The following is a 50397-nucleotide window of genomic DNA, read 5'->3' on the forward strand; positions in this document are numbered from 1 at the left end:
CGGCCGCACCCGCCGACGGCGGGCTCGTCCGCGACGATATCGCGGTTCTGGAGACGAACCTCGACGACGCCTCGCCCGAGGTGCTCGGCGGGCTCCAGGAGACGCTCGCGCGCGCCGGCGCCAGGGACGTGACGATCGTGCCGACGACGATGAAGAAGTCGCGGCCGGGCCACCTCGTGAAGGCCGTCTGCAAGCCCGAGGACGCCGAGGCGGTCGCGGCGCGGCTCGCCCGCGAGACGGGGACGCTGGGCGTCCGCCAGTCCGGCGCGAGCCACCGGTGGATCGCGGAGCGCGCCTTCGAGACGGCGACGCTCGCGGTCGACGGCGACGAGCGCGAGGTGTCGGTGAAGGTGGCGTCGACCGCCGACGGCGAGGTCTACGACGTGAGCGCCGAGTACGACGACGCGGCCGCGGTCGCCGAGGCGACCGGACTCCCGATCCGGGACGTGCTCCGGCGCGCGGAGCGGGCGGTTCGCGATCGGCTCGGCGAGTAAGGGACGCTGACCGCGGTCACCCCGGCGGCTCGACGCGCTCGACGCGCTCCGGTTCGACGCCGAACCCCTCGGCCAGCCGGTCGGCGACGCGCTCGGTCGGTCGGTCCGCGTCGGGGACCGATAGTGTCGCGACCGCCTTCACCGTCGTGTCGTTGAGCCCCGGCTGGAGGCCCGCGATCGACAGGTCCTCGACGCGCACCCCGTCGACGCGCTCCAGTTGTCGCCGGGCGCCGGCCGCGAGGTCGCCGCCGGCCGCCTGCGAGACGCGAACGGTCACCGTCGCTTCCACCGTCTGCGTGCGGATGGCTGCCGCCATGAGCCCCTCGCCGCGAGTCGAACGCGGCGCGGATCGGTCCGCGGCCTCGAACGCGGGTCCGCCGCGGCGGACGGACCCGGCGCTCGCGAGGGGGAGCGGTCGCGCCCGGCGGTCGAAGGCGGTTCGACGACGCAGCGACGGCTGGAGAAGTCGGGGTGCGGTCCGTCCCGCGGGGAACTTCCCAGCCGACGCGCGTCACGCGGCCGGCCGGACGGACCGTGTCTCCGGAGCCGAATACCCGATCCACCCGAGGGACGCGACGCTCGCGCGGTCCGCGAGCATCGAGGTGGTGATACGGGTCATGATCGGTCTCCGCGGCGCGGGGGGCGCCGTTAGCAGCTCGATAGGTCGGTTTCGTATTAAAATTACGTTCGTTATGCTACTGCATGGCACGCGGTTTTGGAGCCGCGCCTCTCCCCCGAGAATCCCCCGGAGCGGCCGCGGGCGTCCCGTTCCGTCGACGGCGAGACGACAGGCCTATGCCGAACGCCCGACCAGTTGCGCGTAAGCAGACCGATGATCGAGCGAATCCACACGTCGGACGTCGAACCGGACGCGGACGAGGTCGCCATCGCGGGCCACGTCCACGAGATCCGCGACCTGGGAGGCCTCGTCTTCCTCATCGTGCGCGACCGCGAGGGGCTCATTCAGGTCGTCTTCAAGGAGGAGCGCGAGCCGGAGCTGTTCGAGGCCGTCCAGGATGTCGGCGCCGAGGACGTGGTCCGCGTCGTGGGCGAACCGCTGGAGAGCGACCAGGCGCCCGGCGGCGTCGAGATCGCGCCGACCGAGTACGAGGTCATCGACGAGGCCGACTCCCCGCTCCCGCTGGAGATCTCGAAGGACATCGAGGTCGACCTCTCGACCCGGCTCGACAACCGCGCGCTCGACCTCCGGAAGCCGGAGACGCTCGCCGTGTTCAGCCTGCGCTCGAAGCTGCTGACGGCGATGGAGGAGTGGTTCGACGACGAGGGGTTCGTCGACATCAAGACCCCGCTCATCTCGAAGGGCGGCGCCGAGGGCGGCGCGGAGCTGTTCCCGATCCTCTACTACAACAAGGACGCGTTCCTCTCGCAGAGCCCCCAGCTGTACAAGCAGATGCTGATGGCCTCGGGTTACGAGGCGGTCTACGAGACCGGCACCGCGTTCCGCGCGGAGGACTTCGCGACCTCGCGGCACGTCTCCGAGATCGCGATGTTCGACGTCGAACTCGCGTACGTCGAGGACCACCACGACGTGATGGACGTCCAGGAGGAGTCGCTGCGGTACGCGCTCCGCGAGGCCGCCGAGGGCGCCGAGCGCGAGCTCGACCTCCTCGACGTCGACCTGGAGGTGCCCGAGGAGGACTTCCCGCGGATCACGTTCGACGAGGCGCTCGACGTCTTAGAGCGCGAGTTCGGCCACTTCCCGGACGACCCGACCGACCTCGACACGAAGGGCGAGAAGCTGCTCGGCGAGCACTTCGAGGAACAGGGCCATCCCGCGTTCTTCGTCGTCGGCTACCCCGACGAGAAGTTCTACTACATGCAGGACGTGCCGGACGACGAGATCGCCTCGCGGAAGTTCGACCTCATCTACCGGGGTCAGGAGCTCTCCTCCGGCGGCCAACGCGAGCACGACGTCGAACGCATGGTAGAGGTCATGGAGGAGGAGGGCGTCGAGACGGCCAACTTCGAGTTCTACATCGAGGCGCTCAGCTACGGCACGCCCCCGCACGGCGGCTACGGGCTCGGCATCGACCGGCTCGTCCAGAAGGTCGCCGACCTCGACAACATCAAGGAGGCGATCATGTTCCCGCGCGACCCGAACCGGCTGGAGCCCTGACGCGGCCCGCGCCGGTTCTGTGCGCGGGACGCGACCCGCCCCGACCGAGGTCCGCGGCCGCGCCGTCGACCGCGGCCCCTCGATCCGCTCTTTATAAGCGACCGCCCGCCTTTCGACGAACGACCCCGCTAGGGCGCCTTCCGGCGATTAAATCGGGTTAAATCGGGCGCAATTCGGCTGAACGGCTTGCGGTATTAAAGAGGGTCTGGCGCCGAGTGGGAGTCGCAATGAACGCGATCCGAACGACGCTGCTCGTGGCGCTGGCCACGGTGGTACTGATCGGCACCGGCGCGGCCGCCGGCGCCGTCGCGGCGACGCCCGGCCCGAGCGACGCCGGCCCGGGCGACGCGGGCCCGCCGAGCGAGCTCCCGGACCAAGTGCCGGACTTCGTCGGCGGGGTCCTCGATAGCGTGAACGAGTTCCTCGACGGCGGCGTCGACGACCTCGGCGAGACCGTGAGCGAGATCGCCGGGAACGGCGCCGGCGAGGGCGACGGGGAGGAGGCGTAACGTGACGGACCAGACACCCGACGCGGACGCGCCCGACCGCGACGCGGTCTCCCGCCGGATCTACCTGCAGGCGACCGGGGCCGCCGCGCTCGGCGCGGCCGGCCTGGCCGGCTGCGTCGGCCGCGCGACCGGGACCCTCGCGACGCGGGTGACCGACCAGCCGGCGGACATCGGCGACTTCGAGTCGCTCGTCGTCACCGTCGAGGGGATCTGGCTCGGGCCCGAGGGCGCCGAGAGCGGCGCGGACGGGAACGAGACCGACGACGGCGACATGAGCGACGGCGAGACCGCCGACGGCAACGAGACCGACGGCGCGGACGGCGGAGACGAGCCCGCCGGCCGCGAGTACTTCGAGTTCGACGAGCCGCAGGAGGCGGATCTCGTGCAGCTGCAGAACGGCGAGACGCAGCTGATCGACGAGCGCGAGCTGGCGGTCGGCACGTATCGGTTCCTCCAGCTCGACGTCTCGACCGTCGACGGCACCTTGGACGGCGGCGACGAGGCGGAGGTCGACCTCCCGGGGAACGCCCCGCTCACGTTCAACGAGTCGTTCGAGGTCCGCGAGAACACGCGGACGAGCTTCACCGCCGACTTCGCGCCGGTGCGGCGCGGGAACGGCACGTACCTCCTGCGCCCGGTGCCGCGAGGGATCGAGGTCACCTACGAGGAGAGCGGCGGAAACGGCGGGGACGGCGACGGAGACGACGGAGGCGACGGAGAGGCGTAGCGACGGCGACCGGACCGACGGAGCGCGCTCCCCCGGTCCCCCGTTGAAGCCGCGTCCGACCGGGCCCCTCGCCGGGGCGCCGCGGCTTCGGGGTCAGGGCTGGGACGGTTCCCGGGAATCGGGGACCGGGGGAATGCACGCTCGCATCGGTCCTCACAGAGGCACACGATCCGTGTCGACCGCGCTGCGGCGCGAACCGCCGCGCGGTCGACGACGTCCCGCACAGCGTCGCGGTCCCGAACGGGACCGCCGAGTCACGGCGGTCGACCGGCCTGCCCCGACCGCCCTACCGCGGATCCACCGCGCTCGCGATCCCCCTGCCCGATACCGTCCGATACCTGCCCGATATCTGCCCGATACCCGCCCGCCGAGACGGTCACGCCGTCGACGCGGGCCCTTCTCCGCGGAGCGTCCGATACGCCGGTCCGGCGAGCAGCAGCGCCCCGACGCTGGCCATCGCGACCAGCGCCGTCGGGTCGACCGCGGAGAGGTCGCCGGCGGCGAGCCGGTCGAGCGAGACCCCGACGGCGACGCCGACGACCACCCACGGGAGCTCGCCGGCCGCCGTCCCGAGGAGGAACGGTCGGGGGCGGATCCCCGCGGCGCCCGCTCCGACCGAGACCGCGTCGGAGGGCAGGGGGAGCAGCCGGGTGGCCGTCACCGCCCGGACGCCCCCGGTCGCCGCGGCCAGCCGCTCGCCGGCTTCGCAGAGGCGGTCCGCGGTCCGCCAGGCGCCGCGGGCCCGGACCCGGCCCGTCCGCGCGAGGAGGTAGGGAGGCAGGGCCGTCGCCGCGAGGAGGGCGACGCCCAGCGGGACGCCGACCCAGCCGTAGCCGAACCCGACGGCCACCGCGAGCAGCGTCGTCGGCCACGCCAGGAACGGCCTGACGGCCGTCAGCGCGAGCAGCGCGACGCCGAACCGGACCGGGTCGGCGGCGAGGACGGAGAGCCGCGCGAGGGCGGCCGCCGGCGAGGCGAGCCAGGCGGCCGCCGCCGCGACCGCGACCGCGCCCCCCGCGACGACGTATCCGAGCAGGACGAACCGGCGGTTCACGGCCGACGGTTCGCGCCGGGGGATAAACGCTTTGTGGGCGCGCTCGGTCGCGGCGGCGTCACCGGCTCACGAGAGCTTCCCGAGCGCCTCGAAGAAGTCCGACGGAGGACCGGCGATCCGCATCGGCGGGGCCGTCCGCTCGACGGTCACCTCGACGGGCGCCTCCAGGGTCGTCTTGTTCCGCCCGTCGCTGACGACGACCGCCTCCTCGACGCCCTCGACCGCCACCGTGACCGCGGCGTCGACGTCGACGACGAGCGGGGGCATCCCCGACTCGGCGGCCATCTCGTTCACGACGAGCCCGCTCACGCCCGGGCTCACGAGGGGGCCCCGCTCGGAGAGGTTGTACGCGGTCGACCCGGTCGGCGTCGCGACGAGGACGCCGTCGGCGTGTCCGCCCGAGTAGCGGCTCCCGTCGACGCGGACCTCGTAGTCGACGCCGGCGCCGGGGCCGCGGCGGTCGCTCTGAACCACGATCTCGTTCGCCGCCGGTACCGAGGTCCAGTCGCCCGCCCGCGCCGCGAGCCGCGGCGCCTCTCTGACGTCGAGCTCCCCGCGGCCGAACGCCTCGACCTCGGCGATGACGGCATCCTCGGCGTCGCCCGGCGGGACCGCGTTGAGGAACCCCACCTCGCCGAGGTTGACGCCGACGATGGGGGTGTCGCCGGCGTTGCGCGCGACGAAGAGGAACGTCCCGTCGCCGCCGACCGCGACGGCGAGGTCCGCGCCGCCGAGAGCGTTGACCGAGCGCCCCCGGTCGCCCTCGCCGAGCGCGTCGGCCGTCTCCGCGTCGAGCCAGACGGACTCGCCGGCGGCGACGATCGCGTCGCGCAGGTCCGCCGCGAGGCTCACCGCGCGCTCGCTCCCCTTCCGCGCCACGATACCGACCTCCATGCGCCACCGATTCTCGCCGCCGGACAAAAGCGTGCGGACTTCGCCCCCGGGTTCCGGAAAGTTTCAAGCCGGCCGCCCGCGTTGCCAGAGACATGTCGACCGCCCACGGCCGACCGGGACGATGAGCGGGGAGGACGACTGGTTCGAGCGCGCGCTGCGCGAGCTCGACGAGGAGTCCGACCGCTCGGCCGACGACGAGGGCGACGAGACGGCCGCGAGCGACGGGGACGACGAGGCCGGCGACGGTGACGGGGCCGGCGCAGACGACGTGAAACCCGACGACGAGGTCGGTGAGGACGGCGACGACCGCAAGGACGGCGACGGCCGCGAAGACGACCCGTTCGGCGGCGTCCGCGACGAGACGGACGCGACCGAATCGGCCGGATCGGACGGTCCGGGCGATCCCTTCGGCGGCGGGTCGTTCGGTGACGACGACGGGTCGTTCGGGGAGGACGCCGGCGGCGACTTCGAAGGAGACGATCTCGGCGAGAGCGACTTCGATGGCGATTTCGCCGAGGAGGAGTTCGGCGGCCCGGCTCCGTCCGGGACCGGCGAAGGCGACGCCGAGGACCCGTTCGGCGGGTCCGGGGCAGGTGACGGGGACGACCCGTTCGGCGGGTCCGATGGAAGCGGCGGCGACGACCCGTTCGGCGGGTCCGGCGGAGGCGGCGGCGACGACCCCTTCAGCGGGTCCGGCGGAGGCGGCGGCGACGACCCCTTCAGCGGGTCCGGCGGAGGCGGCGGCGACGACCCCTTCAGCGGGTCCGGCGGAGGCGGCGGCGGCCGCTTCGGCGCCGGGTCGTTCGGCGACGACGACCCGTTCGGCGGCTACCGGGGAAGCGGCTCCGGGCCGTCGGAGGACTTCGGCTTCGGCGACTTCGGTGATGGCGGCGGCGACGCCGGGGGCGGGACGGAGACGGGGTTCGACGTCGACCCCGACGAGTTCGAGTCGGCGATCGAGCGCACGGACGTCGGCATCGAGGGGCTCGACGACATGATCCTCGGCGGGGTCCCGAGCCGCTCCCTGCTCTCCGTGATCGGCGGGGCGGGGACGGGGAAGACGACGTTCGCGCTCCAGTTCCTCAACCGGGCGCTCGAATCCGACGGGAAGGGCGTCTACATCACGCTGGAACAGACGCGCGAGTCGATCTTCTCGACCGCCGAGGAGAAGGGGTGGGCGTTCCACGAGGCCGCCGACGAGGGTCGACTCGCCGTGGTCGCGATCGACCCGATCGAGATGGCGAACTCGCTCGCGTCGATCCGGAACGACCTCACCCGGCTCATCGCCGAGTTCGACGCCGACCGGCTGGTGCTCGACTCCGTGTCGCTCCTGGAGATGATGTACGACCACCCGGCGAAGCGGCGCTCCGAGGTGTTCGGCTTCACGCGGTCGCTGAAGGAGGCCGGCGTGACGACGCTGCTCACCTCCGAGGCGAGTCAGGAGACCCCGTACGCCTCCCGGCACGGGATCGTCGAGTACCTCACCGACGCGGTGTTCGTGCTCCAGTACGTCCGCGGGTCGGACTTCCGCGAGACCCGGCTCGCCGTCGAGATCCAGAAGATCCGCGACGCGAACCACTCCCGCGAGACGAAGCCGTACGAGATCACAGACACCGGGATCTCGGTGTACGGGCGGGCGAACATCTTCTAGCCCTCGCTCGGGCGCGCCCTGCGTACGCGCGCCCCGATGTGGTAGATCATACTGATTGCGTACCCCAACACGCCGAACGTTGCGAGCGCAGCCCCGACGAGGAGGGCCGAGTCGTCCGCTCCGAGGACCTCGCCCACGCTCGCGGCAGCGAGCGCGAATCCGACGGCGGCCGCGCCCGCAGTGACGGCGGGCGTCCGCGCGTCGATCACCGCGGCACCGAGCGCGGTCGCCCCCGCGATGGCCGAGAAGACGAGCGGCGTACCGAGGTCGGGCGAGGCGACGCCGGATAACACCGACCAGTACGCCCCCGCCGAAAGGGCGAACAGTCCGAGCGGCGCGAGTATCGGCTTGACTTTTGCCGGTTCCATACTCGTCACGGTCGAAGGCGAGACGGATGTATCCGACCGCTCTGTTTCGGAGGGGACAACACGCGCTCGCCTCCGCCGCTCCGATAGCCCTTCGATCGCGACCACCGGTGACCGACCGAGTTGTGCGTGTAGACGGGTCCTGACTCGGCCCGGAGCCGTATCAGACGGTTACCGATCCGACCGAGCCCGAAACGGTGAGACTGTCGGGATCTCGGTCAGAGTAGCTCTCGAAGCGGTTCGTCACGGCCGTCGAGATAGCGGCTCGTGAGGTCGATCGAGAGCTTACAGGCGATTGCGGTGAAGATGAGGGGGCCGCGGGCCGCACTCGCGACGCCGTCTGCGTTGCCCTCCGCGGACTCGTACGCGAGCAACACGACGAGCAGTCCGGCGCCGGTCAACGCGAACCCCTGCCAGAAGATTCCCTTGGCAGCCGCCCAAGCGGACGTCTCGCGATGCTCGCCGTGATAGAAGTACTCCGAGACCGTCCGGCCGCCCTCGCTCAGAAAGACGACGCCGGCACCGGTGAGAACCCACGCCGGGGTGGAAGCCGGATCCGACGCGGCGATCACGGGGCCGGCGACGAGTCCCCCGAATCCGATCCACACGGCGGCAAGCAGCGGGACGATGAACAACAGCGCGGGAATCGTTCCGACGTAGATCCCGACGTCGGTCCGCGGGATCACGATCCGCTCGTCCATCACGCCGCCGTCGTCGGACGAGGACTCGTCGTTCGCATCCTCGGAACGTCTGTCGGGAGAAAGGACCTGCACTGCCGCCGCGAGGGTGTCGTTGAGTCCGTCGAGTCCGGTCCCTCGGTCAGGTCGATGGCCGGCAAACAGCGCTCGTACGATCGCCCAGACGGCGAGCATCCCGAGTTCGAGCCAGTAGAACGTCAGGAGGGCCACGGCGGACGTGTCGAACGCCAGGAGTCCGACTATGGGGACGCCGTTCGCCACGAACACCGAGAGAAGATTTCTGTTCGATAGCAGGGTTCGTGGAGGGAACGACTCTCGCATTGCGCTACTGCGTGTTATTCGTCATACTTTTCACTTAATTTGCTTGACCTTGTCTCCGGGCCTGAAACTGAGACGGGCGGTTCCGTCGGAACTCTCAGGCGATGGCGTATTTCGATCGAGCCGTGGTCAGTACGGGAGACTCACACACCCACGCACAGTACGGCTATACCTACATTATGTCAAGATGTCCCGTGCGAGATACAGGGGTACAGTCGGCACGAGAGCCGCGTTATTTTCTCCGTGTGAGTCTAAACAAAACGCGCCACTAATTGGTAGACGCACCGACCCTATCACGCGGTCGGAGCCGACCAAAGCAGTGGCGCGTACGCCTGCTGAGCGGCGTGGATCTCGACGCCGTCAGGACGCGGTTACCCGAGGTATACGTGAGCGCTCTAACTCGCGACACCTGACTATATCCCAGCGCCGTTAATTAGACGGCGAACTGCCGACGGGACTGGTCGACTACCCCGACGGGTGGGTCGCCCCTCGGAGCGGTGGACGGTCGTCGTTCGTTCACCGGAGCAAGACGACGTTGCCGACCCCCCGTCGCTTGCGTTCGACGAGGTCTCTCGCTTCCAGACTGTCGAGGGACCGGCTGACGGTCGCTTTCGAAAGCGGCGTCCGCTCGACGATCTCGCTTTGGGAGAGGACCCCGTCCGCGTCGAGAATCGCTTCGTAGACGGTTTGCTCGCTGTCGGCGAGACGATCGGCTTTCTCCTGCCACTCCCGGCGACGCGCTTCCAAGAGGTCGTCCGTCGGTGCGGGGTCGTCGTCGGCGTCGGTGCCCGGTTCCGACTCGGCCGGTTCGCCATTCGGTTCGGAGCGGGGAGCGCCGTCGACGAGCAGGTACGTCAGACTTCCACCGAAGGCGACCGCCGCGACGGCGATCACCGCGACGTCCCGGAACAGGAAGTAGCGTCTCGGAAGGCGGGTGGCCGTACTCGTGTCGCCGATCCGTAACACGACCGACGACGGAGTGAGAAACTCCACGCCGAGGGCTGCCGCGGTGCCGACGAGGACGACGACGGCGAGTGCGACTGTCCGTTGGCGGGCGCGCATTCTCTGCTCACTCGATCGTCGGATCGACTCGGACAAACGACTCGATCCGTTCGGTTGCGTGATTTACGACGACGCTGTACCGAACGTCGTCGGTCGGCAGATCAACGACGACCAGCATTCGCTGTGAGGCGTTCGATCGCCTCTCCCGTTCGAGTACGAGCGCGTCCGCGTCGGCGCTGTCACGGACGGCGAACGCGGAGTCGGTGTCCGGGAGGAGTCGGTTCCACGGCCAGTCCGCATCCGCCCCGACGACCGCCGCCCGGTCGCTGGACACGCCGTCGGGAACGGGCCGGACCGTGTACACCGCTCCGCCGGCCGCGTCGACCGTGTCGGCGATGGCGGGTTCGTCGGTCACGATCCGCTTGGCACGCGAACGCTTGGTCGCGCTGACATCGGGCGGGGTGAGGGGTTCGGTACGGACGACGAGGCGTCCGTCGGCAGTCGTTACGGTGATACGTTCGACGGTCCGCAGATCCGAGACCAGCGTCTTCGTCCGGCCATCCACCGTGGTGACGAGCGCTCCGTCTTCGACGGCGAACTCGTGGGTAGCGTCGGCCGTGATCGCCGACGCGGCACCGGTAGCACTCACGAGCGCGGCGAGGCTGCCGCCGAGAACCACGAGTGAGACGACGAGCGCGATTCGGGAGGGCTTGACGCTCCGCATAGCTCACAGTCCGGATCGGTCGTCAGAAGAAAATGACGGTTTCGCGGCTCTGAAACACCTGAAACAACCTCTGAAACGCGTTCCACGACCGTTTCACACCTGTTTCCAACGGGTGTTTATATCCTCTTTTTCGCAATCCACGGATGTCGCAATCGCCCCCGACGGTCGGCGGTGCAGCCGTTCCCCGCTGACGTATGGTTACCCCGTTCGCGCCCCGTGGGGCCGGTGCGACACACCACTGATGCCAGAACGAGTCCCCGCAGTTCAGGTGAGGCAGACGCAACGTGACACAGGAAATCCATCACGAACCGCCCTCCAGAACGGGGGTGAACGCCGTGGAACGTGACTACCGCATCGCGCTGTACGCGCTCGGGCTGTCAGCAGTGTTGCTCGTCGCCGCCGGTGCGGTCGTCGCTTCCGGGTTCGCGCCGGGCGCGACGCCGGCTCCGACGCAATCGGACGACGATCCGACCAACGGGACGGACGCGGTTCGGTTCGACCGCGAGTCGGATCAGCAGTACGACGTGACGGTCACCGCGTCCGATAACGGGACCGTCACGTTCGCCTCGGCGACGAGCGGGTGCGGCGGTGTCGTCGCGGTCAACGCGTCCGACGCCGACCGGACCGACGTACAGGTCGATGGAACTACCGTCACCCTGATCGAAGAACACGGCGGCGAGACGTTCGACGGCATCTCCCGCGAGCGGGTCGCCGAACTCGTCTGGGACGCCACATCGGACCGCGCCGAACTGGACGAGTACGATCGCGTGACGGTGCGCGTCAACCAGTACTACGAGAGTATCGATCGGGAACGGCCGCTCGACACCGCCGGCGTCACCGTCCGCCCCTACGAGGACTGTCTGCCGACGGTGCGCGGCGAGATCGATCTCGCCGGCGAGGACGTGACTGTGATTACAACGCTCCCTCCCCTCGACGACATCGAGCTGCGGATCACCGACGGCCTCGGTGTCCTGAACGACGACGAAAGGCGGTTGATCGAGGAGCTAGTCGCCGCGGACGAGGAGGCCAGTTACAACGTCCAGCAACAGTTCAACGACCCCGAACGGCTGAACGCGACCGTGCTGGAGGCGACCAACGACGACCTGGTCGACGTGCGACTCACGACCGCCGGGTCGGACGGGAGCGCGGTCATCGTGACGATCGATCTCAACGACGAGACGGTCGTCAGGTCCTACGCGACACTCGAACTGGACGCCGACGACGTCGTGATGTTCGGGGAAGGTGAGAACGAGACCGTTTCGATGGACGGCGGTGGGACGGTTACGTTTGAGACCGACGAAGACACGTAAATACGCTCCGTTCGTCCCGCGGTACTCGGTTTTCACACCGAACGCGACGGAAACGTGACCTTCGCGACGCCGCGCCCGAGAACGGGTCGATTCTGCAAGTGCTGACCGTTCTCAACCGGCTCGAGTAGGGTACGAGCGGCTCTGTTGAAATCGGGCGACGGTACGTTCCGGAGTGCGTGCGACCACAGAGAGTGGAGTCGGTATCAAAAACACCGTTGAGCCGGGGCGATCGAGCGAACCAGCCGTTCGAGTGGAGCGGAAATAGACCCGTATGATTGTGGTAGAAGAGACACGGTCACGGCCCTCGTAATTATCCCATGTCCCTCCGTGACCGGCGTATCGTCGCTGGTATTGTCGCCGTAGGAGCCGGGGTGGTCTCCCCCCTCCTCGCAGAGGAAGTTCTCGCCCACCGTCTCGGGTTAGAAGGTATGCCCGTATTCTATGGGTTTTTGGCGTTCAGCGCGGTTGGGACGGGTATTGCGGCTCGGTATTGTTCGACGTACTCGTGGAAGTATCTTCTCTTGTATGGTGTGTTAGCTTTCGCCGGTGCATTTTTGACTTTTATTTACATGTTCGGCCAAACACGGGCCTGAGTCCTGCTCCGGACGATGCTTCTTCAATACGTAGAGTCTCTTGGCCTCATCTACCCGCTGTGTGCGTTCCCTATTCGGCAGCGCCGGGTCGGCTCCTCGGCAACTTCAGTAGTTGCGTGACCGATACGGAGGCTGTATGCAGCACGCTCGATCCGTTTCCTGATATATCCGGATGATGCAAATTATCCGATAGGCGTACGGACCGAGCAGGGCACGCTGACTGGATACGCCGTTACTCCGTGAACAGCGATATCAGCCACACGGTTACCGCAGATACGAATAGCACCAGCGTCACAGTCAGGAGGTCTGTGAACACGGGAAGCGTCTTCGGGACACCGGGAACAATGCCAGCGAAGTATGCGACCGTAACACCACAGGCGACAAGGAACGCGACGGTCGTCAGGACCGGAAGCGGTCGCCGACGATGGAGGGTGCTGACGTCCATGTTTGTCACCGCTTCGCCCACTGGTAAATGCCTTCTAGATCGTTTACAGTGTCCGATTCCCCTCGATTGCTCTGCACGTGACAGCGTGTACGATTGCGCCCTCTATTCAGCACATGCTGCCGCAACTAATCCAGTTCTATCAGTAACTGCCTGATCGATACCGGAGGACATCGTCAGCACAAAAGCTATATTTTCTTTAGACAAATTTTAAATTACTTGAGATAGTGTGCTAGTAACCGTCTCGGACAGATTTTAATCGACCCCTCTACGGAAAGCGTATCTATGCCCGATCTTCAGGAATGTATCGATGAATATGCGGCAGAAGTTGAGTATACTGCGCATGCTACCAAGTTCCTACAGTTAGACCGGTGGACGGGTGACAACCCGCTGTTGTTGTTGGCAGATGCAGCGGGGACGACGACCGGTCAAGCATACTTTTCACAGGTGAAGCCCAGCGTCGAAACTTTTCAGACGAAATTTCTTGATACGGGACGGATCAGCTCGTTTAGCGAACTGGCTGACTTGGACCAGCAGAGCCCCGCGTTGACAGAAATCTTTGAAGCTCAGCGGAAACGCCGAGTCCTTATTACTGGAGCTGATACATTCGCTGAAATTGATGCCGAGGATGACTTAGACCGGCTTCAACAGTGGGCGGAAGATGCGGATCCAACTGACTACTCAGAGGAGCGATTCGGCCGGATTAGAGGGGTTGGGCTACGAACATTTCAATACCTTCGGATGATCGCGGGCATCGATACAGTAAAGCCCGATATCCAAGTTCAACGGTTTATCAAAGAACTCTCTGAGACGACTGATACTCCTCATCTTGACGCCTCAACAGACCAAGCCGTGTTGGACAGTTGCCAGTGGATATCTGATAAAACGGACTACCGAATGATCGAACTTGATCAAATCGCATGGTGGTACTTTGCCGATGCTACAGGACGACATGCCGCTGAGACGCTCAATGAGTAATCTCTCTGTACGAGGGACTTTCGTCAACTCATACAGAATGAGTTCTTGACCGATAGGTGCTCTTCAGCAGCGTCTAACATACCTACTCTGCGTTTGTCAGTAGCCACGTGCGAGATACAGAGGGTATCTCTCGCACGTCCCGTCGCTACGCGTCAGCTGTCCGTTCAGCACGAACGATGTATTCGACGTGGTTTAGATAGCCTCTATCAACTCGGAGACGGACTTTACAACTTCGTCCGGTCGGTACGCGAACTCTGTGATTTCGTTCCGCTCGGTGGATCCGGTGAGCACGAGGTAGGTTGTTAGACCGGCCTCTATGCCGGCCACAACGTCCGTGTCCATTCGATCGCCAACCATCGCCGTGGATTCGGAGTGAGCCCCGATCCGGTTCAATCCACTTCGGATCATGATCGGATTGGGCTTGCCGATGGAGTACGGTTCCTTGCCGGTAGCCTTCGTAAGCAACGCGGCGACTGAGCCGGTAGCCGGAAGTGGACCCTCTGGTGAGGGCGCCGTCGCGTCCGGATTCGTAACAACGAACCGAGCTCCTCCGTCAAGTAGACGGACAGCCTCCGTTATGTTCTGAAACGAGTACGTGCGGCTCTCGCCCAGAACGACAAAGTCCGGGTCGGCATCAGTAAGCGTGTAGCCTACATCGTGAAGCGCCGTCTTCAGCCCCGCCTCACCGATGACGAACGCCGACGCTTCCGGCGCTTGGTTCGATAGAAACCGCGCTGTAGCTACAGCTGAGGTCCAGATCCGTTTCTTCGGGACATCAAGTCCGGCTTCTGCGAGGCGAGCCGCTAGGTCGCGCCGAGTGTAGATCGAGTTGTTCGTAAGCACGAGAAACTGCCGCTCCCGCTCCCGGAGGCGATCGATGAACTCCTCGGCTCCGGGAAGAGCGGTTTCCTCGTGCATCAGCACACCATCCATGTCGAGCAACCATGTGTCGTACTGTTCCTGTGCGGTGGACATTCTCCGTGAAATTCCACCGGAAACGACGTGTGCAGTCGACTTGAATATTCGCGACGCGACTCCGTAGTCGGAGATCCAGACGACAGCGCTCGTCGGATGGAATGACATACCGATCGCACTGGCGTAGTTCGCACTCTCCCGACTCGCGCCCCGCATCTCGCACGGCTATCAGAACATCCCTTCGAGCTGGTGGAAATATCGACGGCTGATTCGCAGGATTCGGTGAAGGACCGTTTCAGACCGGAACGTGTTCGAGGAATCGAACGGTACCGAGACCGAATCAGTGACTGTGGCTCGCGGATTGCTCGCCGCGAGAATGCACCGTCCGGGACCCCCGCGAGCTTGCGAGCGGGGGTACGGACGGCGCACGACCGAAGGGAGTTCGCCGAGCGAAGCGAGGCGACCGTCGGCTGACGAAGTCAGCCGGAAGTGCACCGTCCGGGAATTGAACCGGAATCAGACGTGCTCGCACGGCTCGCTGCGCGCGACTGATAGGGTTCAATTCCCCTGCTGATTCCTGCGGCTCACGTCGTTGTTCGCCGCAGGAATGCACCGTCCGGGAATTGAACCCGGGCTATTAGCTTGGGAAGCTAATGTCCTACCACTGGACCAACGGTGCTCGGTCCGAGATATCCGACCGCCATACTTCAACGTAGCGTTTCCGGTGCCGGGAGCCACACGCTTAACAGGCAGCCCCGGCAGTCGACGGCATGCACTCGCAGCCGACCGAAGCCGACGTGGCCGCCGATCCGGAGGCCGTCGAGCGCGTCCGCGAGCGCCGCGACGCGCTGGCCCCCGCGCTCGGCCGGACGTGGACCGACGACGAGCCGTGGCGCCTCCTCACCGACCTCACCGCGATCGGGAGCCGCATGGCCGGCGGCGACGGGGAGCGCCGGGCTGCGGGGGTCGTCGCCGAGGCGTTCGAGCGCGCTGGCCTCGCCGACGTCGACACCGAGCCGTTCGAACTGGACGCGTGGGAGCGCGGGGGCGCCGAGTTGCGGGTCCGGATCCCGAGTCGGAACGGCGAGGGCGGGGCGACCGCCCGCGAGTTCGAGTCGATCGCGCTCCCGTACTCGCCCTCCGGCGAAGTCTCGGGCGAGCTCGTCGACGTCGGGTACGGCACCCCGGCCGAGGTCGACGAGCGCGACGTGGAGGGGCGGATCGCGGTCGCCTCGACGACGACGCCCTCGGGCGGGCGGTTCGTCCACCGGATGGAGAAGTTCGGGTACGCGGTCGACGCGGGCGCGGTCGGCTTCGTCTTCGTCAACCACCTCGACGGGCAGCTTCCGCCGACCGGGTCGCTAACGTTCGGCGGGGAGGCCGACGCGGTCGCCGTCGGCGTCTCCAAGGAGACCGGCGCGTGGCTCCGGGAGTGCGCGGCCGGTGCGGGCGGCGGCCGCGGCGCGGCCGGGACGAGCGGGGCGACGGACGTCGCCGCCGAGGCCGAGATCGCGGTCGAGGCGAGGACCGAGCGCGGGGAGAGCCGGAACGTCGTCGGCCGCGCGGGGCCGGACACCGAGGAGCGGCTCCTGCTGCTCGCGCACTACGACGGCCACGACATCGCCGAGGGGGCGCTCGACAACGGCTGCGGGATCGCGACCGTCGCGACCGCGGCGCGGGTCCTGACCGAGGCCGACCTCCCGATCGGCGTCGACGTCGTTGCCGTCGGCGCCGAAGAGGTCGGGCTGCTCGGCGCGGAACACCTGGCCGAGACGGTCGACCTCGACCGGGTGCGCGGCGTGATCAACGTCGACGGCGCGGGGCGCCACCGCGACCTCGTCGCGCTCGCGCACGCCTCCGACGCGGCCGCGTCGGTCGCGGTGTCTGTGTCGGCCGCGACCCGGCAGCCGATCGCGGTCGACGCGGAGCCGCACCCGTTCTCCGACCAGTGGCCGTTCGTCCGCCGCGGGGTGCCGGCGCTTCAGCTCCACAGCGACTCCGGCGACCGCGGCCGGGGGTGGGGTCACACGCACGCTGACACGCGCGACAAGGTCGACGACCGCAACGTCCGGGAGCACGCGATGCTGACGGCGCTGCTCGTCTGCGAGTTCGCGGCCCCCGAACGCGACGTCCCCCGGCTCGACCGCGACGACCTCGTCCGGGCGTTCCGCGACGCGGACTTCGAGACGGGGATGCGCGCGGCCGACCTCTGGCCCGACGACTGGCCGTAGCGCGTCCCACGAGGTCGACGGGACGGGACGTCACCGGCCGCGTCCGGTCGGCACGTCGGGCGTCGTCCGCTTGTGGGCCGCGGCCCGGTGTCGCGCGAGCAGGTCGGCGGCAGTCTCCTCGTCGACGTCGAGGGACTCGCCTCCCGACAGCCGGGCCGCGATCGTCGCGGCGTCGAGCCCGCGGTCGACCCCGAGCCGGAGCACGCGGTCGATGACCTCGTACGGGGCGCCGAGGTCGTCGGCGTCGCGCTGGCCGGGGAGGAACCCGGCGGTCGGCGGCTTCTCGACGACGAACTCGGGGACGTCGAGCTCGGCCGCGAGGGCGCGGACCTCGGTCTTGTACAGGTGTCCGATCGGGTGCATATCGGCGCCGCCGTCGCCGTGTTTGGTGAAGTAGCCGAGCAGCAGCTCGCTCCGGTTGGCCGTGCCGCAGACGAGCCGGTCCGTCGCGTTGGCGGCGAGGTACGCGAGCGTCATCCGGAGGCGCGCGACCGCGTTACCGGACAATACCGGCTCGTCGTGGAGGTCGAAGCGATCGGGCGCGACGGCGCCGAACTGCGCGAACAGCGAGTGGAGGTGGACCGTGTCGTGGTCGATCCCGAGCGCGCCCGCGAGCGCCTCCGCGTCGCGGGCGTGGTGCGCGCCGACCTTGTTACACGGCAGGATCAGGCCGTAGACGCGGTCGGGACCGAGCGCCTCGACGGCGAGCGCCGCCGTCACCGTGGAGTCGAGCCCGCCGCTCATGTTGACGACGACCCCGTCGGCGCCGGCGGCCGCGACGGCCGATTCGACGAACGAACGGACCCGTTCGCGCTCGTCGCCGGGGTCGCGCGGATCGAGGACGGCGTCGGCGGTCGGTTCGCCGGGGGCCGCTCCGCGCTCGGTCGCCTCGCCGGTCGCGGTCGCGTCTTCGGCGGCGTCCGACCGGATCCCGCCCGCGGCGCGCTCCTCCAGCGCGTCGCCGTCGAAGGCGGGCGATCCGCGCTCACTCATCGCTCCGGACCTCGTTCGGTCGAGCCGTTGCCTCGCGATTCCGCCGGGAGACGGGAGCCGGTACCGCGGGTCGGCGACGCCGCGGTCGCGGTCGATCGCCGGTTCGACGGTTCATATCTACGCGGCGCTTCCGAACGGACGGATAAATACTCACGGTACCAACTGTATAAGGTATTATGCGTATTTCACGGTGTATCGGCACACGTTTCGAAAATAGCTACTGGTATGTATATAAAAACCGATTATAATACTATATTCGTTTCTCCCTCCCGCGCACACTAGAAGTAATTTGTGTTCTATACAAACTCATAGAAAAATTGCGGATGTACGCTAAATTATAAAGTCATTTCGAACCGTATCAAGAGTATAAGGTGCGTAGAAGCAAACGTTTATTCGTCTTAGTATTGTTACTTCGCGTATGACGACGATAGAGCTCACGTCGAGTCAGGAACGCGTGTTGACCGCGCTCGTAAACCTCGCGGAGAACGCCGACCGGCCGGTGTCCGGGAGGGAGATCGCCGAGTCGATCGACCGGAACCCCGGCACGGTTCGGAACCGGATGCAGAGCCTCCGCGACCTCCGGTTGGTCGAGGGGGTCCCGGGCCCCGAGGGCGGGTACGTCCCCACCGACGGCGCCTACGACGCGCTCGGCGTCGAGCGGATGGACGACGCCGAGACCACGCCCGTCGCGGTCGACGGCGACCCAGTGGAGGGGGTGAACGTCGAGGAGATCGACCTCTCCAACGTCGCCGACCCCGAGCTCTGTCGCGCGGAGCTCGTGATCCGCGGGCCGGTCGGTCCCTTCGACGCCGGCGACCGCGTCACCGCGGGGCCGACGCCGGCCGCGAGGCTCCGGATCTCGGGGACCGTCGACGCCACGAACGTCGACGGCAACACGCTCCTGTTGCGGGTCGACGGGATGGAGACGCCCCCGACCGACGGGCCCGACTCGACTGACGCGGCCGACGCGACCGACTCGACTGACGCGGCCGACGCGACCGACCCGACTGACCCGACCGACGCGGCCAACGCGAGCGCGGCCGACTAGGAGGTGTCGCCGTCGCGTCGCTCCGGGGTCGCTCTCCCGCGCCCCGTCGCGATCCGGTCGCGGATCGCTCCCGTCGCCGCGGCGACGTGACGGGCCGTCCGGTACCGCTCGCCGAACGCGACGCGGGCGCTCTCGGCGGCCTCCCGGTCGACGTCGAAGGCGACGCCCTCGTACGCGACGTCCCACAGCACCAGCGGCTCGGGCGGCGCCGGGCCGACGCCGATCTCGCCCGGCACGGGCTCCGGGTCGAGCAGCCGGTCGATCCGGGCCGGCTCGGTGCGTCCCCGGCCGACCGCCCGGACCGCGGCGACGAGCCGCCGGACGAGCGCGCGCGGGAAGCCGCCGGCGGCGACCTCGATCACGAGGAGGTCCCCCTCCCGCGTCGCGCTCGCGGTCAGGTCCCGCACGGTCCCCGCGTCGTCGCTCGTCAGGTTGTGGAAGTCGTGACGGCCCGAGAGCCGGTCGAGGGCGTCGCGAGCCCGGTCGTCGTTCACGGCGTGACGCGGGTCCGCCTCGGGGGTTTCCTCCTCGGGCGCGTAGAGGTGGTACCGGTACGTCCGCCGGGTCGCGTCGTGGGTCGCGTGGAACCCGTCCGGGACGTCGGCGGCCGCCCAGACCCGCACCGGGCCGGGGAGGTGGCCGTTGAACGCCCGGGGGGTGAGCCACGCCGGCGCCTCGAACGCGACCGTCTGCGCGACGGCGGAGACCCCGGCGTCGGTGCGTCCCGCCGCGGCGTACCCGGGCGGCGTCGCGTGCGTCGGCCCGTCGCCGCGGTCGATGACCCCGTGCTCGGCGAGCGCTCGGAGGAGGGTCCCCTCGACGGTCGTCGCGTGGGGCTGTCGCTGGAAGCCGGCGTACTCCCGGCCGTCGTACGCGACCCGGAACGCGCGGGTCGTCGTCACGCCTCGTCGTCCGCCGTCTCGTCGTCTTCCCGCGTCGCCGCCTCGTCCTCCTCTCGCGACGTCGCTTCGTCGTCCTCCCGCGACATCGCCTCGTCGTCCTCTCGCGTCACCGGCTCGTCCCCCTCGTCAGTCATCGGCACGGTGACCACGGGGACGGGGGAGACCCGGACCACCTTCTCGGTGACGCTCCCGAGGAGGACGCGCCGGAGACCGCTGCGAGCGTGGCTCGGCATCACGACGATGTCGGCGCCCGCGTCCGCGATGGCGTTCTCGATGACGTCGACCGGCTCGCCCTGCCGGAGGTCGCCGACGGCGTCGACGCCGGCGGCCTCCAGCTCGGCGGTGACCGCCTCGACGCGCTCCTGGGCCGCGGACTCGACGCGCTCGGCGAAGGCGCCGGCCTGCGGCCCGCGGAGCGTCCGGGCGACCGTGTCGACCGCGCTCACGACGTGGACGGTCGCGTCGTAGCGCTCGGCGAGGCTGGCCGCGTGCGGGACCGCGTCGTTCGCCTCGCCGCCGGGCGCGACGGGGAGGAGGATGTCGTCGTACATACGCGATACTGCTCGGGCCGGGTGCAAAACGATACCGGCCGGAGAGCCGTTCGGGAGGCCGCCGTCGCAGGCCGAGGCCGGACGGCCGACTCGGGCGCCCGACGGCGCCCGCGACGACGCGGATGGGCAGGGTTTTCCGACGCGCGTCCCTCCGAGGCCACATGGCACGAGAGGTTTCCAACCCCGACAACCCGCAGGTGACGCTCCACACCAACCACGGCGACGTCGTCGTCGAGCTGTTCGCCGACCGGGCCCCGAAGACGGTCGAGAACTTCCTCGGACTGGCTCGCCACGACCCCGCCGCGGACGCCGACCCCGCGCGCGGCACGAACACGTGGGAGGACCCCGAGACCGGCGAGGTCCGCGGCGACTCGCTGTACGAGGGGAACGTCTTCCACCGCGTCATCGAGGGGTTCATGATCCAGGGCGGCGACCCGCAGGAGAACGGTCGCGGCGGCCCCGGCTACCAGTTCGACGACGAGTTCCACGACGACCTGACCCACGACGGCCCGGGGATCCTCTCGATGGCGAACTCCGGCCCGGACACGAACGGCTCGCAGTTCTTCATCACGCTGGACGCGACCCCGCACCTGGACGGGAAGCACGCCGTCTTCGGCCAGGTCGTCGACGGGATGGACGTGGTCGAGGAGATCGGCTCGGTGCCGACCGGTCGCAACGACGAGCCCCGCGATACGGTCGAGATCGAACAGGTCGCCGTCGACGAGTAGACGAGCGGGGCGTCACCGTCGACGAGTCGAGCCCGGACGCGACCCGAACCGGCGACTACGCGGTCCGTCGTCCCGGGTTTATATCACCTGATTCTCCAGCTCCGCACCGCCGTCGAGCCGGTCGAGGTTGCCGGCGAGGATCTCGGCGACGCGGTCGTAGTAGTGTGGGGTGTGGCCCGCGTTGTGCGGGGTGATCGTGACGTTCCCGAGCCCCCACAGCGGGTGGTCCTCGGGGAGCGGCTCGGGGTCGGTCACGTCGAGCGCGGCGCCGCGGATCCGGCTGTTCCGGAGCGACGAGACGAGCGCGTCGGTGTCGACGATCGGGCCGCGCGCGATGTTGACGAGCACGGCGTCGGCGCGCATCGTCTTGAGCGCGTCGGCGTCGACGAGCCCCCGCGTCGTCTCGGTGAGCGGACACGCGAGCACCACGTACTCCGCGTCGGCGACCGCCTCGTGGAACTCGTCGAAGCCGTACACCGCGTCGGCCGGGCCGCCCTTCTCCGGGGAGTACCGGACGCCGACCGCCTCGACGTCGAACGGCTCCAGCCGGTCGAGGATCGCCTGCCCGATGGCGCCGAGCCCGACGACGGCGACCGTCGAGCCGTACACCTCGGTCGTCTCGTAGGTGCGCCACTCCCGCTCCGCCTTCTGGCGCTGCGCGCGCGGCCACTGCCGGGCGTGGGTGATCATCGAGCCGAGGACGTACTCCGCGATGTTGGGCTTATGTACGCCCGAGGCGTTGGTCACGGCGACGCCGCGGCCTGCGAGTGCGTCGCGCGGGAGGTGCCCGGTCCCGGCGAACACGCAGGCGAACAGCTCCAGCTCCTCGGCCGCGGCCAGCAGCTCCTCGTCGATGTCGAGCCCGACCGCGACGCGGGCGGTCGCGATCAGCTCCCGCTCCTCCGCCGGCGTCCGCGCCAGCGCGACGTCGCGGTCCGGGAGCCGCTCGCGGAGCGACGCGGCGAGGTCCGACGCGTCCGATCCGTGGATCGTCTGCCGCAACACGAGTACGTCTGGGTCGCTCATGGCGGGTGACTCGGCGCGACGGTTATAAAGAGTGCCCGTGCGGCGAGGGGTGCCGGATTCGGCGCGCGAGGCGGCAGCCGGCGCTCCGGCGAGGTCGGCCCCCTCTGCTCGTTCCGGCTCTCGGCTACTCCAGCGCCGCGTCGAACGCGGCCTGCAGGTCGGCCGTCATGTCGTCGACGTGTTCGAGCCCGACGGAGACGCGGACGAGCCCGTCCGTGAGCCCCGCCGCGAGGCGCTCCTCGCGCGGGATCGCGGCGTGGGTCATTGCGGCCGGCTGCTCGATGAGGCTCTCGACGCCGCCGAGCGACTCCGCGAGCGTGAACACCTCCGTCTCGCTCACGACGGTCGAGGCCTGGTCGAGGGTGCCGTCGAACTCGAAGGAGAGCATGCCGCCGAACGCGTCCATCTGCTCGGCCGCGAGCTCGTGGTCCGGGTGGCTCTCCAGCCCGGGGTAGTAGACGCGGCTCACGTCGTCGTGCGACTCCAGCCACTCCGCCAGCGCCGCCGCGTTCTCGCAGTGGCGGTCCATCCGCACCGGGAGCGTCTTCGTCCCCCGGAGCACGAGGAAGGCGTCGAACGGGCCGGGGGTCGCGCCCACCGAGTTCTGGTAGAAGCCGAGCCGCTCGTCGAGCCCGTCGTCGTCCACGATCAGCGCGCCGCCGATCGTGTCGGAGTGGCCCCCGAGGTACTTCGTCAGGGACTGGCAGACGATGTCGGCACCGTGTTCGAGCGGGCGCTGGAGATAGGGGGTCGCGAACGTGTTGTCGACCGCGCAGAGCGCGTCGTTCGCGTGGGCGATCTCCGCGAGCGCCCCGATGTCGTTGACGTTCATCAGGGGGTTCGTCGGCGTCTCGACCCACACCAGCTCCGTCTCCTCGCGCATCGCGTCCCGGACCGTGTCGTGGTCGGTGGTGTCGACGAAGCTGGTGTCGACGTCGTACTCGTCGTACACCTGCGTGAGGATGCGGTGGGTGCCGCCGTACACGTCGTCGCCGGCGACGACGTGGTCGCCCGCGGACAACAGGTTCAGGACGGTGTTTATCGCTCCCATCCCCGACGAGAAGCAGCGCGCGTGACTCCCCGACTCCAGCGACGCGAGGTTCGCCTCCAGGTCGGTCCGGGTCGGGTTCCCGGTTCGGCTGTACTCGTACCCGCGGTGGTCGCCCGGCGCGTCCTGCTCGTACGTGGAGTTCGCGTGGATCGGCGTCATCAGCGCGCCGGTCTCGGGGTCCGGCTCCTGGCCGGCGTGGATCGCGCGGGTCTCGAAACGAGGGTCGTCGGACTGGTCGCTCATACCCGGGCGTCGTCGCCGAGCGCCGTGATTCTTCCCCTTCGGAGAGGACGTCGCGAAAACGTCGGAGCGGAGGCCGTGGGAACACCGGGACGGAGGCCGCGAGAACGGCGCCGCCGCTGGCGACGCGGATCCGCGAGAAGTGCTCGGTCAGGGATTTGAACCCTGGTCGTCGGCTGACTTCCGAACCGGCGCGCCGTCGCGCCGCGTCCGTCGAAAGGCCAACATGATTGGCCGGACTACACCAACCGAGCGTAAGCGACGCTTACGTCGCGTCCGATTTAACTCTTCTTAACTCCCGCCGGTGTGGGAGTCGTCGGCGGAGGGCCGGTCGCACGATCCGCAGGATCGGAGCGCCCGCCGAACGATTCGGAGCGTCAACCCCGTTGAACGACCCGGAGCGTCGACCCCGACGAACGCCTTCGAACCCCGTCAATCGGGTGCGAGAGATCGAACTATTTTTGATATATAGAACTATATAAACTCATCAATTTGACCCGATCAGATCCGAATCAATCCCTCAGATCAGACCCGAAACGCGCGAAATAAGGGTTTGAGGGCTTTCACTGGGTCGTACTTGGGGTATATATTTTGGATACATTTAAGTGAGATCGTGTGTGATACCGAGCTATGGAAACGAGGAAGGTGCAGGTCACCGGCGGCTCGACGTACACCGTCTCGATCCCGAAGACGTGGGCGACCGAGAACGACGTGGAGGCCGGCACCGAGATCGAGTTCTTCCCCGACGGCGACTCGCTGTTCCTCACGCCGCGGTCGGAGGAGGAGCGCACCCGCGGGAGCCTCGACGTCACCGACCTCTCGGGGCAGGCGCTCATGCGCGCGGTGACCACGATGTACGTCAGCGGGTTCGACGTCATCGAGCTGGAGGGCGTCGAGATCACCACCGAGCAGCGCTCCACGATCCGCGAGGCGGTCCAGAGCCTCGTCGGGCTGGAGGTGTTAGAGGAGACCCGCGACCGCGTCGTCATTCAGGACCTGCTCGACTCCTCCGAGCTGTCGATCCACAACGCCGTCACCCGGATGCGGCTGATCTCGCTGTCGATGCTGGAGGACGCGCTCGCCGCGCTCTCCGAGCTCGACCACGACCTCGCCCGGGACGTGATCGGTCGCGACGACGACCTCGACCGGCTGTGGCTCGTCGTCTCCCGGATCTTCCGGGCGACGCTGCGCACGCCGAAGGCGGCCGAGGAGCTCGGGCTCCCGCGCGAGGAGTGTTTCGACTACCACTCCAGCGCCCGCCAGTTGGAGCGGATCGGCGACCACGCGACGAAGATCGGCCACCTGACGCTCAACATCGAGGAGCCGCTCCCCGACGAGGTCGTCGAGGCGGTCAACGGGCTCCACGCCGACGCGGTCGAGGTGATCGACACCGCGATGGACGCGCTGTTCGCCGACGAGAGCGACGAGGCGACGCGGCTCGCGAACGAGGCGCGCACCGGCGTCAGGGCGATCGACGAGCGCGTCCGCGCCATCGACGAGCTCCTCCGCGACCTGGACCCGGCCCGCGCGCAGCTGCTCGGGCTCGTCGTCGACTCCGTGCTCCGGTCGGCCGACTACGGCGGCAACGTCGCCGAGACGGCCCTCCAGAAGGCCGCGCCGACGCCGTGAGTCGGGTGGGTTTTTCACCGTCCCGTCCCGAGCCTCGCGCATGCCTGAGATAGAACTCGGAGTGCCGCGGGGAGTCGTCGAGTCGCTGCCGGAGGAGGACGGCACCGCCGAGCAGGACATGCGGCGCGCCATCGCCGGGATCCAGTCGCGGATCAACGAGGAGATCGAGGGCGCCGAGCCGGCCGAGGCGGCCGAGGTGGTCGCCGACGCGGTCGAGCGGATGGAGTCGCAGGCGAGCACGTACCACGAGTTCGTGCCCGAACTGCGCGCCTGGGGCCAGTCGCCCATCTACGCGATCGCGTGGCGGAACCTCTACGTGGAGCTGATCGGCCAGCTGTACGAGCACGAGTGGCTCGGCGACGAGCTGGGCCGCGAGCGTAACTTCCGGCTCGTCGAGGACGGGATCCGGCTGTCGGACCTGTAGGCGGTTCGCCGCGTTCCGCGGGGTCGATCCGACCCCGGGACCGATCCGACCTCGGAGCCGATTTGACCTGGACGTTCCGGCTCGGGGCCGCAGCGATATCCGCGGCCGCCTCTTTTTAACCCGCGGGCGCCCGATACACGCGTATGGAACTGGAACTGCGGTTCTTCGCGACGTTTCGCGAGGCCGCCGGCGGGAAGGTCGTCGAGTCGGAGTTCGCCGACGGGTCGAGCGTCGGCGAGGTGTTACTGGAGCTGGAGTCGGAGTACGAGGAGATGGCCGGTCGGCTCATCGTCGACGGCGGTCTCGCCCCGCAGATCAACGTGTTGAAGAACGGCCGCGAGGTGCTCCACCTCGACGGGTTGGAGACGACGCTGGAGGACGGCGACCGCCTCTCGGTGTTCCCGCCGGTGGCGGGCGGCGCATGACCGCCGACGGGGACGTGGACGGCGCCGAGGCCGCGGTCGACTTCCCGCCCGCGGAGGCGGGCTGGGAGCGCGAGACGGTCGTCTACCGCGGGATCTCGCGACGGCTGGCGGCCCACTACCTCGTCAACCTCGGCGGCGAGCTCGTCGGGACGGACGACCCGGCGGAGGCGACCCGCGTGGACGGCGACGGGTGGCGCGTCGCGCTCAGTGCGGAGACAGTGACGGCCGCGGCCGCGATCCGGCTCACCGAGGTGACCGCGGCGTTCGTCGGCGACCCGGAGGCGCTCGCGGAGCTCCTCCCGAAGTACCGGCAGAAGGCGATGCGAGCCGGCGGCTGATGACAGACGACGAGGGACGGCCGGGCGCGGGGTCGGCCGCGCCCGCCGACGGGTACCCGATCGACGGCACCGCGCTGGTGAAGACGGCGGCGCTCGCGAGCGTCCCCGCCGAGCGGCTCCCCGCCCTCCTCGCCCGCGTGCAGGCGGACCTCGGGCCGCGGATCGACGACTACCGCCGGCGGTACGAGCGCATCGCGGTCGAGCCGGAGCGCGAGACGTTCCTCGTGGAGCCCGACCACTGGGCGGGCGTCGGAGAGCGGCTCGGGCTCACGGACCGCGAGCGCGACGCCGTCGCCCGCGCCCACGAGACGGCGGTCGAGCGCGCCGGGTCGGGCCGGACGACGCGCGAGGAGTTCGAGACCGCGCTGGAGATCCGGTCGGGCGTCGTGATCGGCGTCGACGGCGGCGAGCGCGACGACGCCCCGGGTGAGACCGACCGCGACGAGGCGTGACCACCGACCGGCCGCGACCGACGCCTTTTCGGCGCCCCGCGCGGACGTGCCGCCATGCGACTCGCACGCCTGCTCACGCCGGACGGACCGGTCTCCGGACGCTACGAGGACGGGACGATCGTCGCCGACGACGGCCGCTACGAGGTCGGTCGCGACGGGCGGCTCCTCCCGCCCTGCGACCCGAGCGCGCTCTACTGCGTCGGGCGGAACTACGCCGAGACCCTCGACCAGATGGAGTACGAGCGCCCCGAGGAGCCCGACTTCTTCGTCAAGCCGCCGGCGAGCCTGCTCGCGCACGGCGAGCCGATCGCGTACCCCGAGTGGACCGACGAGCTGACGTACGCCGGCGAGCTGGTCGCCGTCGTCGACGAGCGCTGTCGGGACCTCGATCCGGAGGACGTTCCAGATGTCGTCCGCGGGTACACGATCATGAACGACGTCGACGCGCTCGACCAGCAGGGCCGGACCGCGCGGAAGGCGTTCGACGGCTCCGGGCCCCTCGGCCCGTGGATCGAGACCGACGTCGACCCGACGAACCTCGACATCTCGACGACGGTCGGCGGCGAGCAGCGCCAGGACGCGAACACCGAGCTGATGCTGTTCGGCCCCCACGAGATCGTCTCGTACCTCTCCGAGCGGTTCACGTTCGAACCCGGCGACTGCGTCGCCTTCGGCAGCCCGGCGAACCCGGGGCTCGTCGAGCCCGGCGAGCGCGTCGATATCACCTACGAGGGCGTCGGGACGCTGTCGAATCAGGTGATTGACGAGGCGTAACTGACGGTTTATTTTCAAACGAGCGTGCGGTGGCGCGTGCCTCTGAGCGCCCACCGGGCGCGAAGAGCGCGCGCGAGGGAGTCGCTGGCTCCCGAAGCGAAGCGGAGGGTGCCAGCGACGAGGCTGGGGAGGTGTGAGGTGCGGTGCTGTGCGGTTGGGTGGGACTCAAAGGGGCAGCCGCGTGGGGCACGGAGGCGACGCAAGCACCGCAGGGAGCGAACGGAGTGAGCGACCGAGGAGCGCAGCGAGCGTGCGTGCCCCACGCGGCTGGGGCTTTGGAGGTGTTCGCCGACGATCTCTCAGTGAGCGATTATAACCGAGCGGCTGGGGCTTTGGAGGCCTTCACCGTCGATCTGTGTTGGAGTATTACAAGCGAGCCGCCGGAGAGTCGGAGAGGCTAGTCGTGCCAGCGACGGCAACGAAATATAAACTGATTACGAGTGAACCGAGAAAAGGGGGACCCGCGGAATTCGATTAGTCCGGATTCTTCAACGGCTGTTTCTCCCCGTACGTCAGCGTCCGCCAGACCCACTCGACGGGGCCGAACCGATAGCGCCTGAGCCACGCCACGGACAACACCACCTGCACGACCCAGATCGCCAGGACGATCCCGTACTGCTCGACGCGGGTCACGGACCCGAACAGGCCGAGGCCGTGGCCGTAGAAGATCGAGGTCGCGAGCACGGTCTGGAGCAGGTAATTGGTGAAGGCGGTCCGGCCGACCGCGGCGAAGGTCCGCGTCACCGGGCCGTCCGGGCGTCGCTTCGCGTACAGCGTGACGAGCCCGAGGTAGCCGCCGGCGACGAGGAGGCTCCCCCAGTAGTTGAACTGGCGCCAGTACAGCGCCGCGCCCGCGCTCCAGTCGTTGGCCTCGATGTAGGCGACGCCGGCGACGACGACCGCGACGCCGACGACGCCGCCGGCGACGAGTCCCTTATACACCCGCGCCGAGCGCTCGCCGGTCAGCACGCCCCAGCGATACAGGGCCATCCCGAGCAGCATCACGCCGCCGACGCGCCAGAAGCTGGAGCCGATGAAGCCGGTCGTCTGCCGCTGGAGGGAGGCGTCGACGCGGTGGTCCATCTGCTCCAGCCAGCCGCCCCGGTAGGTCGCCACCTCCTGACGCAGCGCGGCCTCGCTCGGCGCCCACTGCGCCGCGATCGCGTCGCCGCCGATGCTGACGGCGGCGAACAGCTCGGTGGCCGGGACGAACAGGAGGAAGACCACGCCGAGTGCCGCGAGCTGTTTCGCCTCCCAGTCGCGGAGCGCGATCAGGAACAGCCCGGTGAAGCCGTAGGCGACGAGGATGTCGCCGTACCACAGCAGGTAGGCGTGCATGAGCCCGATCGCGATGAGGACCGCGGTCCGGCGGTAGTGGAGCCGGACCGCGTCCTGGCCCTTCTCCTCCTTGCTCTCGACGAACAGGAGGATTCCGGCGCCGAACAGCGCCGAGAACAGCGTGATGAGCTTCGACTGCGCGAACACGTGGCCGGCGAACCACGCCCAGTAGTTCGCGCCGGTGAAATCGCCGTAGACGGCCCCGTCGGCGTAGACGGTGGGGTTCAGCAGCGACGCCTCCGGCATCGCGAACACCCAGACGTTGATGACCAGGATTCCGAGGAGGGCGAACCCTCTGAGCGCGTCGAGGCTGACGATCCGTTCGGAGGGCGGCGTCGGGCCGGCGTCGCGTGTCACGGATTGGTTCCGAGGAGGGACCGGAGGACCGAATAGGTTCGGATAGGCGCGGACCGCGGGACGACCGCAGGGCGGAGCGGCCGCACGCCGGACCGGGACGCGACCCGCTCAGTCCAGGCGGACGGCCTCGCCGCGCTCGGAGGACCGGTAGATCGCGTCGATGACGCGCTGGACGGAGAGCGCCTCGTCGACCGTGTTGATCTCGGGCGCCTCGCCCGCCGCGACCGCGTCGAGGAACGTCGCCTGCTCGGCGGCGTGGGCGTCGCCCTCGCGGGTCGCTATCTCGGTGTCGGAGAAGTGGTGCCGGTCGCCGTCGAACGCGCGCGCCTCGTGGATCGTGAGCTCGTCGCTGCCGCGGTCGAACGTCGCGCCCGCCTCGGTCCCGCGGATCACGAACTCGTCGTTCGTCGGGCGGTTCGTCGCCCAGGCGACCTCCAGCGAGACCGTGTTGCCGTCGGCGTCGCGGAGGAACGCCGACGCGGAGTCCTCCACGTCGAACCCCTCGGCCCCGTCGTCGTCGCCCCACATGTGGACGTACGCGTAGTCGTCGCGCCCCCCGAACTCCGAGCGCGTCTCGCCCGACACCTCGACGATCTCCGGGTGGTCGAGGAAGTACAGCGCCAGGTCGATCGCGTGGACGCCGATGTCGATGAGGGCGCCGCCGCCGGCGACCTCGCCGGAGGTGAACCACGAGCCGCGACCGGGGACCCCGCGGCGCCGGACGTAGTTCGCCTCGACGTGCGTCGTCTCGCCGAACCGCCCCTCCTCCTGGTACCCCTTGATCACCCGGACCGGCTCCGCGAACCGGTTGTTGAACCCGACCATGCAGAACCCCTCGGCGTCGCGGGCGGCCGCGGCGATGCGCTCCGCGCTCTCGACCGTGTGCGCGAGCGGCTTCTCCAGGAGCACGTCGAGGCCGGCCTCGAGCGCCGAGACGGCGTACTCCTCGTGAAAGCGGTTCGGCGTCGTGATCAGGACGGCGTCGCACTCCTCGTAGAGGGCTTCCTCGCTCTCGTGGGCGTGGACGCCGAACTCCTCGTGGAACCGACGCCGGGCGTCGGGGTCGATGTCCATACCGCCGACGAGGTCCGCGCCGCGCTCGGTCAGCTTCGTCGCGTGGTGGGTCCCGATCCCGCCGAGGCCGACGATCCCGACGGCGACGTCGTTCGCGTGAGTCATAACTCGGATTCACAACGAAAGTTGTTAAGGTTCACGCTCCGGCGCACGGCGCGATTTCGACTCCCGGCGGAACGCTAGGCCGTGTTCGGCCGCCGGGCGACCGCGGCTCAGAGGAGGGCGAGGAGCGCGTCGATCAGCTCGATCACCCCGTCGAGCGACTCCGCGCCGCCTCCGAGAGCTCCGTCGCCCGGCGCGAGCCGTCGAATTCGGTCGGACTCGCGGCTCCAGACGAAGCCGCCGACCAGCCATCCGCCGGCGAGCAACGAGACCGCCGCGAGCAGTCGCGACACCGCGAGCAGCCGCACGACGAGGGGGAACAGCAGCACCAGTACCGCCCCGGCGACGGCGTAGGTGACGGCCGAGCGCAGCGGCGCCGCGAGCGCCAGTTCGACCGTCCCGGTCCCCATGAGGAGCGCGGTCCCCCCGACCCCGAGCAGCAGCGTCCCCCAGACGATCGCCCCGAGCAGCCGCACCCGCCCCCCATACCCGGAGTCGGCGGCTCCCGGCACGTCGTCGTGGACCCACGGATTGCGCATACCGGATCTCGCCCCTCGGCCCGTATATATCTCGCTTCAGATACCCGAAACGCGGCGCGTGAAACGTTCGGTCGCGGCGCGCGAACGTTCGGTCGCGTCCCGTGAGACACCGGTCGCAGTCCCCGCCGCGGAGGACCGGCCCCGAGGACCTCCCGCTCACCGCCCCTCACCGGGGACCGGATCCCGGGTCATCCACTCGCTCGCCTGCGGCTCCGTCGGGTCCGTGACGACCTCGACGAGCGCGGGGCCGTCGCGGCGGCGGGCGGCGTCGACGGCGTCCGCGACCGCGTCGCGGTCGGTCACGCGCTCCGCGGGGACGCCCATCCCGGACGCGACGGCGACGAGGTCGAGCCCGGTCTCCCCCCAGCCGTACGCGCCTTCGGGGAAGCCGTACGAGCGCGACGCCTCCTCGCTGATGATCGCGTAGTCGTCGTTGTTGAGCGCGACCACGGTGACGTCGATCCCCTCCGCGGCGAGCGTATGCAGTTCGTGGACGCACATCATGAGCCCGCCGTCGCCGGTGAGCGCGACGGCGTCGTGGTCGGGGTTCGCGAGCTTCGCGCCGATCGCCGAGGGGAGACCGGTCCCCATCGTCGCCCACGACCCGGGGTTGACGTACGACCGCGGGCCCGCCGCCGGGAACGAGACGAGCGTCCAGAGCCGGAACCCGCCCGCGTCCGCCGCGACGACCGTCTCCTCGGGGAGCGCCTCGCGGACCTCCCGCAGGACTTCGACCGACCGGAGCGGCTCGTCGGGAGTGCGCTCGTCGGCGAGGGCCGAGAACCGCGCCTCGTCGGCCGACCTGACCGCTCGGGCGCGCTCGGCGCCGTCGACCCTCTCGGCCCCCCTGGCCCCCGCTTCCGCGGTCGGCGTCGAGGCGCCGGCCGCGTCGCCACCGTCGACTCGGTCCGCGAGCGCCCGCAGGAACGCGTCCGCGTCGGCGACGACGCCGAGATCCGCCTCGTAGCCGAACCCGATGTCGTCGCCGTCGAGGGTGACGTGGACGAGCCGGTCCGGCATCGGGGCCGACCACGAGGCGGTCGCGACCGCGTCGAGGTCGGAGCCGACGACGAGTCCGACGTCGGCCGCGGCGAGCAGGTCCCGGAGCTCGGTGCTCGACCCGCCACAGAGGACGCCCGCGGAGAGCGGGTGCGTCTCCGGCAGCGTCCCTTTTCCCTTGTACGTGGTCGCGACCGGGGCGTCCAGCGCCTCCGCGACCGATCGGAGCGCGTCGCTCGCGCCGGCGCGCCGGACCCCGCCGCCCGCGAGCACCGCGGGCGCGTCGGCCCCCGCGAGCAGTTCCGCGGCGCGGTCGACGGCCTCGGTCGGTGGCGCCGGGGGCGGGCTCGGCTCTCGCTCCCCGACCGCGGGCTGGGGCGTGCGGCCCGCGAGGACGTCCTTCGGGATCCCGACGCGAACCGGGCCCTGCGGGTGTTCGCGGGCGACGCGGATCGCCTCGGCGACGGCGGGGACCGCGCCCGCCGGCGAGTCGACGAGGACGTTCTCCTTGACGACCGTGTCGTACGTCTCGGGCGGGGTCTCGTGAATCCCGTCGCCGCCGCGCACCTCGCGTTCGGTCTCGACGGCGAGGTGGAGGAGCGGGACGCAGTCGTTCAGGGCGTTCTTCAGCCCGTTCATGGCGTTGGTGTCGCCCGGGCCGGGGACGACGACCGTCGCCGCCATCGCGCCCGGCGCGCCCGTCTCGGCGTACCCCCACGCCTGGTGGGTGACGGCCGTCTCGTGGCGCGCGACGACGAACCGCGCGTCGCGGTCGGCGAGCGCCCGGTTGAGCGGGAGCGTCTGCTTCCCGGGGATCCCGAAGGCGACGTCGACCCCGCGGTCGAGCATCCGATCGACGACCGCCTCGGCGACGGTCGGGGTATCGGAGTCGCCCGGATCCGCCCCGTCCGAGGAGTCGGAGGTGTCCATACCGCGAGGTCGACGGAGCGGGTGTTCAAAGCTTCGGCGGCGGGCCGGGGGTCGCCGGCCGATCGGCGGCCTCGGCATCGCGCCCGAAGCACCCGAACCGATACGTCGCCGGGCGAGAGACGGCCGACATGGTCAACGTCGCGGTCCAGCTGTACGCGCTGCGCTCGCTCGACGCGCCGCTCCCGGAGCTGCTTGACCTCGTGGGGCGGGCCGGCTACGACGGGGTGGAGTTCGCCTACCGAGCTCGCGAGTCGCCGACCGACGAGGTGCTCGCGGCGCTCGACCGGAACGGCCTGGACGCCGCGTCCGCGCACGTCCCGATCGAGGCGCTGGAGGACGCTCCGCCCGAGGCCCTGGAGGCCCACTTCGACGAGACCGTCGACCGCTGCGACCGGCTCGGCGTCGACACGCTCGTCGTCCCGTGGCTCGACCCCGAACACTTCGAGAGCGCGGCCGCGGTCGACGCGGTCGCGGCGCGGCTCGACGACCTCGCGGGGGCCCTCGACGCCGAGGGCCTGCGGCTCGCGTACCACAACCACGACGGGGAGTTCGCGACCGTCGACGGCGATCCCGCGATCGAACGGCTGCTCGGTCGGACCGACGACCGCGTCGGGTTCGAGGTCGACGTCGGGTGGGCGCTCGCCGGCGGGGCGGACCCCGCCGCGCTGATCGACCGCCACGCCGACCGGATCACGCACGTTCACGCCGCCGACGTCGACGTCGCCCGAGGCGAGTCGGTCGCGCTCGGCGAGGGCGATCTGGACCTCGATTCGGTGGTCGCGAGCGCGCGGGGCGCGGGCGTCGAGTGGCTCGTCTACGAACACGACGACCCCGCGGACCCGGTCGCGTCGATCGAGCGGGGCGAGCGGGCGCTCCGCGACGCGCTGGACTGACCGGTTCGGCGCGGGGAGCGGTCCTCTACCGCCGCGTCGGCGGGCCGTCCTATCCCGGTTCGTCGGCGGGCCGTCCTACTCCGCCACGTTCGTCTCGCGCACCCGTATCCCCTTGCGCGCGAGGTGGCGCATCTGACGCTGCGCGAACTCCTCCTCGCCGGAGCCGCGCGTGGCGAGGACGTAGACGAGCGCCGAGCCGGCGGGCCGCATCGTCCGTCCGGCGCGCTGAGAGCCCTGCCGGCGGGAGCCGCCGAGCCCGCTGGCGACGATCGCGACCTCGGCGTTCGGGAGGTCGATCCCCTCGTCGCCGACGCGGGAGACCACGAGGGTGTCGACGTCGTCGCCGTCCGAACCGGGCTCTTCCCGGGTTCCGTCTCCCTCGCGGAACCGCCGGAACAGCTCCGCGCGCTCGCGGTGCGGGGTCTCGCCGCTTATAAACGGAATGCCGAGCGCGTCGGCGATCGCCTCGCCCTGATCGAGGAACTCGATGAAGACGAGCGCCTTCTTGTCGCGGTGGGCCGCGAGCAGGTACCGGACCTCCTCGATCTTCGCGGGGTTCTCGGCGGCGAGGCGCCGTCGCTCGCGGCCGTCCGCGCTGGCGTACTCGTTCCGCGCCAGCTCGTCGCGCCACGGGACGTATCGGATCTCCACCTCGGGCTCCTGGACGAAGCCGGCCTCGAACAGCTCGTCCCAGTCGGCGCCGATGGGTTGGCCGATCAAGGTGTAGATCTCCTCCTCGCTGCCGGTCTCGCGGACCGGCGTGGCCGAGAGGCCGAGGCGGTGTTTGCTCTGGAGCTCCGCCGTGCGGCTATACACCGGGGCACTGATGTGGTGGGCCTCGTCGAAGCAGATCAACCCCCACTTCCGGGAGTCGAACAGGCTCCGGTGGCGGTCCATCCCGGCGATCTGGTAGGTCGCGATCGTGATCGGTCGGATCTCCTTTTGGCCGCCGTGGTACAGCCCGATATCGGCGGGATCAATCGTCGAGTGGTCGAGCAGCTCCTCGCGCCACTGCCCGGCGAGCTCGCGGGAGGGGACCAGGATGAGGGTCTCGCCGCCGACGGCGGCGATCGTCGCGATCGCGGCCACGGTCTTCCCGGAGCCCGGCGGGCCGACGTACACGCCGGACCGACGTTCGAGGAAGGTCTCCACCCACGTCTCCTGATACGGGCGGAGGTCGGTGGTGAGGTCGACGTCGACCGGGTCGCCGGCGTCGAGGTCGCGGTCGTCCTCGACCGGGTAGCCCGCGTCGTAGAGGGCGCGCTTGACCTCGGCGACGGCCTCCTCGTTCACCCACGCCTCCGTCTCGGAGATGGGCGCCCGGAGGTGGTCGTCGTCGAGGTGCTGGTCCGCGACGTTCCCCATCAGGCTCTCGGACGCGGCCTCCAGAACGACGTAGCCGTCCTCGTGGGTGTACAGCCGGAAGCGGTGCGCGCGGCGCCACTGGTCGCGGATCCACTCCTCGAGGTGGTCGTACCGTCGCGGGAGCACCGACCGGAGGCTCCCGATGAGGGCGTCGGCGTCGTCGAACGGCGCGGCCCACACGTCCTCCTGCCGGATCCGGTAGAGGTACCCGCGGGTCCCGGGCTCCGTGCCGGTGGTGTCGACGAGGTGCGCGAACTGCGAGAGCCGCGCGCGGGTGAACTGCGTCGGGCGGTCGACGACGATCTCGCGGCGGTTCGGGAACGCGACGACGCGCTCGCGGGTCGCCAGCCGCCCCCAGTCGGTCGGGTAGAAGACGACCGGGTCGCTCTCGACGTCGAGCCGGTCCACGTCGCCGCGGTCGACGAGGGCGGCCAGCGCGTCGCGGGCGGCCGACTGCGTCGTGCCGAGCCGGCGGGCGACCTCGCTGGCGGTCGCGATCGGCCGCTCCTCGGCTTCGAGCGCCTCGTGGAAGCGGTCCAGCGAGAGGTCGCCGTCGGCCGCGGAATCGTCCTCGCCGGCGGCGTCGGCGGGGTCGTCGGTCATTAGCTCCGGTTCGGGCGCGACGCTGAAAGGGGTAGCGTCCGCGGTCGGAGAGCCGGCGGAGCGACCCTCGGTCGCGACCTCACCGACCGGAGCGCCCGTGACAGCCGCGCGAGGTGATCGCGTCCTTCGAGCGGAACCGGCAGCCGCAGTCGGCGCACCGGACGTACGGCTCGCCCGGCTCGGTCTTCAGGCGGTGGTCGCCGACGACGAACGGCCGAGTCACGGTCCGGGGGCGGATCCGGTCCGGGATCGGCGTCGACGACGACTCGCTGAGCGCCGCCCGCACGGCGATGGTGTCGACGTCGACGGGGTCCCACCGGCGGGCGTCGAGGGCCGCCTCGCGGTCGGCCACCTCGGTCCACCCGGTGACGACGACCGGGGAGTTGGTCTCCGTGTCGCCGACGACGACGACGAACCGGATCCCGCCCTCGACGAGGGCGAACCGCCAGCCGTCGGTCCGGTTCCACCGGAGCTGCCCGCGGCGGATCGCGTCGCTCACGGTGCGGGTCGAGACGTAGCGACCGGGCTGTTCGAGCCGCTCACGGAAGTGATCGGTGAGGGCGTAGAGTCCCGGGTCGCGGATCGGCGGGTCCTCCGCGGTTCGCGCGACGGAGGACCGGCGGTCTCGAGAAGAGTTCCGTCGCCGCGAGTCGCCCGTCTCGGGGTCGAAGGGGAGCGGGTCCGACCTCGCCGCCCGCCGGCGAGACCCCGCCGGCGCGGTCGTGGACGCGGTCCGACGCTCCGTCGATCCGGGACGGGATGACTCCGCGTCTCCCGGCCCGCCCTGTCGGGATGCCACTGAGAGTGGATACAGAGCGTGCTCTTAAGTGTGTTACGGCGACTCAGGCCCGGCAGAGATCCGACTCAGGCCCGACACGGCCTGACTCAGGCCCGACACGGATCCGACTCAGACCCGACTCACAGCGCCGGGGGCGCGCCGCGGCCGATGACGATCTCCTGTCCCTCGACGTCTTCGAGGGCCGCGACGCGGCCGCCGATCTCGACCCGGCCGGACTCGGTCTCGACCATCAGCGAGGCGACCTCCTCCGACTCCTCGAACGCGAGGTCGACGACGCGGCCGCGGACGGTCACCGCCTCGCCCGTCTCGATGTCCCGGCCTTCGACGGCGGCGTAGAAGTCGTCGCCGCCGAACTCCTTGACGTCCTTGACGGCCCGCCGGATTGACGCGTAGCGGCGCGGGAACGGGCGCTCCGCGCCGTCGGTGGCGAGCGTCTCGGCGGTCGTCCACAGCACGGTGCCGAAGAAGCCCGAGACGAGGAAGCCGAGCGCGGATCGGTTGAAGATGACGCCGTAGCGCTCGCGGTCGTCGCGGAGCGCGTCCTGCGTCGCGTAGACGGAGTATTCCCCGTCGGCGACCGCGAGGATGGGCGTGGTGATCCCGCGGCGCGTCCGGGCGATGGTCGCGACCTCGAGGTAGTCGAACTCGTCCGGGTCCGGCGCCTTCGACGCCGGGGTGACGAGCAGCTCGACGCTGACGCCCTCGGCGACCTTCTCGGCGAGGTCGTCGCGGAAGCGACGGAGCAGGCCGGGGGTCAGCGAGACGGCGAGCTCGTACTCCGCGCCGGCGATGATCTCCTCCAGGTACCGGAGGATCGTCGAGCGCGACTTCACCAGGGAGACGGCCTCGGTCTCCCGGGTCGGCGCGGTGTACCGCGCCTCCAGCTCGTCGACCATCTCCGCGAACGACGACCGGAGGTCGCCGAAGGCGTCGTCCGGGTCGACGGCGACGATCTTCATCGGACGCGACTCGCGGAGCTCCACGAGCCCGCGGTCCGAGAGGCTCCGCACCGTGTCGTAGACGCGCGGCTGCGGGATGTCCGTCCGGTCGGCGATGTCGCTCGCCGTCAGTTCGCCGTGCTCCAACACCGCGAGGTACGCGTCGATCTCGTACTCGCCGAGGTTGAACCGGTCCCCGACGTGATCGAGGGTGTCGCGGAGATCGTCGGTCATACCGGCACGACGCGTTCCTCCGATATAGGTTTTTACTATGAGCCGAGTAGTACGCGTTTTCGGAGCCGGGTCCCTCGCCACGGGTACGGGGTCGGTCCAGTCGACGCGGGTTCGTTACATGTACATCCGGTCGTACCCGCCCTCCGGCTCCCGCTCTTCCATCCGCTCCGCGAGCCCCTCGTAGTGTTTGCGGATGTCGGCCGCGAACGACGCCAGCGGCTCGGAGTCGACTCCGAGGTCGTACGTGCCGTCCACGGTGTCGACGAGCCGCACCGCGGCCTCCACGTCCGGGGCCTGCGCGTGGACCGGGGTGATGAACACGCCGACGCCGAGCGGCGAGTCCATCGCCCGTTCGAGCAGCGATGCGTTCGTCCCGTCGAGGAACCCCGCCTCCATCGGCGGGACCGACCCGTCCGCGAGCCGCGCCTCGCGGTAGTCGTCCGTCGCGACGTAGAAGGTCCGGTGAGCGTCCGGACCGTGCGGGATCGGCACCCCGGAGAGCACCGCGATCTCGGAGACGTCGGCCGCCTCGGTCCAGTCGAGGATCGACGCCGAGAGCGACTCTCCGAGCGCCGGGGGGACGAACTGCTCGACGACGAGCACGGTGACGTCGACGTCGTCCGCGGAGTACAGCCGGATCGGGCGGCGCGGTCGGCCCTTCGCGAAGGGGGTGATCGAGGGGAGCCCATCGATCGCGACGTGGCCCGTCTGGTCGAGGTCGAGGTCGTCGACGAGGTAGTCGACGGCGGTCAGTCCCGCGAGGCCGAACGACGAGAAGCCGGCGACGAGGACGTCGCTCGGCGCGGACTCGTGCGTGACGCTGAACGACGGTCGGGCGGACGGAGTCTCCGACATGACCGGTGGTTCGCTCGGCGGGGTGTTAGTGATTGCCCAGTCGTCCCAGTGATTGCCCAGTCGTCCCAGTGGTTGCCCAGTCCTCCTAGTGGCTGCCCGGTTCTCCTAGTGATTGCCCAGTCGCCCGGGGGCGTCCGGATGTCGTCCGGGCGCGGTGGCGGGGCCGCGGGGAGAAACCCTTTTTCGGGTGGGCGACGCCGGATTGCCTATGGCACTGCCCGCGGGCGCGACGCCGGTCACGGGTCAGCTCCTCGGTCCGGTGACGGACGCCGTCTCGCGGCTGGCGGGAGTCCCCGGCTCGCGGCTGCTGCTGGTGGTTCTGTCGGTCGCGCTCGGCGCGCTCGTCTCGAAGTTCCTCGTCCGGCTCATCGGCCGCCCCGTCGCGCGCCGGGTGTCGAGACAGAGCGTCGCGCAGACGATCGTCAGGGGCGTTCGCGTCGGGACGATCGTCGTCGCGCTCCTCGTCGGCCTCTGGGCGGGCGGTTTCCGGTTCACCGACCTGCTCGTCGGGACGGCGGTGTTCTCGGCCGTGATCGGGATCATCCTCGCCCCGCTCGTCGGGAACTTCATCAACGGCGTGTTCATCCTCGCCGACCAGCCGTTCGAGATCGGCGACATGATCGAACTGGAGGACGGGACGACCGGGTTCGTCGAGGACATCACGATCCGGTACACGAAGATATTTACGCTCGACAATACGTTCCTCGTCGTCCCGAACGGGACCATGCGCGAGCGCGACGTGACCAACTTCTCCGCGGAGGACGAGCGCACGCGGCGGACCATCGACGTGCTCGTCACCTACGAGAGCGACATCTCGGAGGGCCGGCGCCTCATCGAGCGGGCGGCCCGCGACTGCGACGCGGTGATCGACGGCGGCCCCGACATCCGGATCGGCGTGGCGCGGTACGTCGCCGGGCCCGACTGCCGGCTCCACGAGTTCGGTGACGACGGGATCCTGCTCCGGCTCCGGTACTGGGTGAAGAAGCCGTACAAGCTCGCGAAGGTGCAGTCGGACGTGAACACGCTGATCCGGGAGCGGCTCGCCGACGCGGACGTCGAGATGGCGTACCCGCACCGCCACCTCGTCTTCGACGACACCTCCGGCGTCGCGCGGGTCGGAGGTCCGGAAGACGGGCGCCCGCCGGGCGAGCGGGCCGGGGACAAGCCCGACGACGGCGGAATCCGCGGCGGTCGGGCGGTCAACGACGACTCCTCAGTCGACGACTCCTCGGTCGCCGGCTCTCCGACGGGCGACTCTCCGACCGCCGGCTCGCGGGCAGACGGTTCCGAGAGCGGGGATTCGGACATCGAGGGTCTCACGGATGAATCCGCAGGACGAGACGCTCCGACCGGCGGCGACGGGAGCTGAGGCGGATCGATGCGGAGGCCGCCGGAACCGGAAGCCTGATTCGCCGAGGAGCTCACTTATAAACTAGTGAGCGACGAGCCCTCCGAGAATCCGTCGGATTCCGATCCGAGAACCGGCGAGAACGGTTTCCACGATGGCGGTGACAGCGATATTAGTGATGGCGATGTGGGTGACGGCGATGGGAGTGATGACGGTATGGGTGATAGCGATGTGGGTGATAGCGATGTGGGTGATAGCGATGTGGGTGATAGCGATGTGGGTGACGGCGGCGAAGCCGACGACGGCGACGGGGAGCGCGTCTCCGAGGAGTCGATCACCGAGGGGAGCCTCGTGCGGCCGCTGTTCCGCCTCGCCTGGCCCATCGTCGTCATCCAGCTGTTACAGGTGACGTACAACGTCGTCGACACGCTCTACCTCGGCCGGCTGTCGGCGGAGGCGGTGGGCGCGATCAGCCTCGCCTTCCCGCTGATCTTCCTGCTCATCGCCGTCGCCGGCGGCTTCACCACCGCGGGCGCCATCCTCGTGGCGCAGTACACGGGTGCCGACGGTGACGGGTCGGCGGGGCTGGTCGCCGGGCAGACCATCTTCACGGTCTCCGTGCTCTCCGTGTTCATCGGGATCGCGGGGTACTTCTACACGCGCCCGGCGCTGGAACTGCTCCCGAGCGACCCCGCCACGGCGGCGATGGTGATCCCGCTCGCGGCCGACTACATGGAGGTCGTCTTCGCCGGCATCCCGCTGATGTTCGGCTTCTTCGTCTTCTCCGCGCTGATGCGCGGCTACGGCGACACCCGAACGCCGATGGCGGTGATGCTCGTCTCCGTCGTGCTGAACGTCGTCCTCGACCCCTTCCTTATCTTCGGCTTCGCAGACAACCCGCTGTTCGGGTGGCTCGCGGGGATCCCGGCCGCGGGCGCCCTCGACCCGGTCGCGCTGGAGGCGTCGCTGTTCGCGGTCACCGGCTTCACCGGATACGGCATCGAGGGGGCCGCGCTGGCGACGATCCTCTCGCGGGGAGTCGCCACCGGCATCGGCGTCTGGCTCCTGTTCGGCACCGGGCTCGGGCCGGCGGTCACGGTCGGTCACCTCGTGCCCGATCCCGGCTTCATCCGCGACATCTTCGGTCTGGGGCTTCCCTCCAGCGTCGAGCAGACGACCAGCGCGCTCGCGATGATCACGCTCACGGCGATGGTCGTCACGTTCTCGCCGCCGGTGGTGGCGGCCTACGGGCTCGGGAACCGACTCATCTCGCTGGTCTTCCTCCCCGCGATGGGGCTCGGGCGCGCGATCGACACGATGGTGGGGCAGAACCTCGGCGCGGACCGGGCGGACCGCGCCGCGCGGTCGGTCGGGCTCGCCGCCGGGACCGGAGCGGGCGTGATGTTCCTCGTCGCCGTCGTCGCGGTGACGTTCACGGAGCCAATCGTCGGGGCGTTCCTCGGCGACGTGCCGGACGCGCCCGCGACGGTCGGCTACGCGGTCGAGTACGTCCGGATCCGATCGGTCGAGTTCGCCTTCATCGGCGTCTCGCAGGTGATCCTCGGCGCGTTCCGCGGCGCCGGCAACACGAAGACGGCCATGGTGATCTCCATTCTCACCCTCTGGGTCGGCCGCGTTGCCAGCGTGGGCTACCTGGTGTTCGTGGCCGGGTGGGGGGAGACGGGGGTCTGGGTCGGAATGGCGCTCGGGAACGTCCTCGGAGCCGTCGTCGGCGTCGCGTGGTTCGCCCGCGGAACGTGGACCGAGCGGTACATCGACGATCCCGAACCGGACGTCGACTCGGTCGCGGGCGACTGACGGGAGTCAGTGGCGAAAGAGGTGGATCGCGTCGTCGTCGCGGAGGAGACAGAAGCGGGCGCCGTCGCTCTCGGGAAACGTCGTCCCGGTCTGGCGCGTGGTGAAGAGCCGATCGAACGGGGCGTCACAGACGGGGCACGAGACGCCTTTCCGGTTCTCCCAGAGTCCCGTGGCGCCGGTGTCCCTGAGCTGTTTCAGCGCGTGACGGTGGTCGTGGACGTCGAACCGCGTCATAAGTGGCGGTTTCCGTGACGGCGGTTGAAGCTGCCCCCGCGAGTATCAGGTGTGATTTCGACGCGGTTGATGTCCTTCGGGTGTCACGTCCGGTCCGTCGCGTCCGGCGTCGCTCAGGCGTCGAGTTCGGCCAGTCGCGACCCCGCCCGTTCGATCGCCGCCTCCTCGCCGGTCCGGACGTACTCGCCGAGCGCGTCGGCGGCGGCGACGAGCGCGTCCGAGTCCGCCGCGGGGACGTCGCCGTCGAGCGCCTCGACGCGCTTCGCTCGGTCGCGGAGGCGTTCGAGGAGTTCCTTGGCCGGGGCGATCCGCGACCGCGGGTCGTCGCCGTCATCGCCGTCGTCGCCGTCAACCGAAACCGTCGATCCGTCGGCTTCCGATCCGCCTCCCGTCCCCTCGGAGAGTTCGTCGAGGAACGAGAGGCAGTCGCTCCGGTACTCGTCGACCGCGCGCGCAGCCGCCATCCCGCGCGCCTCGCGGAGCCGTTCGGGGACGGCCGCCGTCGCGGGACGGTCGCCGTCGTCGGCGCCGGCCAGCAGCTCGAGGAGGTACTCGCGGTCCGCGTCGGCCGGGTCGCGGAGCCGGTCGTAGCAGTCGACCGCCTCCAGCAGCTCTCGGGCCGCGAGGTACGTCCCGTCGAGCGGGAGCAGCTCTCCGCCGCGGATGAACCCGCGCTTGCGGACGTACTCGCGGAGGGCCGACTTGAGGTCGTCGACGCCGTCAGTAGGAAGGGTCCCGGTCGCGTCGCCGAACCGGGCGCGATGGGGACTGAGGTCGAGCGACGCGGGCGCGTCGGTGTGCGCCGTGCGGTCGTCGACGCCGACGCTCCGGAGGTCCCCGCACTCCGGGCACTCGACGCTCCCCGTCTCGTAGTACGACCACCGAGCGCCGCACTCCCGGCACTCCCGTTCGCCGCGAACCTTCATACTCGACCCCTGGCGCCGTTCGGCGTAAAGGGCTGCGGTCGGGGTCGAGCCCGACGGCTCGGTCACCCTCTTCTCGACATGTTATATATGTGATCCGCGAGAACCGCCGGACATGAGTTGGCACGCCGTCGACGCGCTCGACGACGCGGTCGACGCCACGCGCCGGTTCCTGTTCCCGTTCAGCCTCGTCCGCTGGGCGAAGCTCGCCCTCCTCGTGCTCCTGATGGGCGGTGGCGGCGGCGCGAGCGCGAACGCGACCGTCTCCCTCGCCTCCGACGCTGGCGTGACGCCGCCGGAAGGAGTCGAGCCCGATCCCGCCTTCGGTGTCGGCTCGGGATCCGTGGGTAGCGACGGGGGAACGATACCGCCCGACGCGGTCACGGGAGCGGTCGCGGAAGCGGTCGATCCGATCGCGCTCGCGGTCGCCGCCGGTGCGGTCGCCCTCCTGATCGTCGCGGTCTCGGTGGCGTCGCTGTCGCTGCGACTGGTCTTCTACGACGCGCTCCAGACGAATCGGGTCCGGATCTGGCGGCCGTTCCTCGGGCGCCTGCGCCAGTCGCTCGGCCTGTTCCTGTTCACCGCGGTACTGAGCGCCGCGGCGGCGGCGCCCGTCGCGCTCGGGGTCCTCGTCGCGGTCGCCGCGGACGACCCGACCGGATTGGCGCCGGTCGACTCGCTCGCCGGGACGCTGGGCTCGCTCTCCGTCGGGCCGCTCGTCGCGCTCGGCCTCGCCGGGGCGGCGCTCGTCGCGGTCGCCGCGCTCGCGCTCCGCTTCACCTACGAGTTCGTCGTGCCGACGATGATCGCTCGAGAGACCGGCGTGCTCGGGGGATGGCGGCGGGTCTGGACCGTGCTGCGCGCCGAGTGGGCGGAGGTGCTGGTGTACCTCGTCGCCCACGTCGTCGTCGCACTGGGACTGTCGGTCGTCGAGGGGGTCGCGCTCGCGTTCGCCCTCGCGCTGGTGGCCGCGGTCGGCGGTCTCGCGCTCCTCCTCGTCGCGGCCGCGCTGGGCGGGCTCGGTGCGCTGCTCGGCACCGCGGCCGGAGCGGCGGCGGTCGCGCTGGTGGCGCTCGCGGGGGTCGCCGTTCTGCTGGCCTTGGTGCTGCCCGTGCAGGTGATCACGCGTTCGTACCGGATCGCCTACGAGGTCTCGACGCTCGGCGGACTGGACCGGGACCTCGCCCCGCTCCACCCCGACCTCGACTCCGGGGGACGCGGATCGTCGAAACCGCGCGCCTCGGGATCGAGTGACCCGGAGTCGGATAACCCGGAGTCAGGTGGCTTGGGATCGGGCGGTTCGGCGTCGGATAGTTCGGAGTTTGGCGGTTCGGAGTCAGATAGTTCTGAGTCTAGCGGTTCGGCGTCGGATAGTTCGAAATCGGACACCGGCGAGCCGGGCGACTGCTGAGCCGCTATCCGTGGCGCCTCTCCGACCGCCGACTCGGTGCGTCGGCGTCGACTGTCGTATTTTACTCGTGGCCGTCGGGCGAACGTCCGGTTTCGACCGCGAAACGTCGAACGTCGAACAACGCATTCGACGGGTTCACATACCTTTTTACTCCGTTCGTGAATGGAGGTGCACATGGGACTGGATGACGACGCGCGGGAATACCACCGAGAGGAGCCGCCGGGGAAGATAGCCATCGAGACGACGAAGCCGACGAACACGCAGCGGGACCTCTCGCTGGCGTACTCGCCGGGCGTCGCGGCGCCCTGCCGCGACATCGCCGCGGACCCGGAATCCGTCTTCGAGTACACCGCGAAGGGGAACCTCGTCGCGGTCGTCTCGAACGGCTCGGCGGTCCTCGGGCTCGGCGACATCGGGGCCTCGGCGTCGAAGCCGGTGATGGAGGGGAAGGGCGTGCTGTTCAAGCGCTTCGCCGACATCGATGTCTTCGACATCGAGCTCGACATCGACTCGGTCGACCCGTTCTGCGAGGCGGTCACGGCGATGGAGCCGACCTTCGGCGGCGTGAACTTGGAGGACATCAAGGCCCCCGAGTGCTTCGAGATCGAGGAGCGCCTCCGCGACGAGATGGACGTCCCCGTGTTCCACGACGACCAGCACGGCACCGCGATCATCTCCGGCGCGGCGCTGATGAACGCGGTCGAGATCTCCGGGAAGGACCTCTCCGAGATTGAGATCGTCTTCTCCGGCGCGGGCGCGTCCGCGATCGCGACCGCCCGGTTCTACGTCTCGCTCGGCGCGCGCAAGGAGAACATCACGATGTGCGACTCCTCCGGGATCATCACCGAAGAGCGCGTCGCGAACGGCGAGGTCAACGAGTACAAGAGCCAGTTCGCCAGCGACGTGGCCGGCGGCGACCTGACGGACGCGATGGCGGGCGCCGACGTCTTCGTCGGCCTCTCCGTCGGCGGGATCGTCTCGCAGGGGATGGTGCGGTCGATGGCCGCCGACCCGATCATCTTCGCGATGGCGAACCCGGACCCCGAGATCACCTACGAGGACGCGAAGGACGCCCGCGACGACACGGTGATCATGGCGACGGGCCGGTCGGACTACCCGAACATGGTGAACAACGTCCTCGGGTTCCCGTTCCTCTTCCGGGGCGCGCTCGACGTTCGCGCGACGGAGATCAACGAGGAGATGAAGCGGGCCGCCGCCGAGGCGCTCGCCGAGCTGGCGCGCAAGGACGTCCCCGACGCCGTGGTGAAGGCGTACGGCGACGACCCGCTCCAGTTCGGCCCGGACTACGTGATTCCGAAGCCGCTCGACCCGCGCGTCCTCTTCGAGGTCGCGCCGAGCGTCGCGGAGGCGGCGATGGAGTCCGGCGCCGCGCGGACGGAGATCGACCTCGACCGGTACCGCGAGGAGCTCGAAGCGCGGCTCGGGAAGTCCCGCGAGATGATGCGCGTCGTCCTGAACAAGGCGAAGAGCGATCCGAAGCGCATCGCCTTGGCCGAGGGAACGGACGAGAAGATGATCCGCGCGGCCTACCAGCTCTCGGAGCAGGGCATCGCGGACCCCGTGCTGCTCGGCGACGCCGACGAGATCGGTCGGACGGCCGACCGGCTGGGACTCTCGTTCCAGCCGGAGATCGTCGACCCGGAGCACCGCGACGTGTCGGCGTACGGGGACCGGCTCCACGAGCTCCGAAAGCGGAAGGGGATCACCCGCCGCGAGGCGAACGAGCTGGTCCGACGCGACACGAACTACCTCGGGAGCGTCATGGTGAAGTCGGGGGACGTGGACGCCATGCTCACCGGACTGACGCACCACTACCCGTCGGCGCTCCGACCGCCGCTTCAGGTGATCGGGTCCGACGACGACACCGACACGATCGCCGGGGTGTACATGCTCACGTTCAAGAATCGGGTGATCTTCTGTGCCGATACCACCGTGAACCAGGACCCGGACGCGGAGACGCTGGCCGAGGTCACCCGCCACACCGCGGAGCTCGCCCGGCGGTTCAACGTCGAGCCGCGCGCGGCGATGCTGTCGTACTCCAACTTCGGAAGCGTCGACAACGAGGGGACACAGAAGCCCCGAGAGGCCGTCGACATCCTCCACGGCGACGACGCGGTCGACTTCCCCGTCGACGGGGAGATGCAGGCCGACACCGCCGTCGTCGACGACATCCTCAACGGAACATACGAGTTCTCGGAGCTGAACGAGGCCGCGAACGTGCTCGTCTTCCCGAACCTCGAAGCGGGCAATATCGGGTACAAACTCCTGCAACGCCTCGGCGGTGCGGAGGCCATCGGTCCGATGCTGGTCGGCATGGACCAACCCGTCCACGTCCTCCAGCGCGGGGACGAGGTGAAAGACATCGTCAACCTGGCGAGCGTGGCGGTCGTCGACGCCCAGGAGTAGCGGTCACCGACCGACCGATTTTCTGAGCGGAATCGTTTCGTCGGACGCCCTCTGTCCTTCGCTTTCGTTTCTCGTCTCACTCTCGTTTCCTGTCTCGTCTCACTCCGCGTTCACTCCGCGCTCACTCCAGACTCACTCCGGAGGCTATCGCGTTGAGGGTGGAGTGACACACCGGGTTTCCGGTGAAACGGGGACGTGTGGTGGCTGCGGTCGTGAGGTGGGGTGGTTCTTTGTCAGACCCATCGAAAATTCCGCACCGAGAAATCTAAAACTACCGAGAGCTTCCTTCGACCGTCTCATCTGATCCCCGCTGATTCGATAAAGAATTATAAACTAGTTTTGAGTACACTCTATTGACTCCAATAGTCGAGATATTTCTCTCGATAGTCGAGAGATTTTCATCGGAAAGATACCAGAGGCTCCGACACTCTGTCGCCGAGTGTTTCGTTTTTCGACCGCATGAAGGCGTATTCAGCCACGAGAAGTCATGCGACGGACACCGGGTTTCCGGTGAATACGAATGGCGTGGTGGTGTCGATCTCGTCGCGATGGCATTACTTATTCAACGTCGCCCTTTTGCATGCAGTCTTACCGGCTTCCACAGAATCCATCTCCACGGGATACCACCTTCACAGAACATCACCTCCACGCAACACCACCTTCACAGAACATCACCTCCACGCAACACCACCTTCACAGAACACCACCTCCACGCAACACCACCTTCACAGAACACCACCTCCACGAAACACCATCCCCACGAAACACCATCCACCCCACCGACCCCGTTTCACCGGAAACCCGGTGTGTGTCTCAACTCTCCCAACTCACCACACGCTCGAAACGGAACGCATTTCACCGGAAACCCGGTGTCGATCCCATGAACGCAGCGGACGACCTCTTCACTCGGAAGGACCCGATATTCGCGAACAAGGAGCTCCTCGAGATCAGTCACCTCCCCGGCGAAGGTCGGATCGTCGGTCGGGACGATGAGATCGCCGACCTCGCGAACGCGGTCAACCCGGCCATCTTCGGGCAGAGTCCGAGCAACGTCCTCATCTACGGGAAGACGGGCACCGGGAAGTCGCTCTGCGCGAAGTACGTCTCGAAGCGACTCGTCTCGACCGCCGGCGAGGAGGGCGTCAACGCCACCTTCGCGTACGTCGACTGCGCGCAGGACACGACCGAGACGCAGGCCGTCCAGACGATCGCCGACGGCGTGAACGACCCCGACGCGACCGGGATCAACGTCCCCGACAAGGGGCTCTCGACCTCGACGTACTACAAGCGGCTCTGGCGCATCCTCGACCAGCGGTACGACGTCGTCCTCGTCATCCTCGACGAGATCGACAAGCTCGACGACGACGCGATCCTGATGCAGCTCTCCCGGGCGGGCGAGGCCGGGAAGATCACGGACTGCAAGCTCGGCGTCGTCGGCATCAGCAACAAGATCCAGTACAAAGACCGGATGGACGAGCGGGTCAAGTCGAGCCTCTGCGAGCGCGAATTCGTGTTCCCGCCGTACGACGCGAACCAGCTCCGAGAGATCATGCAGGCGCGGGCGGACGCGTTCCACGACGACGTCCTCGATCCGTCTACGATTCCGCGTGCCGCGGCGCTCGCAGCGCGCGAGCACGGGGACGCGCGGAAGGCGATCGACATCCTCAGATACGCCGGCGAGATCGCGCAGGGCAACGACGAACCGACCGTTCGCGAGGAGTTCGTGACGCAGGCGCGCCAGCGCGCCGAGACGGATCGGTTCCGTGAACTCATCCGCGGATCGACGCCGCACTCCCGATACGTCCTGCAGGCGCTCGCGCTGCTGTCGCTCTCGAACGGACGCAAGGACGGCTTCCGGACCAGCCGCGTCTACGAGATCTACGAGAACATCTGCCGGCAGGAGGGGTCGGACAGCCTCTCGCTCCGTCGCGTCCGAGACCTCCTCAAGGAGCACGCGTTCCTCGACATCATCGAACAGTCGAAACACAGCGGCGGGAGCGCGGAGGGCAGCTACACGAAACATCAGCTGCTGGAGGACCCGAGCGTCGTCAAGGACGTACTGACGGGAGACAGCGCCGCGTAGCCGTTCCGCCACGACCGATTCCACGGTCGCTTCTCCCCTCCGGATACCCCGTACGGTCGAGTCCGCGCCGGCGCTTCGTCGACCGTCCGAGCGCTGCTGGTTCGACGCCTCGCGACGGATCGAGCCGATACGATCGAGCCGGTACGACCGAGCGGACGCTCAGCCGAGCAGGCCGAGTCCCTCGATCCGCTCGACGATCTCCTCGACGGCCTCCTCGGCGTCGTCGGTGCGTTTCCCGCCGGTGATGACGATCTTCCCGCTGCCGAACAGGAGGATGACGACCTCCGGCTCGTCCATCCGGTAGACGAGCCCGGGGAACTGCTCCGGCTCGTACTCGACGTCCTCCAGACCGAGGCCGATCGCGAGCGCGTTGAGATTGAGGTTGTGACCGAGATCGGCGCTCGACACGATGTTCTGTACGGTTATCTCCGGATCTTCTTCGACCGGAATCTGGAGCCCGCGGAGCTTCTCGAAGATGATGCCGAGGGCCTCGTGCACGTCGTCGATGCTCTTCGCGCCCGTACAGACGATCTTCCCCGACCGGAAGATGAGCGCGGCCGCCTTCGGTTCCTGAGTCCGGTAGACGAGCCCGGGGAAGTTGTCCGGGTTGAAATCCGCGCCCGGGAGGTCCTCCGCGAGCGCTTCCAAGTCGAGCTCTTGGCCGATTCCGGTTGATGCAACGACGTTCTGAATCTCGATCGAATCAGCAGGGTTCGTCATCGTTCGCTTTTATATGCGTCCCCCTCCCTTATAAACGCCCGTGGTATAAACGATCGCTCGCGACGCGTCCCCGTCGCCGCCACTCGCTCGCTCTCCGAGTCCCGAGTACGCGTGATCGAAACCTAGGATTGCCGATGGACGAGACCAGGGTCGCCGATGAACGAGACCCCCATTTCTGAGAGCAGACGCGACCGAAACGGGCTTCCTCTCGCTCTCACAGACCGGCCGCTGTGTGCACTCGCAAATCTACAGGTGCCCCCTCAGGAACCCCCGATGGTGCACTCAAATACCCGTGCGATCTATTGACAGAAGACAAATAAATCCCCGTAGATCGGCTCTGTCCGCTCGGGCGAGACCCCCGCCGCAGCGATCGCCGTGACGAGTCCCGGTCGCGCCCCGTCGTGACAATCGATCTCATTGAAATCGCATGACGTGGCGGTGATAGTTCGACGGTGTTAAGTACAACCCGGGATTCGTGTTGAATGCGAAGGTCCCCCGGCGCGGGGGACGACGGTCGGCCGCACCGCGCCCGGCCGAAGTGTTCCGACGTGCTTAAGTGTATAAGCGCGTTCGGTTGTAACGCGAAGAACGCACCCGCGAATTCGGGCCGTTCAACTCGGCCCGGTTTCGCAGAGTCGGTTCGTCCGACTCACCGATATGAGGATTTCGCCCCCTGCGCTCCGGCGTAAGCGGAAATCTGATGTGAGCCGTGGTCGTTCGGTGTCATCCAGGTCGCTGGCTGACCCGGACACCACATAGACCATGCAATGGTGTTTTGACTCAC

47 protein-coding genes, 2 tRNA genes and 1 pseudogene (1 of these 50 cut by a window edge) are annotated in these 50397 nt (G+C 69.1%); 23 read left to right on the forward strand and 27 right to left on the reverse strand.

Features of this window, described 5'->3' with window-relative positions:
• Nucleotides 1-494, forward strand: the end of a protein-coding gene (gene larC, locus NO900_RS06335) for a nickel pincer cofactor biosynthesis protein LarC (RefSeq protein ID WP_256408367.1). 880 nt of this gene lie to the left of the window's left edge; only the last 494 of its 1374 coding nucleotides appear in the window; its start codon lies off the left edge, out of view; it ends in the stop codon at nucleotides 492-494.
• Between the two features lie 16 nt (nucleotides 495-510).
• Here the strand turns inward: larC and NO900_RS06340 are convergent, their stop codons facing one another.
• Nucleotides 511-810, reverse strand: coding sequence for a hypothetical protein (locus NO900_RS06340; protein WP_256408368.1), 300 nt, complete (start codon nucleotides 808-810; stop codon nucleotides 511-513).
• Nucleotides 811-1326: 516 nt separating this feature from the next.
• Here NO900_RS06340 and aspS point away from each other — a divergent pair.
• The 3 genes from aspS (at nucleotide 1327) to NO900_RS06355 (ending at nucleotide 3867) form a co-directional block, all read left to right on the forward strand.
• A complete protein-coding gene (gene aspS / locus NO900_RS06345) occupies nucleotides 1327-2631 on the forward strand; it encodes an aspartate--tRNA(Asn) ligase (RefSeq protein WP_256408369.1) in 1305 nt (434 codons plus the stop codon).
• Nucleotides 2632-2858: 227 nt separating this feature from the next.
• Nucleotides 2859-3140, forward strand: a complete 282-nt coding sequence (locus tag NO900_RS06350) for a hypothetical protein (RefSeq protein WP_256408370.1) — start codon at nucleotides 2859-2861, stop codon at nucleotides 3138-3140.
• Nucleotide 3141: 1 nt separating this feature from the next.
• Nucleotides 3142-3867 (forward strand): DUF4382 domain-containing protein, encoded by a 726-nt coding sequence (locus tag NO900_RS06355; RefSeq protein ID WP_256408371.1) that lies wholly within the window; start codon nucleotides 3142-3144, stop codon nucleotides 3865-3867.
• 376 nt (nucleotides 3868-4243) lie between these two features.
• On the opposite strand, the gene NO900_RS06360 is transcribed toward NO900_RS06355, so the two are convergent.
• Nucleotides 4244-4921, reverse strand: a complete 678-nt coding sequence (locus tag NO900_RS06360; RefSeq protein WP_256408372.1) for a TVP38/TMEM64 family protein — start codon at nucleotides 4919-4921, stop codon at nucleotides 4244-4246.
• A 66-nt stretch (nucleotides 4922-4987) separates the two neighbouring features.
• Nucleotides 4988-5815 carry an NAD(+)/NADH kinase gene (locus NO900_RS06365; protein ID WP_256408373.1) on the reverse strand — a complete coding sequence of 276 codons (828 nt, stop codon included), beginning with the start codon at nucleotides 5813-5815 and terminating at the stop codon, nucleotides 4988-4990.
• Between the two features lie 121 nt (nucleotides 5816-5936).
• Between NO900_RS06365 and NO900_RS06370 the strand changes: the two genes are divergently transcribed.
• On the forward strand, nucleotides 5937-7466 hold the full coding sequence (locus NO900_RS06370) for a KaiC domain-containing protein (protein WP_256408374.1): 1530 nt from the start codon (nucleotides 5937-5939) through the stop codon (nucleotides 7464-7466).
• Here NO900_RS06370 and NO900_RS06375 read toward each other — a convergent pair.
• From NO900_RS06375 to NO900_RS06390, 4 genes are all read right to left on the reverse strand, one after another.
• Nucleotides 7463-7939, reverse strand: coding sequence for a hypothetical protein (locus NO900_RS06375; protein ID WP_256408375.1), 477 nt, complete (start codon nucleotides 7937-7939; stop codon nucleotides 7463-7465). The two genes, NO900_RS06370 and NO900_RS06375, sit on opposite strands and share 4 nt — an antisense overlap.
• Nucleotides 7940-8049: 110 nt before the next feature.
• Nucleotides 8050-8850 (reverse strand): DUF6498-containing protein, encoded by an 801-nt coding sequence (locus NO900_RS06380; protein WP_256408376.1) that lies wholly within the window; start codon nucleotides 8848-8850, stop codon nucleotides 8050-8052.
• 513 nt (nucleotides 8851-9363) lie between these two features.
• Complete coding sequence (locus NO900_RS06385) at nucleotides 9364-9945, reverse strand: helix-turn-helix transcriptional regulator (protein WP_256408377.1); 582 nt, start codon at nucleotides 9943-9945, stop codon at nucleotides 9364-9366.
• On the reverse strand, nucleotides 9917-10573 hold the full coding sequence (locus tag NO900_RS06390; RefSeq protein WP_256408378.1) for a hypothetical protein: 657 nt from the start codon (nucleotides 10571-10573) through the stop codon (nucleotides 9917-9919). Before NO900_RS06390 ends, NO900_RS06385 begins: the two co-directional genes overlap by 29 nt.
• Before the next feature lie 335 nt (nucleotides 10574-10908).
• On the opposite strand from NO900_RS06390, the gene NO900_RS06395 reads away from it, so the two are divergent.
• Nucleotides 10909-11883, forward strand: coding sequence for a hypothetical protein (locus NO900_RS06395; protein ID WP_256408379.1), 975 nt, complete (start codon nucleotides 10909-10911; stop codon nucleotides 11881-11883).
• Nucleotides 11884-12200: 317 nt separating this feature from the next.
• A complete protein-coding gene (locus NO900_RS06400; protein WP_256408380.1) occupies nucleotides 12201-12476 on the forward strand; it encodes a hypothetical protein in 276 nt (91 codons plus the stop codon).
• 232 nt (nucleotides 12477-12708) lie between these two features.
• On the opposite strand, the gene NO900_RS06405 is transcribed toward NO900_RS06400, so the two are convergent.
• A complete protein-coding gene (locus tag NO900_RS06405; protein WP_256408381.1) occupies nucleotides 12709-12921 on the reverse strand; it encodes a hypothetical protein in 213 nt (70 codons plus the stop codon).
• 282 nt (nucleotides 12922-13203) lie between these two features.
• Between NO900_RS06405 and NO900_RS06410 the strand changes: the two genes are divergently transcribed.
• Nucleotides 13204-13896 (forward strand): hypothetical protein, encoded by a 693-nt coding sequence (locus NO900_RS06410; protein WP_256408382.1) that lies wholly within the window; start codon nucleotides 13204-13206, stop codon nucleotides 13894-13896.
• A 192-nt stretch (nucleotides 13897-14088) separates the two neighbouring features.
• Here NO900_RS06410 and NO900_RS06415 read toward each other — a convergent pair whose 3' ends face one another.
• A complete protein-coding gene (locus tag NO900_RS06415; RefSeq protein ID WP_256408383.1) occupies nucleotides 14089-14871 on the reverse strand; it encodes an HAD-IIA family hydrolase in 783 nt (260 codons plus the stop codon).
• 548 nt (nucleotides 14872-15419) lie between these two features.
• Nucleotides 15420-15490, reverse strand: a tRNA-Gly gene (locus NO900_RS06420).
• 91 nt (nucleotides 15491-15581) lie between these two features.
• Here NO900_RS06420 and NO900_RS06425 point away from each other — a divergent pair.
• The gene (locus NO900_RS06425) at nucleotides 15582-17042 is read left to right on the forward strand and encodes a M28 family metallopeptidase (RefSeq protein ID WP_256408384.1); all 1461 of its coding nucleotides are present in this window, start codon (nucleotides 15582-15584) and stop codon (nucleotides 17040-17042) included.
• Between the two features lie 30 nt (nucleotides 17043-17072).
• On the opposite strand, the gene nadE is transcribed toward NO900_RS06425, so the two are convergent.
• Entirely contained in the window at nucleotides 17073-18035 is a 963-nt protein-coding gene (nadE, locus tag NO900_RS06430; RefSeq protein ID WP_256408385.1) for an NAD(+) synthase, read from the reverse strand.
• A 418-nt stretch (nucleotides 18036-18453) separates the two neighbouring features.
• Here nadE and NO900_RS06435 point away from each other — a divergent pair.
• Nucleotides 18454-18966, forward strand: a pseudogene (locus tag NO900_RS06435) (Rrf2 family transcriptional regulator); the annotation flags it as partial.
• Between the two features lie 113 nt (nucleotides 18967-19079).
• Here NO900_RS06435 and truA read toward each other — a convergent pair.
• Nucleotides 19080-19985 carry a tRNA pseudouridine(38-40) synthase TruA gene (truA, locus tag NO900_RS06440; RefSeq protein WP_256408386.1) on the reverse strand — a complete coding sequence of 302 codons (906 nt, stop codon included), beginning with the start codon at nucleotides 19983-19985 and terminating at the stop codon, nucleotides 19080-19082.
• Nucleotides 19982-20536 carry a universal stress protein gene (locus NO900_RS06445; RefSeq protein WP_256408387.1) on the reverse strand — a complete coding sequence of 185 codons (555 nt, stop codon included), beginning with the start codon at nucleotides 20534-20536 and terminating at the stop codon, nucleotides 19982-19984. The genes truA and NO900_RS06445 overlap by 4 nt, the downstream gene beginning before the upstream one ends.
• 161 nt (nucleotides 20537-20697) lie before the next feature.
• Between NO900_RS06445 and NO900_RS06450 the strand changes: the two genes are divergently transcribed.
• Entirely contained in the window at nucleotides 20698-21264 is a 567-nt protein-coding gene (locus NO900_RS06450; RefSeq protein WP_256408388.1) for a peptidylprolyl isomerase, read from the forward strand.
• Nucleotides 21265-21342: 78 nt separating this feature from the next.
• Here the strand turns inward: NO900_RS06450 and NO900_RS06455 are convergent, their stop codons facing one another.
• The 3 genes from NO900_RS06455 to NO900_RS06465 form a co-directional block, all read right to left on the reverse strand.
• Nucleotides 21343-22290: a D-2-hydroxyacid dehydrogenase gene (locus tag NO900_RS06455; RefSeq protein WP_256408389.1), complete on the reverse strand. Its 948-nt coding sequence runs from the start codon at nucleotides 22288-22290 to the stop codon at nucleotides 21343-21345.
• Nucleotides 22291-22414: 124 nt separating this feature from the next.
• Complete coding sequence (locus NO900_RS06460) at nucleotides 22415-23584, reverse strand: cystathionine gamma-synthase (protein ID WP_256408390.1); 1170 nt, start codon at nucleotides 23582-23584, stop codon at nucleotides 22415-22417.
• Nucleotides 23585-23724: 140 nt separating this feature from the next.
• Nucleotides 23725-23835: transfer RNA gene (locus NO900_RS06465), tRNA-Glu, on the reverse strand.
• Nucleotides 23836-24211: 376 nt separating this feature from the next.
• Between NO900_RS06465 and NO900_RS06470 the strand changes: the two genes are divergently transcribed.
• From NO900_RS06470 to NO900_RS06495, 6 genes are all read left to right on the forward strand, one after another.
• Nucleotides 24212-25210: a phosphate signaling complex PhoU family protein gene (locus NO900_RS06470; protein ID WP_256408391.1), complete on the forward strand. Its 999-nt coding sequence runs from the start codon at nucleotides 24212-24214 to the stop codon at nucleotides 25208-25210.
• Between the two features lie 40 nt (nucleotides 25211-25250).
• Complete coding sequence (locus NO900_RS06475) at nucleotides 25251-25634, forward strand: DUF7971 family protein (RefSeq protein WP_256408392.1); 384 nt, start codon at nucleotides 25251-25253, stop codon at nucleotides 25632-25634.
• Between the two features lie 143 nt (nucleotides 25635-25777).
• The gene (locus NO900_RS06480; protein ID WP_256408393.1) at nucleotides 25778-26059 is read left to right on the forward strand and encodes a ubiquitin-like small modifier protein 1; all 282 of its coding nucleotides are present in this window, start codon (nucleotides 25778-25780) and stop codon (nucleotides 26057-26059) included.
• Nucleotides 26056-26397 carry a MoaD-like domain-containing protein gene (locus tag NO900_RS06485; protein WP_256408394.1) on the forward strand — a complete coding sequence of 114 codons (342 nt, stop codon included), beginning with the start codon at nucleotides 26056-26058 and terminating at the stop codon, nucleotides 26395-26397. Before NO900_RS06480 ends, NO900_RS06485 begins: the two co-directional genes overlap by 4 nt.
• Nucleotides 26397-26849: a DUF8048 family protein gene (locus NO900_RS06490; RefSeq protein WP_256408395.1), complete on the forward strand. Its 453-nt coding sequence runs from the start codon at nucleotides 26397-26399 to the stop codon at nucleotides 26847-26849. The genes NO900_RS06485 and NO900_RS06490 overlap by 1 nt, the downstream gene beginning before the upstream one ends.
• Before the next feature lie 54 nt (nucleotides 26850-26903).
• On the forward strand, nucleotides 26904-27623 hold the full coding sequence (locus NO900_RS06495; protein ID WP_256408396.1) for a fumarylacetoacetate hydrolase family protein: 720 nt from the start codon (nucleotides 26904-26906) through the stop codon (nucleotides 27621-27623).
• Between the two features lie 474 nt (nucleotides 27624-28097).
• Here NO900_RS06495 and NO900_RS06500 read toward each other — a convergent pair whose 3' ends face one another.
• The 4 genes from NO900_RS06500 to NO900_RS06515 form a co-directional block, all read right to left on the reverse strand.
• Nucleotides 28098-29318, reverse strand: a complete 1221-nt coding sequence (locus NO900_RS06500) for a DUF418 domain-containing protein (protein WP_256408397.1) — start codon at nucleotides 29316-29318, stop codon at nucleotides 28098-28100.
• 108 nt (nucleotides 29319-29426) lie between these two features.
• Nucleotides 29427-30497 carry a Gfo/Idh/MocA family protein gene (locus tag NO900_RS06505; protein ID WP_256408398.1) on the reverse strand — a complete coding sequence of 357 codons (1071 nt, stop codon included), beginning with the start codon at nucleotides 30495-30497 and terminating at the stop codon, nucleotides 29427-29429.
• A 107-nt stretch (nucleotides 30498-30604) separates the two neighbouring features.
• A complete protein-coding gene (locus tag NO900_RS06510; protein WP_256408399.1) occupies nucleotides 30605-31033 on the reverse strand; it encodes a hypothetical protein in 429 nt (142 codons plus the stop codon).
• 156 nt (nucleotides 31034-31189) lie between these two features.
• Nucleotides 31190-32962: a thiamine pyrophosphate-binding protein gene (locus NO900_RS06515; protein WP_256408400.1), complete on the reverse strand. Its 1773-nt coding sequence runs from the start codon at nucleotides 32960-32962 to the stop codon at nucleotides 31190-31192.
• 128 nt (nucleotides 32963-33090) lie between these two features.
• On the opposite strand from NO900_RS06515, the gene NO900_RS06520 reads away from it, so the two are divergent.
• A complete protein-coding gene (locus tag NO900_RS06520) occupies nucleotides 33091-33855 on the forward strand; it encodes a sugar phosphate isomerase/epimerase family protein (RefSeq protein WP_256408401.1) in 765 nt (254 codons plus the stop codon).
• Nucleotides 33856-33930: 75 nt separating this feature from the next.
• Here NO900_RS06520 and NO900_RS06525 read toward each other — a convergent pair whose 3' ends face one another.
• From NO900_RS06525 to NO900_RS06540, 4 genes are all read right to left on the reverse strand, one after another.
• On the reverse strand, nucleotides 33931-35823 hold the full coding sequence (locus NO900_RS06525; protein ID WP_256408402.1) for a DEAD/DEAH box helicase family protein: 1893 nt from the start codon (nucleotides 35821-35823) through the stop codon (nucleotides 33931-33933).
• Between the two features lie 79 nt (nucleotides 35824-35902).
• Nucleotides 35903-36622 carry a hypothetical protein gene (locus NO900_RS06530; RefSeq protein ID WP_256408403.1) on the reverse strand — a complete coding sequence of 240 codons (720 nt, stop codon included), beginning with the start codon at nucleotides 36620-36622 and terminating at the stop codon, nucleotides 35903-35905.
• A 119-nt stretch (nucleotides 36623-36741) separates the two neighbouring features.
• The gene (trmB, locus tag NO900_RS06535) at nucleotides 36742-37794 is read right to left on the reverse strand and encodes an HTH-type sugar sensing transcriptional regulator TrmB (protein WP_256408404.1); all 1053 of its coding nucleotides are present in this window, start codon (nucleotides 37792-37794) and stop codon (nucleotides 36742-36744) included.
• Between the two features lie 114 nt (nucleotides 37795-37908).
• Complete coding sequence (locus NO900_RS06540) at nucleotides 37909-38649, reverse strand: proteasome assembly chaperone family protein (protein WP_256408405.1); 741 nt, start codon at nucleotides 38647-38649, stop codon at nucleotides 37909-37911.
• Nucleotides 38650-38857: 208 nt separating this feature from the next.
• On the opposite strand from NO900_RS06540, the gene NO900_RS06545 reads away from it, so the two are divergent.
• Together NO900_RS06545 and NO900_RS06550 are read left to right on the forward strand one after the other, a co-directional pair.
• Complete coding sequence (locus tag NO900_RS06545) at nucleotides 38858-40018, forward strand: mechanosensitive ion channel family protein (RefSeq protein ID WP_256408406.1); 1161 nt, start codon at nucleotides 38858-38860, stop codon at nucleotides 40016-40018.
• A gap of 66 nt (nucleotides 40019-40084) precedes the next feature.
• A complete protein-coding gene (locus NO900_RS06550) occupies nucleotides 40085-41815 on the forward strand; it encodes an MATE family efflux transporter (RefSeq protein ID WP_379792122.1) in 1731 nt (576 codons plus the stop codon).
• A gap of 6 nt (nucleotides 41816-41821) precedes the next feature.
• On the opposite strand, the gene NO900_RS06555 is transcribed toward NO900_RS06550, so the two are convergent.
• Both NO900_RS06555 and NO900_RS06560 read right to left on the reverse strand, forming a co-directional pair.
• Nucleotides 41822-42049: a DUF7385 family protein gene (locus NO900_RS06555; RefSeq protein ID WP_256408408.1), complete on the reverse strand. Its 228-nt coding sequence runs from the start codon at nucleotides 42047-42049 to the stop codon at nucleotides 41822-41824.
• Between the two features lie 113 nt (nucleotides 42050-42162).
• Nucleotides 42163-42975 (reverse strand): DUF7117 family protein, encoded by an 813-nt coding sequence (locus NO900_RS06560; RefSeq protein WP_256408409.1) that lies wholly within the window; start codon nucleotides 42973-42975, stop codon nucleotides 42163-42165.
• A gap of 112 nt (nucleotides 42976-43087) precedes the next feature.
• On the opposite strand from NO900_RS06560, the gene NO900_RS06565 reads away from it, so the two are divergent.
• From NO900_RS06565 to NO900_RS06575, 3 genes are all read left to right on the forward strand, one after another.
• Entirely contained in the window at nucleotides 43088-44383 is a 1296-nt protein-coding gene (locus tag NO900_RS06565) for a DUF7544 domain-containing protein (protein ID WP_256408410.1), read from the forward strand.
• A gap of 174 nt (nucleotides 44384-44557) precedes the next feature.
• On the forward strand, nucleotides 44558-46810 hold the full coding sequence (locus NO900_RS06570) for an NADP-dependent malic enzyme (RefSeq protein ID WP_256408411.1): 2253 nt from the start codon (nucleotides 44558-44560) through the stop codon (nucleotides 46808-46810).
• An 880-nt stretch (nucleotides 46811-47690) separates the two neighbouring features.
• Nucleotides 47691-48893 (forward strand): Cdc6/Cdc18 family protein, encoded by a 1203-nt coding sequence (locus NO900_RS06575; protein ID WP_256408412.1) that lies wholly within the window; start codon nucleotides 47691-47693, stop codon nucleotides 48891-48893.
• Between the two features lie 159 nt (nucleotides 48894-49052).
• Here the strand turns inward: NO900_RS06575 and NO900_RS06580 are convergent, their stop codons facing one another.
• Nucleotides 49053-49613 (reverse strand): TATA-box-binding protein, encoded by a 561-nt coding sequence (locus NO900_RS06580; RefSeq protein WP_015910251.1) that lies wholly within the window; start codon nucleotides 49611-49613, stop codon nucleotides 49053-49055.
• Nucleotides 49614-50397: the final 784 nt, after the last annotated feature.

Source organism: Halorubrum rutilum (genome assembly GCF_024494565.1).

What these genes read in the sequence shown, in the direction of transcription:
- NO900_RS06340 (WP_256408368.1), bottom strand. Translation starts at nt 810, where the DNA reads ATGGCGGCAGCCATCCGCACGCAGACGGTGGAAGCGACGGTGACCGTT.
- aspS (WP_256408369.1), top strand. Translation starts at nt 1,327, where the DNA reads ATGATCGAGCGAATCCACACGTCGGACGTCGAACCGGACGCGGACGAG.
- NO900_RS06350 (WP_256408370.1), top strand. Translation starts at nt 2,859, where the DNA reads ATGAACGCGATCCGAACGACGCTGCTCGTGGCGCTGGCCACGGTGGTA.
- NO900_RS06365 (WP_256408373.1), bottom strand. Translation starts at nt 5,815, where the DNA reads ATGGAGGTCGGTATCGTGGCGCGGAAGGGGAGCGAGCGCGCGGTGAGC.
- NO900_RS06370 (WP_256408374.1), top strand. Translation starts at nt 5,937, where the DNA reads ATGAGCGGGGAGGACGACTGGTTCGAGCGCGCGCTGCGCGAGCTCGAC.
- NO900_RS06380 (WP_256408376.1), bottom strand. Translation starts at nt 8,850, where the DNA reads ATGCGAGAGTCGTTCCCTCCACGAACCCTGCTATCGAACAGAAATCTT.
- NO900_RS06390 (WP_256408378.1), bottom strand. Translation starts at nt 10,573, where the DNA reads ATGCGGAGCGTCAAGCCCTCCCGAATCGCGCTCGTCGTCTCACTCGTG.
- NO900_RS06400 (WP_256408380.1), top strand. Translation starts at nt 12,201, where the DNA reads ATGTCCCTCCGTGACCGGCGTATCGTCGCTGGTATTGTCGCCGTAGGA.
- NO900_RS06405 (WP_256408381.1), bottom strand. Translation starts at nt 12,921, where the DNA reads ATGGACGTCAGCACCCTCCATCGTCGGCGACCGCTTCCGGTCCTGACG.
- NO900_RS06410 (WP_256408382.1), top strand. Translation starts at nt 13,204, where the DNA reads ATGCCCGATCTTCAGGAATGTATCGATGAATATGCGGCAGAAGTTGAG.
- NO900_RS06415 (WP_256408383.1), bottom strand. Translation starts at nt 14,871, where the DNA reads ATGTCCACCGCACAGGAACAGTACGACACATGGTTGCTCGACATGGAT.
- NO900_RS06425 (WP_256408384.1), top strand. Translation starts at nt 15,582, where the DNA reads ATGCACTCGCAGCCGACCGAAGCCGACGTGGCCGCCGATCCGGAGGCC.
- nadE (WP_256408385.1), bottom strand. Translation starts at nt 18,035, where the DNA reads ATGAGTGAGCGCGGATCGCCCGCCTTCGACGGCGACGCGCTGGAGGAG.
- NO900_RS06445 (WP_256408387.1), bottom strand. Translation starts at nt 20,536, where the DNA reads ATGTACGACGACATCCTCCTCCCCGTCGCGCCCGGCGGCGAGGCGAAC.
- NO900_RS06450 (WP_256408388.1), top strand. Translation starts at nt 20,698, where the DNA reads ATGGCACGAGAGGTTTCCAACCCCGACAACCCGCAGGTGACGCTCCAC.
- NO900_RS06455 (WP_256408389.1), bottom strand. Translation starts at nt 22,290, where the DNA reads ATGAGCGACCCAGACGTACTCGTGTTGCGGCAGACGATCCACGGATCG.
- NO900_RS06460 (WP_256408390.1), bottom strand. Translation starts at nt 23,584, where the DNA reads ATGAGCGACCAGTCCGACGACCCTCGTTTCGAGACCCGCGCGATCCAC.
- NO900_RS06470 (WP_256408391.1), top strand. Translation starts at nt 24,212, where the DNA reads ATGGAAACGAGGAAGGTGCAGGTCACCGGCGGCTCGACGTACACCGTC.
- NO900_RS06475 (WP_256408392.1), top strand. Translation starts at nt 25,251, where the DNA reads ATGCCTGAGATAGAACTCGGAGTGCCGCGGGGAGTCGTCGAGTCGCTG.
- NO900_RS06480 (WP_256408393.1), top strand. Translation starts at nt 25,778, where the DNA reads ATGGAACTGGAACTGCGGTTCTTCGCGACGTTTCGCGAGGCCGCCGGC.
- NO900_RS06485 (WP_256408394.1), top strand. Translation starts at nt 26,056, where the DNA reads ATGACCGCCGACGGGGACGTGGACGGCGCCGAGGCCGCGGTCGACTTC.
- NO900_RS06490 (WP_256408395.1), top strand. Translation starts at nt 26,397, where the DNA reads ATGACAGACGACGAGGGACGGCCGGGCGCGGGGTCGGCCGCGCCCGCC.
- NO900_RS06495 (WP_256408396.1), top strand. Translation starts at nt 26,904, where the DNA reads ATGCGACTCGCACGCCTGCTCACGCCGGACGGACCGGTCTCCGGACGC.
- NO900_RS06505 (WP_256408398.1), bottom strand. Translation starts at nt 30,497, where the DNA reads ATGACTCACGCGAACGACGTCGCCGTCGGGATCGTCGGCCTCGGCGGG.
- NO900_RS06510 (WP_256408399.1), bottom strand. Translation starts at nt 31,033, where the DNA reads ATGCGCAATCCGTGGGTCCACGACGACGTGCCGGGAGCCGCCGACTCC.
- NO900_RS06515 (WP_256408400.1), bottom strand. Translation starts at nt 32,962, where the DNA reads ATGGACACCTCCGACTCCTCGGACGGGGCGGATCCGGGCGACTCCGAT.
- NO900_RS06520 (WP_256408401.1), top strand. Translation starts at nt 33,091, where the DNA reads ATGGTCAACGTCGCGGTCCAGCTGTACGCGCTGCGCTCGCTCGACGCG.
- NO900_RS06525 (WP_256408402.1), bottom strand. Translation starts at nt 35,823, where the DNA reads ATGACCGACGACCCCGCCGACGCCGCCGGCGAGGACGATTCCGCGGCC.
- trmB (WP_256408404.1), bottom strand. Translation starts at nt 37,794, where the DNA reads ATGACCGACGATCTCCGCGACACCCTCGATCACGTCGGGGACCGGTTC.
- NO900_RS06540 (WP_256408405.1), bottom strand. Translation starts at nt 38,649, where the DNA reads ATGTCGGAGACTCCGTCCGCCCGACCGTCGTTCAGCGTCACGCACGAG.
- NO900_RS06545 (WP_256408406.1), top strand. Translation starts at nt 38,858, where the DNA reads ATGGCACTGCCCGCGGGCGCGACGCCGGTCACGGGTCAGCTCCTCGGT.
- NO900_RS06555 (WP_256408408.1), bottom strand. Translation starts at nt 42,049, where the DNA reads ATGACGCGGTTCGACGTCCACGACCACCGTCACGCGCTGAAACAGCTC.
- NO900_RS06560 (WP_256408409.1), bottom strand. Translation starts at nt 42,975, where the DNA reads ATGAAGGTTCGCGGCGAACGGGAGTGCCGGGAGTGCGGCGCTCGGTGG.
- NO900_RS06565 (WP_256408410.1), top strand. Translation starts at nt 43,088, where the DNA reads ATGAGTTGGCACGCCGTCGACGCGCTCGACGACGCGGTCGACGCCACG.
- NO900_RS06570 (WP_256408411.1), top strand. Translation starts at nt 44,558, where the DNA reads ATGGGACTGGATGACGACGCGCGGGAATACCACCGAGAGGAGCCGCCG.
- NO900_RS06575 (WP_256408412.1), top strand. Translation starts at nt 47,691, where the DNA reads ATGAACGCAGCGGACGACCTCTTCACTCGGAAGGACCCGATATTCGCG.
- NO900_RS06580 (WP_015910251.1), bottom strand. Translation starts at nt 49,613, where the DNA reads ATGACGAACCCTGCTGATTCGATCGAGATTCAGAACGTCGTTGCATCA.